At 41.9% G+C, this 57671-nt stretch carries 49 protein-coding genes (2 of these 49 running past the window's edge); 22 read left to right on the top strand and 27 right to left on the bottom strand.

Features of this window, described 5'->3' with window-relative positions:
- A protein-coding gene (locus ACQ4LT_RS10685; RefSeq protein WP_445666033.1) for a nicotinate phosphoribosyltransferase crosses the window boundary here: on the bottom strand, positions 1-1362 show its 5' portion. Its footprint begins 75 nt before the window's first position; the window shows 1362 of its 1437 coding nt (coding positions 1-1362); the start codon lies at positions 1360-1362; the stop codon falls past the left edge of the window.
- A gap of 243 nt (positions 1363-1605) precedes the next feature.
- Between ACQ4LT_RS10685 and ACQ4LT_RS10690 the strand changes: the two genes are divergently transcribed.
- The 4 genes from ACQ4LT_RS10690 (at position 1606) to ACQ4LT_RS10705 (ending at position 10207) form a co-directional block, all read left to right on the top strand.
- Complete coding sequence (locus ACQ4LT_RS10690) at positions 1606-3228, top strand: Ig-like domain-containing protein (RefSeq protein WP_445666034.1); 1623 nt, start codon at positions 1606-1608, stop codon at positions 3226-3228.
- A gap of 26 nt (positions 3229-3254) precedes the next feature.
- Entirely contained in the window at positions 3255-5807 is a 2553-nt protein-coding gene (mprF, locus tag ACQ4LT_RS10695) for a bifunctional lysylphosphatidylglycerol flippase/synthetase MprF (protein WP_445666035.1), read from the top strand.
- Positions 5808-5896: 89 nt separating this feature from the next.
- Entirely contained in the window at positions 5897-9391 is a 3495-nt protein-coding gene (locus ACQ4LT_RS10700; protein ID WP_445666036.1) for a methylmalonyl-CoA mutase family protein, read from the top strand.
- Between the two features lie 27 nt (positions 9392-9418).
- A complete protein-coding gene (locus tag ACQ4LT_RS10705) occupies positions 9419-10207 on the top strand; it encodes a carboxylesterase family protein (protein ID WP_445666037.1) in 789 nt (262 codons plus the stop codon).
- Between the two features lie 210 nt (positions 10208-10417).
- Here ACQ4LT_RS10705 and ACQ4LT_RS10710 read toward each other — a convergent pair whose 3' ends face one another.
- The 11 genes from ACQ4LT_RS10710 to thrS all read right to left on the bottom strand — a co-directional run bounded on the left by ACQ4LT_RS10710 (position 10418) and on the right by thrS (position 20424).
- Complete coding sequence (locus ACQ4LT_RS10710; RefSeq protein ID WP_445666038.1) at positions 10418-11107, bottom strand: tetratricopeptide repeat protein; 690 nt, start codon at positions 11105-11107, stop codon at positions 10418-10420.
- 68 nt (positions 11108-11175) lie between these two features.
- Entirely contained in the window at positions 11176-11859 is a 684-nt protein-coding gene (locus ACQ4LT_RS10715; RefSeq protein WP_445666039.1) for an ABC transporter ATP-binding protein, read from the bottom strand.
- A gap of 9 nt (positions 11860-11868) precedes the next feature.
- Positions 11869-12690, bottom strand: coding sequence for a TIGR00282 family metallophosphoesterase (locus tag ACQ4LT_RS10720; RefSeq protein ID WP_445666040.1), 822 nt, complete (start codon positions 12688-12690; stop codon positions 11869-11871).
- Between the two features lie 88 nt (positions 12691-12778).
- Positions 12779-13072, bottom strand: a complete 294-nt coding sequence (locus ACQ4LT_RS10725) for a cell division protein ZapA (RefSeq protein ID WP_445666041.1) — start codon at positions 13070-13072, stop codon at positions 12779-12781.
- Positions 13069-13326 (bottom strand): hypothetical protein, encoded by a 258-nt coding sequence (locus ACQ4LT_RS10730; protein ID WP_445666042.1) that lies wholly within the window; start codon positions 13324-13326, stop codon positions 13069-13071. The genes ACQ4LT_RS10725 and ACQ4LT_RS10730 overlap by 4 nt, the downstream gene beginning before the upstream one ends.
- 9 nt (positions 13327-13335) lie before the next feature.
- Entirely contained in the window at positions 13336-15744 is a 2409-nt protein-coding gene (gene pheT, locus ACQ4LT_RS10735; RefSeq protein ID WP_445666043.1) for a phenylalanine--tRNA ligase subunit beta, read from the bottom strand.
- 120 nt (positions 15745-15864) lie between these two features.
- Complete coding sequence (gene pheS, locus ACQ4LT_RS10740; RefSeq protein ID WP_445666045.1) at positions 15865-16875, bottom strand: phenylalanine--tRNA ligase subunit alpha; 1011 nt, start codon at positions 16873-16875, stop codon at positions 15865-15867.
- A 184-nt stretch (positions 16876-17059) separates the two neighbouring features.
- The gene (rplT, locus tag ACQ4LT_RS10745) at positions 17060-17407 is read right to left on the bottom strand and encodes a 50S ribosomal protein L20 (RefSeq protein ID WP_445666046.1); all 348 of its coding nucleotides are present in this window, start codon (positions 17405-17407) and stop codon (positions 17060-17062) included.
- 34 nt (positions 17408-17441) lie between these two features.
- Complete coding sequence (gene rpmI, locus ACQ4LT_RS10750; protein WP_445666048.1) at positions 17442-17639, bottom strand: 50S ribosomal protein L35; 198 nt, start codon at positions 17637-17639, stop codon at positions 17442-17444.
- A gap of 231 nt (positions 17640-17870) precedes the next feature.
- Entirely contained in the window at positions 17871-18434 is a 564-nt protein-coding gene (gene infC / locus ACQ4LT_RS10755; RefSeq protein WP_445666160.1) for a translation initiation factor IF-3, read from the bottom strand.
- Positions 18435-18477: 43 nt separating this feature from the next.
- A complete protein-coding gene (thrS, locus tag ACQ4LT_RS10760) occupies positions 18478-20424 on the bottom strand; it encodes a threonine--tRNA ligase (protein WP_445666049.1) in 1947 nt (648 codons plus the stop codon).
- Between the two features lie 209 nt (positions 20425-20633).
- Between thrS and ACQ4LT_RS10765 the strand changes: the two genes are divergently transcribed.
- Entirely contained in the window at positions 20634-23105 is a 2472-nt protein-coding gene (locus ACQ4LT_RS10765) for a PAS domain-containing sensor histidine kinase (RefSeq protein WP_445666050.1), read from the top strand.
- A 49-nt stretch (positions 23106-23154) separates the two neighbouring features.
- On the opposite strand, the gene ACQ4LT_RS10770 is transcribed toward ACQ4LT_RS10765, so the two are convergent.
- Positions 23155-25863 (bottom strand): UPF0182 family membrane protein, encoded by a 2709-nt coding sequence (locus tag ACQ4LT_RS10770; RefSeq protein WP_445666051.1) that lies wholly within the window; start codon positions 25861-25863, stop codon positions 23155-23157.
- A gap of 221 nt (positions 25864-26084) precedes the next feature.
- Here ACQ4LT_RS10770 and ACQ4LT_RS10775 point away from each other — a divergent pair, with 221 nt between their 5' ends.
- Both ACQ4LT_RS10775 and ACQ4LT_RS10780 read left to right on the top strand, forming a co-directional pair.
- Positions 26085-26726: a SatD family protein gene (locus tag ACQ4LT_RS10775; protein WP_445666052.1), complete on the top strand. Its 642-nt coding sequence runs from the start codon at positions 26085-26087 to the stop codon at positions 26724-26726.
- The gene (locus ACQ4LT_RS10780; RefSeq protein ID WP_445666053.1) at positions 26726-27469 is read left to right on the top strand and encodes a hypothetical protein; all 744 of its coding nucleotides are present in this window, start codon (positions 26726-26728) and stop codon (positions 27467-27469) included. The genes ACQ4LT_RS10775 and ACQ4LT_RS10780 overlap by 1 nt, the downstream gene beginning before the upstream one ends.
- Positions 27470-27871: 402 nt before the next feature.
- Here the strand turns inward: ACQ4LT_RS10780 and ACQ4LT_RS10785 are convergent, their stop codons facing one another.
- The 9 genes from ACQ4LT_RS10785 to ACQ4LT_RS10825 all read right to left on the bottom strand — a co-directional run bounded on the left by ACQ4LT_RS10785 (position 27872) and on the right by ACQ4LT_RS10825 (position 34262).
- Positions 27872-28018 (bottom strand): hypothetical protein, encoded by a 147-nt coding sequence (locus ACQ4LT_RS10785; RefSeq protein WP_445666054.1) that lies wholly within the window; start codon positions 28016-28018, stop codon positions 27872-27874.
- Between the two features lie 124 nt (positions 28019-28142).
- A complete protein-coding gene (locus tag ACQ4LT_RS10790; RefSeq protein ID WP_445666055.1) occupies positions 28143-28985 on the bottom strand; it encodes a CvfB family protein in 843 nt (280 codons plus the stop codon).
- 84 nt (positions 28986-29069) lie between these two features.
- Positions 29070-30059, bottom strand: a complete 990-nt coding sequence (locus tag ACQ4LT_RS10795; RefSeq protein WP_445666056.1) for a metal-dependent hydrolase — start codon at positions 30057-30059, stop codon at positions 29070-29072.
- Positions 30060-30130: 71 nt separating this feature from the next.
- A complete protein-coding gene (locus tag ACQ4LT_RS10800; RefSeq protein WP_445666057.1) occupies positions 30131-30478 on the bottom strand; it encodes a cupin domain-containing protein in 348 nt (115 codons plus the stop codon).
- 222 nt (positions 30479-30700) lie between these two features.
- On the bottom strand, positions 30701-31630 hold the full coding sequence (locus ACQ4LT_RS10805; protein ID WP_445666058.1) for a matrixin family metalloprotease: 930 nt from the start codon (positions 31628-31630) through the stop codon (positions 30701-30703).
- 103 nt (positions 31631-31733) lie between these two features.
- Positions 31734-32492: a lytic murein transglycosylase gene (locus tag ACQ4LT_RS10810; RefSeq protein ID WP_445666059.1), complete on the bottom strand. Its 759-nt coding sequence runs from the start codon at positions 32490-32492 to the stop codon at positions 31734-31736.
- A 104-nt stretch (positions 32493-32596) separates the two neighbouring features.
- On the bottom strand, positions 32597-33256 hold the full coding sequence (locus tag ACQ4LT_RS10815; protein WP_445666060.1) for a DsbA family oxidoreductase: 660 nt from the start codon (positions 33254-33256) through the stop codon (positions 32597-32599).
- Between the two features lie 237 nt (positions 33257-33493).
- Positions 33494-33703, bottom strand: a complete 210-nt coding sequence (locus ACQ4LT_RS10820; protein ID WP_445666061.1) for a zinc ribbon domain-containing protein — start codon at positions 33701-33703, stop codon at positions 33494-33496.
- Positions 33704-33782: 79 nt separating this feature from the next.
- Positions 33783-34262: an OsmC family protein gene (locus ACQ4LT_RS10825; protein WP_445666062.1), complete on the bottom strand. Its 480-nt coding sequence runs from the start codon at positions 34260-34262 to the stop codon at positions 33783-33785.
- 248 nt (positions 34263-34510) lie between these two features.
- Here ACQ4LT_RS10825 and rmuC point away from each other — a divergent pair, with 248 nt between their 5' ends.
- Positions 34511-35896 carry a DNA recombination protein RmuC gene (gene rmuC / locus ACQ4LT_RS10830; protein ID WP_445666063.1) on the top strand — a complete coding sequence of 462 codons (1386 nt, stop codon included), beginning with the start codon at positions 34511-34513 and terminating at the stop codon, positions 35894-35896.
- 36 nt (positions 35897-35932) lie between these two features.
- Positions 35933-36523, top strand: a complete 591-nt coding sequence (locus ACQ4LT_RS10835; protein WP_445666064.1) for a hypothetical protein — start codon at positions 35933-35935, stop codon at positions 36521-36523.
- A 6-nt stretch (positions 36524-36529) separates the two neighbouring features.
- Here ACQ4LT_RS10835 and ACQ4LT_RS10840 read toward each other — a convergent pair whose 3' ends face one another.
- From ACQ4LT_RS10840 to ACQ4LT_RS10850, 3 genes are all read right to left on the bottom strand, one after another.
- Positions 36530-37429, bottom strand: coding sequence for an anti-sigma factor family protein (locus ACQ4LT_RS10840; RefSeq protein ID WP_445666065.1), 900 nt, complete (start codon positions 37427-37429; stop codon positions 36530-36532).
- A gap of 124 nt (positions 37430-37553) precedes the next feature.
- On the bottom strand, positions 37554-38432 hold the full coding sequence (locus tag ACQ4LT_RS10845; RefSeq protein ID WP_445666066.1) for a class I SAM-dependent methyltransferase: 879 nt from the start codon (positions 38430-38432) through the stop codon (positions 37554-37556).
- A 3-nt stretch (positions 38433-38435) separates the two neighbouring features.
- Positions 38436-39128, bottom strand: a complete 693-nt coding sequence (locus ACQ4LT_RS10850; RefSeq protein ID WP_445666067.1) for an RluA family pseudouridine synthase — start codon at positions 39126-39128, stop codon at positions 38436-38438.
- 191 nt (positions 39129-39319) lie between these two features.
- Here ACQ4LT_RS10850 and uvrC point away from each other — a divergent pair, with 191 nt between their 5' ends.
- The 6 genes from uvrC (at position 39320) to ACQ4LT_RS10880 (ending at position 45855) form a co-directional block, all read left to right on the top strand.
- Positions 39320-41185 (top strand): excinuclease ABC subunit UvrC, encoded by a 1866-nt coding sequence (gene uvrC / locus ACQ4LT_RS10855; RefSeq protein WP_445666068.1) that lies wholly within the window; start codon positions 39320-39322, stop codon positions 41183-41185.
- A gap of 431 nt (positions 41186-41616) precedes the next feature.
- Positions 41617-42264: an RNA polymerase sigma factor gene (locus tag ACQ4LT_RS10860; RefSeq protein WP_445666069.1), complete on the top strand. Its 648-nt coding sequence runs from the start codon at positions 41617-41619 to the stop codon at positions 42262-42264.
- Positions 42248-42931 carry a hypothetical protein gene (locus ACQ4LT_RS10865; RefSeq protein WP_445666070.1) on the top strand — a complete coding sequence of 228 codons (684 nt, stop codon included), beginning with the start codon at positions 42248-42250 and terminating at the stop codon, positions 42929-42931. Before ACQ4LT_RS10860 ends, ACQ4LT_RS10865 begins: the two co-directional genes overlap by 17 nt.
- A 68-nt stretch (positions 42932-42999) precedes the next feature.
- Positions 43000-43737, top strand: coding sequence for a DNA repair protein RecO (gene recO / locus ACQ4LT_RS10870; RefSeq protein WP_445666071.1), 738 nt, complete (start codon positions 43000-43002; stop codon positions 43735-43737).
- 2 nt (positions 43738-43739) lie between these two features.
- Positions 43740-45287: a trypsin-like peptidase domain-containing protein gene (locus tag ACQ4LT_RS10875; protein WP_445666072.1), complete on the top strand. Its 1548-nt coding sequence runs from the start codon at positions 43740-43742 to the stop codon at positions 45285-45287.
- Positions 45288-45303: 16 nt separating this feature from the next.
- Positions 45304-45855, top strand: a complete 552-nt coding sequence (locus ACQ4LT_RS10880; protein WP_445666073.1) for a hypothetical protein — start codon at positions 45304-45306, stop codon at positions 45853-45855.
- Between the two features lie 85 nt (positions 45856-45940).
- Here the strand turns inward: ACQ4LT_RS10880 and icd are convergent, their stop codons facing one another.
- Positions 45941-47188: an NADP-dependent isocitrate dehydrogenase gene (gene icd, locus ACQ4LT_RS10885; protein WP_445666074.1), complete on the bottom strand. Its 1248-nt coding sequence runs from the start codon at positions 47186-47188 to the stop codon at positions 45941-45943.
- A 163-nt stretch (positions 47189-47351) separates the two neighbouring features.
- On the opposite strand from icd, the gene ACQ4LT_RS10890 reads away from it, so the two are divergent.
- The 4 genes from ACQ4LT_RS10890 (at position 47352) to ACQ4LT_RS10905 (ending at position 52120) form a co-directional block, all read left to right on the top strand.
- Complete coding sequence (locus ACQ4LT_RS10890; RefSeq protein WP_445666075.1) at positions 47352-47552, top strand: hypothetical protein; 201 nt, start codon at positions 47352-47354, stop codon at positions 47550-47552.
- A gap of 92 nt (positions 47553-47644) precedes the next feature.
- The gene (gene mutL / locus ACQ4LT_RS10895) at positions 47645-49492 is read left to right on the top strand and encodes a DNA mismatch repair endonuclease MutL (protein WP_445666076.1); all 1848 of its coding nucleotides are present in this window, start codon (positions 47645-47647) and stop codon (positions 49490-49492) included.
- A gap of 62 nt (positions 49493-49554) precedes the next feature.
- On the top strand, positions 49555-50688 hold the full coding sequence (locus tag ACQ4LT_RS10900) for a tRNA-queuosine alpha-mannosyltransferase domain-containing protein (RefSeq protein ID WP_445666077.1): 1134 nt from the start codon (positions 49555-49557) through the stop codon (positions 50686-50688).
- Between the two features lie 181 nt (positions 50689-50869).
- Complete coding sequence (locus tag ACQ4LT_RS10905; RefSeq protein ID WP_445666078.1) at positions 50870-52120, top strand: SecDF P1 head subdomain-containing protein; 1251 nt, start codon at positions 50870-50872, stop codon at positions 52118-52120.
- A 77-nt stretch (positions 52121-52197) separates the two neighbouring features.
- On the opposite strand, the gene ACQ4LT_RS10910 is transcribed toward ACQ4LT_RS10905, so the two are convergent.
- On the bottom strand, positions 52198-54183 hold the full coding sequence (locus tag ACQ4LT_RS10910; RefSeq protein WP_445666079.1) for an alpha-ketoacid dehydrogenase subunit alpha/beta: 1986 nt from the start codon (positions 54181-54183) through the stop codon (positions 52198-52200).
- Positions 54184-54412: 229 nt separating this feature from the next.
- On the opposite strand from ACQ4LT_RS10910, the gene ACQ4LT_RS10915 reads away from it, so the two are divergent.
- From ACQ4LT_RS10915 to recC, 3 genes are all read left to right on the top strand, one after another.
- Positions 54413-55309, top strand: coding sequence for a DMT family transporter (locus ACQ4LT_RS10915; protein ID WP_445666080.1), 897 nt, complete (start codon positions 54413-54415; stop codon positions 55307-55309).
- Between the two features lie 44 nt (positions 55310-55353).
- On the top strand, positions 55354-56100 hold the full coding sequence (locus ACQ4LT_RS10920) for a DUF1499 domain-containing protein (RefSeq protein ID WP_445666081.1): 747 nt from the start codon (positions 55354-55356) through the stop codon (positions 56098-56100).
- Positions 56101-56240: 140 nt separating this feature from the next.
- On the top strand, positions 56241-57671 hold the start of the coding sequence (recC, locus tag ACQ4LT_RS10925; RefSeq protein ID WP_445666082.1) for an exodeoxyribonuclease V subunit gamma. The gene runs 1785 nt beyond the window's last position; only the first 1431 of its 3216 coding nucleotides appear in the window; it begins with the start codon at positions 56241-56243; its stop codon lies beyond the right edge, outside the window.

Genomic DNA, 57671 nt, shown 5'->3' on the forward strand with positions numbered 1-57671 from the left:
AATATGGGGATTATCAAAACGTTTATGTTCTGGAATTAATTTAGTTAGCCTCTGTTGAGCGTATGAGGCACTTTCTTTTGGGGTGGGGATATCAATAGTCAGATCCCCATCTTGCATTACATTACTCAGCAAATATTCTGTGTTAAAGGTCGTAACTGTTGCATGTTTAGCAGGATAGTAGGGATGGTATATGGTATCAACATTTTCCTCATCTTCAAGAACAATGCCATCCCCGTAAAAAGTACCGTCGTCGCCACTGTATCGGATGACTTTCTTGCGTCCCGGGAGCGTAATTTTCTCAATGTTTTCAGAGATTTTTAGCTTTGGTTCATCATTGACAGATGCCAGTTTGTAAACACCGTCTAAAGCGGGGCTGTCCTGACCGGTGACGAGCCGTGTTCCTACGCCAAAAAGATCAATAGGGGCATCCTGGCTTATCAAACTTTTGATAAGTCGCTCGTCAAGTTGGTTGGATACTGCTATTTTTACGTATTCCAGTCCGGCTTCATCGAGCTGTTTCCGTGCCTGTCGGGAGAAATAAGCCAAGTCTCCGCTATCTAATCGGATCCCTTTTAGTTTATGTCCCCTTTTTTCCAATTCTTTACCGACTTTAATAGCATTGGGGACACCAATGTTGAGGGTATCATAGGTATCAACCAGAAGAATACAATCATCCGGATAGTATTCGGCATATTTGCGGAAAGCGGTCAGTTCATCGTCAAATGATTGTATCCAGGAATGTGCCATTGTACCACTGGCGGGGATATCATCTCTAAAAGAGCTGTATACATTTGAGGTCGCCTCAATGCCGCCGATATAAGCTGCCTTGCTTGCTTGGATACCGCCATATCCCTGGGCACGTCGCAATCCAAAATCGAGTACTTTGCGATTACCAGCGGCATATTTCATTCGTGATGCTTTTGTGGCAATAAGCGATTCGAAGTTTAGGATATTTAACAACAAAGTTTCCAAAATTTGGGCTTCAATAATATTTCCCTCAATACGGACAATAGGCTCACGGGGAAAGACAATTTCTCCCTCTTTTGCTGCATGAATATCTGCTGTGAGTTCAAAGTTGCGGAGGTAATTAAGAAACTCTTTCCGAAAGCCTTGTTTAGCCAGATATGCTATTTCATCTTCGTGGAAACGAAAGTTTTGCAAGGTTTTAAGAAGGTCGGCAATACCAGCAAAAATAACATATCCCCCTTCAAAAGGAATATCACGAAAGAAGTAATCAAAGCTGGCTTTTTCATCTTGTCTTCCTGCCAAAAAGTATCCCTGAGCCATTGTAAGCTCATAATAATCAGTATATAGCGCAGGACGTTCAAGCAGTGTCGAATGGTCGGATTTGACTAAAGTCATAATATTTTTGCTGTTATAATTAAAACCAATCAAAGATAACCAATACAATAAAGAAGCTGTAACTAATTTGGTGATTAGTTGATTGCTTAAAAGAGAAAGCCGAAATTAGTAGCAGAATAGTGTATTGTTAAGGTTACTGTCAGTTAATTCATATAGGATAGGATCAGATATTTTATATCTGTAAAGGCGGTTAAAATTTGTATCTTTGCACCGAATTTTTACTAACTGTAGGCAATGATTTTTGTGAATTATAATAGCGGTTGGATTATCGCCATATTAGTTTTAGTGGGGGCTGTGCTGGCAAGCTGCGCTACTCCTACATCGCCAACAGGAGGACCTCCTGACGAAAAAGGTCCCGAAATTATAGATACCGAGCCCCAAACCGGTACTACTAATTTTAGAGGACAGAGTATTACGCTTCATTTTTCTGAGTTTGTAGAGCGTTCTTCACTCAATCAAGCTATTGTTATCGAGCCTGATATCGGTATTTCCTATAATATCGACTGGGGACGAAAATCTGCAGAAGTGCAATTCGATAGTCAAATTCCTGATTCAACAACACTTATTCTGACTGTTGGGACTGATTTAACTGATACCAATAACAACGGAATGTCTTCTCCTAAAAAGATTGCCGTTTCTACAGGTCCTGTAATTGACAAAGGAGAAATTGTCGGGAAAGTTATTGATGCGGAGACGGGAGAAGGATCGGCAGGCAAGCGTGTTTTGCTCTATCGTGAACCTTACGATTTAACAAAAAAAGCCGATTATATTGCTTCTACTGATACATCGGGACAATTTCAATTCTCATATCTTCCACAGGGAAAATTTAAACTTTTTTGGGTGGATGATCGCAACAGAAATAAAATTTGGGATCGGCAGCAGGAAAGAGCTCAACCTTTTAAAAAAGAGTTCGTAACTCTCGAGAAAGAAGAAAAAGATACGCTTGAAACCTTATTTTCTACCTCAGTAGATACAACAAAACCGATCTTGCAAGGCGTGGGATTGTTTTCGTCAAACCGCATGCGGATACGGTTTAGTGAGGATATTACGTTATCTGATAGTGCTAACATTGTTATAACTGACACTTTGGGAAATGAATACAGTCCGGCTTGGCCGTTATATATACAGCCGAATGAACCCTATATCTTGTTTGTACACAGTAGGGATTCGTTGGCACCGGAAGCCAGTTATAGTCTTGCTATGACTGGTATTTTCGATGGATCGGCAAACCCGGTTGCCGACTATACGAATTCTTTTACCGGTTCTGCACAAGAAGACACCACTCAGCAAAGGATTATAAAGAGAAACACGGTGTCGGGATATTATCCAAGCGAACCGTTCGAAATCACCTATGCCAAACCTATTGATGAGCCTACAATTACCGATTCGCTTAAAGTTGTAGAGGGAGATTCTCTTATTGATTCGTGGTCAAATATTGATACGGAACAAAATATATTGCGTATTAATCCCGATGAGCAATGGAAGGATGGGGTAGAGTACGAGATACGAGTTTGGGATCCGGGGATAGAAGATTATCGCAAGTTTGATCCGGAAATATGGCATTCCTCGCAAATGGGGACATTGAATATTATTATGGAAGATTCTACACTGCAGAATGTAAGATTGCGAATTGAAAATGAGGAATCGGGTTTTGAAAGGGATACTTTGTTTACAGATCAGGTAAAAATCAATAATTTACCATCGCTTAATTATAAATTAACGGTGTATCATGATCAAAATACCAACGGCCGCTGGGATTACGGACAGGTAGATCCGTTTATAAAACCCGAACCTTATTATATTAGAAATCAGGTGCCGGTAGAAAAAGGACTAACTGGCGATCTTACCATCGAATTTCCCAATTAGACCAGAATTTGTAGTCTCTCTGTTTGATGAAGAAGAAGCTCAAAAAACTAACGCCTTTCATAAGCATCATTTTCTTCGCTTTTGCGTTGTGGTTCCTTGATCAGGAGCTGCAGCAGTATGACATGTCGGAGGTGATGACGCAGCTTGCGGATATCCCCAATCAATATATCCTGTTTTCGCTGATACTGTCATTTTTAAGCTACCTCTTGTTAACGGGATATGATGCCCTCGGTGTGCGATATATTGGGGAAGATCTCGAGATAGGTAAAATTATCCGCGCGGGGTATGTGGGATATGCGTTCAGTCATAATATTGGACTGGCTTTAATAACCGGTGGTTCTATTCGCTATCGTATCTATTCGGTTTGGGGATTTTCGGGTATGCAAGTTACACAAATTGTAGCCTTTAGCGCATTTACGCTTTGGATAGGTTTCTGTGCTGTTGCAGGTCTTGCGTTACTTTTTGCTACCCCAAGCCTGCCCAATGATGTAGTGATACCATTTGTTTCGCTTCGGATTTTGGGATCCATCCTGTTGGTGATGGTGGTCGCATATATATGGGCAAGTTATAAGGTTAAAAAAGAGATTACCTTTAAAAGTTGGTCATTTGAATTTCCCAGCTCAAAACTGGCGCTTCAGCAAGTGGCGATAGCCTCGGTAGATTGGCTGTTGGCAGCTTCTGTGCTGTATGTATTGTTGCCGAATCTGGGAATTCCTTTCTTTGGTTTTGTTGGAGCGTTCTTGTTGGCACAAATTGTAGGATTGTTTAGTCAGGTTCCGGGTGGACTCGGTGTTTTTGAATCCATCATGCTGATGTATCTGACCAACTTTATGCCCGGCTCACAAGTATTGGGAATTTTGGTGGTATATCGCATTATCTATTATATCCTGCCGCTGCTGGGGGCATTAATTGTATTGGGATATCAAGAGTATATCGTGAATAGACGCAAGGTTAAAGTATTGCAGCGTAAGGCCGCCAATTGGGTTCCGCGTGTTGTGCCACAGGTTATGAGTTTTTCTGTTTTTATCGGCGGGGCTATACTGCTTTTTTCCGGAGCGGTACCTTCAGAAGTGCCTCGCATGCAATGGCTACAGCATTTTGTTCCATTGCCGGTTATCGAAATGTCACACTTTTTTGCCAGCTTGGTGGGGGCTGCATTGCTGGTATTGGCCAGCGGATTACAGCGTCGTAGCGATGGGGCGTACCACTTAACAATAGCGCTGCTTGTTTTCGGTATTTTGTTTTCACTCTTAAAAGGAGCGGACTTCGAAGAAGCTTCTATTCTGTCAGTAATGCTTATAGCATTGATACCCTGCAGGAATGAATTTCACCGCAAAGCATCATTGATGGATCAGTTCTTTTCAGCTCGCTGGTTTACATTAATCATTATGGTATTGGCCAGTGCCGTTTGGCTCGGAATGTTTTCTTATGGACATGTGGAATTTCAAAAAGAACTCTGGTGGCAGTTTTCTTTGATGGGGGATGGGCCTCGATATATGCGGGCTATGGTCGCTGTATTGGGTTTTGCTGTTATTGTGGGGCTTTTAAAGTTAATTCGTCCCAAGCAAAAAGAGACGAAAGAGCCCGGCGAAAAAGAACTTCTTATTGCAAAAGGTATTAGCAGTGGGTCGCCAAGTTCACTTTCCAACCTGGTATTGTTAGGAGATAAAGAGTTAATAATAAATGAGTCTAACTCTTCATTTATAATGTTTGCCAGGGAGGGACAAAACTGGGTCACTTTTGGAGATCCTGTTGGTCCTGCCGATGAAGCAGAAGAGCTCATTTGGGAGTTTTATGAGGAGTGTTCTAACCAGGGATATGGCCCCATGTTTTATCAGGTGGGTGAAAGGTATTTAGAACAGTATCTGGATTTAGGACTTACCCTTTACAAATTGGGAGAGCAAGCACGTATCGGTTTGCCCGATTTTGATCCGGAAAAGTCTATCCATAACAAAGTTTGGTCAGGCTATCAAGAGCTGGAGCAGCAGGATTATAGCTTTGAAATCATTCCACAAGGATCGGTAGCCTCTTATTTACCCGAGCTTAAGGCAATTTCGGACGCCAGCCTTATTTCAAGGAATAAAAGAGAACGCGGCTTTTCAGTTGGGTATTTTGATAAGGGATATTTGAGTCAGTTTCCGATAGCAGTCGTTAGAAAAGGGGACAATCTACTTGCATTTGCTAATATTCTGGGAGGGGCTGACAAATACGAATTGACTACCGATTTACTGCGTTATCGACCGGAAGCGCCGGCGGGTATTATTGATTATATGTTAATTCATACGATGCTTTGGGGTAAGCACGAAGGGTTTGAGTGGTTTAATTTAGGGATGGCACCGCTTTCGGGAATGGATGAACATGACTTTTCCCCTGGATGGAATAAGTTGGCAGATTTTGTGTATACCTACGGTGAAAATATCTATGGTTTTAAAAAGGTCAGGAGATATAAAAGTCAGTTTAATCCAACTTGGGAGCCTAAATTTTTAGTTGGTCCGGGGGGGTGGTCGATGCCGCGTGCGCTATCAAATCTGACAAATATTGTTTCTGGTGGATTCAGCAGTATTATGAGTGAAAAGTAGCCTAACTTTTGAGGTATCAGGCAATAAATAATGTCCCTTAAATTTCTTACCTTCTGTTCTAATACATCCAACAGAAAACGAGAAATATTATGTCTGAAGATACCATGACCTCTGATCAAGCAACAGAAGCCGCTGCCAAGGAGCATTCAGAAACAAAAAATAGTAGTCAGCCGGAAGTGTATGAGGCTGAGCATAATATCCGTTTTGTTACGGCCGCCAGTTTATTTGACGGTCATGACGCCAGCATCAACATCATGCGGCGCATTTTACAGAGCAGCGGGGCAGAGGTGATCCACCTTGGCCATAACCGTTCTGTGCAGGAAATTGTCGACTGTGCCATCGAGGAAGATGTTCAAGGTATTGCCGTTAGCTCATATCAGGGCGGACATATGGAATACTTCAAATATATGGTGGAGCTTCTTGAAGAGCGTGGGGCTTCACATATTAACGTTTTTGGCGGCGGTGGCGGTGTTATTGTGGGAGAAGAGATAGAGGAACTGCAAGAGGCAGGGGTCTGTCGAATATTTTCTGTTGAGGATGGCAGTGAAATGGGGCTGCAGGGCATGATTAATTACATGCTCGAAAAGTGTGATTTTGATACCGCAGAAATTGAAGAGATTGATGCCCAGGATATCACTCAAAGAGATACTAAAACTATTGCTCGTTGCATTTCAGCGCTGGAAAATGAGCATGAGGATATCATTACTTACAAAGACGACAAGCTGTTTGACGGTAAGGGGAATATGATTCCCGCCCAGAAAAATGGGAATCCCATTCCGTTGATAGGAATTACCGGAACAGGCGGTGCGGGTAAAAGTTCGCTCACCGATGAACTTATCAGGCGCTTTTTAACGGAGTTTGAAGATATTAATATTGCTGTTATTTCTATAGATCCCTCAAAAATACGTACGGGGGGAGCTCTGCTGGGCGACCGTATTCGCATGAACAGCCTCGATCCGGAACGTGTTTACATGCGCAGTCTTGCAACCCGGGCCAGTAATAGAACCACCAGTGAAGCTATTAAGGGTGCCATCGAAGTTTGTAAAACAGCCGGTTTTGATCTTGTAATTGTAGAAACCAGTGGAATTGGCCAGAGTGATACTGAGATTGTAAACATCTCGGATATCCCCCTATATGTAATGACCAGCGAGTACGGAGCGGCTACGCAGCTTGAAAAAATTAATATGCTTGATTTGGCTGAATTAGTAGTGCTCAATAAGTTTGAAAAGAAAGGTTCCCTCGATGCGCTACGCGATGTTCGTAAGCAGATCAAGCGCAACAGGGGAGCCTGGAACCTTGATCCCGAAGCAATGCCGGTATATCCTACGATCGCGGCCCAGTTTAATGATGAGGGCGTAAATCGGTTGTTCAAGGCAATCGTTGATAAAGTGAATGATCATTACAGTATCAGTTGGGAGACAAAGCTATATACCAATCCCGAGCCGGCCGAAGATATTCAGGGGCAGTCGATTATTCCGGGTAAGCGACAGCGTTATCTGTCTGATATTTCTGATACGATTCGGGATTATCACAGTTGGGCCGAACAACAGGTTGATATTGCCAGCAAGCTGGAAAATGTAACCGGTACTATCGAACAGATAGATCATTGGGATCCTGACGAAAAGGATGAGCTAAAGGTAAAACTAACATCAATGCGGGAGCACTGGCTCAGCAAGCTGGATTCGCGTTGTAAAAAGATTCTTGAGCAATGGGATGATCTCTACGAAGAGTACCAGCAGGATTATGTAGAGGTGCAGGTTCGTGATAAAAGCTTCAAAAATAAAATGTATCGTGAGTCGCTCAGCGGACTTGAAATTCCGCGTGTAGCCCTTCCAAAAACCAAACACAATGGGGAGCAGCTCAAATTTGCTCTCAAAGAAAATCTGCCGGGATATTATCCTTTTACGGCTGGTGTGTTTGAGTTTAAGCGTGAAGGAGAAGATCCTACGCGTATGTTTGCAGGTGAAGGTACACCCGAGCGGACCAACAAGCGTTTTCACTATCTGAGTGATGGCATGCCTGCCGCTCGTTTGTCAACGGCTTTTGATTCGGTGACGTTATACGGAGAAGATCCTGATCATCGCCCTGATATCTATGGAAAAGTGGGAAACTCAGGTGTAAGCATTTGTACGCTGGATGATATGAAGAAGCTGTATTCCGGTTTTGAGCTTACTTCTCCCAAAACTTCGGTTTCGATGACGATTAACGGGCCGGCGCCTATGATTCTGGCGATGTTTATGAATACGGCTATTGATCAGGAGGTAGAGCGTTATCTCAAAGAGAATGGCAAGTGGAAAGAGGCTCAACAAAAAATCGAAGAATATTTTGAAGAACGTGGTGTAAAAGCTCCGGAATACAATAATGAATTGCCAGATAACAACGATGGCTTTGGACTGGGGCTGTTGGGAATTACCGGTGATAAGTTAATAGATGATGAAACGTATGAGGAAATAAAAGAAAAGGCACTTTCGGTCGTTCGCGGGACCGTTCAGGCGGATATCCTGAAAGAAGATCAGGCCCAAAACACCTGTATTTTCTCTACCGAATTTGCGTTAAAGATGATGGGGGATATCCAGCAGTATTTTACTGATCATGAGGTGCGGAATTACTACTCAGTTTCTATTTCGGGTTATCATATCGCCGAAGCAGGAGCTAACCCCATTACACAGGCCGCATTTACGCTGGCTAATGGCTTTACGTATGTAGAATATTATCTATCACGCGGTATGGATGTGGATGAGTTTGCCCATAACTTATCGTTCTTTTTTAGTAATGGGCTCGACCCCGAGTATGCGGTAATTGGTCGTGTAGCCCGACGTATTTGGGCGGTAGCAATGCGGGAGAAATATGGTGCAAGTGAACGTTCGCAGAAGTTGAAGTATCATATTCAAACCAGTGGACGTTCGCTTCACGCGCAGGAAATTCAGTTTAATGACATTCGTACGACGCTCCAGGCATTGATGGCTATTTACGACAACTGTAACTCTTTGCATACGAATGCATATGATGAGGCTATTACAACACCGACTGAAGAATCGGTACGTCGAGCACTGGCTATTCAGCTAATCATCAACAAGGAGATGGGACCTGCTAAAAACGAAAATATTAATCAAGGTTCCTACTTTATTGAAGAAATGACCGACTTGGTAGAAGAGGCTATTCTTTCTGAATTTGATCGCCTCACTGAGCGGGGCGGTGTACTCGGTGCGATGGAGAATATGTATCAACGGGGGAAGATTCAGGATGAAAGCCTGCATTACGAATCCAAAAAACACAGTGGTGAAATGCCGATTATTGGTGTTAATACTTTTAAAAATGAAGATAGCGAAAGTACAGAGGACGAAAAAGAGGTTGATTTAATCCGTTCCACTCAAGAAGAAAAAGAGCAGCAGATTCAGGGTGTAAAAGCTTTTTGGGAGCGTAATGAGGATGAAACTGAAGAAGCAATTGAACGTCTGAAAGAAGTAGCTCGTAATAACGGCAATATCTTTGAAGAGCTGATGGAGACCGTAAAGGTGGCTTCGCTGGGACAAATTTCTGAGGCCCTGTACGAAGTAGGCGGGCAATATCGTCGAAATATGTAATGCATTTCTAATTACAGGTAGCACAAAATGAAAAAGATATTAGCGGTAATAGCATTTCCATTTCTGTCTTTCGGCATTGCAAAGGCTCAAGTGACTGATTTTGAGCCAAAAACCTTTACTAATGGTGCCGGAGAAGAATTACAATATCGTATACTGAAACCTGCTAATTACGACAGCACGAAAAACTATCCGCTTGTTTTATTTTTGCATGGTGCCGGTGAACGGGGAAGCGATAATTATAGCCAGTTAAAGTGGGGTGTTTCTCATTTTGCAGAACCCAAGTTTAGAGAACGATATCCTGCTTTTGTTGTTGTGCCGCAAATGCAAAAGGATGAAGTTTGGTCTCAGCTTAGTACATCGCGTGATACTACCAGTTTTACGGCTTCCATGGGCGAAATCCCAACTAAGCCAATGAGGTTGACTATTGAATTGCTGGAACAGATTCAGTATAAGTACTCCATTGATTCTAATCGCCTTTATGTAACGGGCATTTCTATGGGAGGATTTGGTACCTTTGATCTGATACAGCGCTTTCCCGATAAATTTGCTGCTGCAGTTCCTGTTTGCGGGGGAGGAGATTTAACCCGTGCTTTTATGCTTGCAGATATACCCATATGGGCATTTCATGGAACAGAGGATCAAATTGTGGACCCCGAATTTTCACGATCAATGATCGAGGCTATTCGTTTAGCGGGAGGTTCGCCGGGCTATACCGAATATCCCGATGAGGGACATATAGGAGCGTGGGTTCAGGCGTATCGAAATCCGCATCTTTATGAATGGTTATTCAGCAAAGAGCTTTCGTCGGAGAATTAACTAATCTATTGCCATTTTAAATTTAAGGCTGGTACCGGCTTTTACTGGAATACAGATCATCCGGCGGATTACAACTATCGTTGTTGGATAGGAAAGTATTACCAATAGTATCTATAGAGGTTATCTGCACCTTGTTTAACTAAATAAAAACAACAAAGCCCGTACTCAATTAAGAGGCCGGGCTTTATCAATAGAGGAAATAAATCTGTTCTACTTTTCAGCTACTGCCAGCATGCCCAATAGTCTTTCAGCTTCTGCAACTTGATCGCTATTGTTATATTCATCAATAACTTTCTGTGCATACTGTTGAGCTTTTTCAGCATTGCCTGCATCATGAAAAGCGTTTGCAGCCTCCAAGTAGTTATAGGGAGTCGTGGAATCGTTGACATTCCATTCAGCCGCTTTTACATACAGTTCTGCGGCTTCAGCATGGTTGCCCAACTCCGTATGGATAACGGCATGAAAGGAGAGGGGGCCAACACCCATGATTCCTTCAGGAACCTCATAATTTTTAATATATTTTAGTGCTTCTTGATAATTCCCGATTTTAAACGTACTTACTGCCGCATAGTATCGGGCAAGGTTTGCGGCATCTGTCATGCCGTAATTGTTAATGATCTGTTTATATCCCACCGTAAAATCGGCGTCAGATCCTGTCAGGGCTTTTTCGTAATTACCTTGCAGGTAAGCCTGTGAAGCTTGCCCCATAAGTTCTTGGGCTTCACTTTCTTGAGCTTCGGCGTAGTAATAATATCCTATAGAGCCGGCGATAAGAATAATTACTGCTATAGCTGACCCAATGACCGTATTTTTATTTTTGTCATAAAAACTCTGGGCCTTTGAAAAAGTTTCAAGGAGTACGTCTTGTTCTAATTCTTCTTTTACTTGTTTCTTACTCATGGTTTAAACTTGTTATCTATTGGTTTCAGAAGTAGCTGAAAATATGATTGTTTTCTTTGATAGTAAAATTAAAGAGTTTCTAACTTACCTTTAGAAAGTTGATAAATGGTATCAGACCTGTTGGCAATTTCTTTTTCATGGGTGATAAGGAGAATACTGACTTCCTCAATTTCCCTGAGATTGAAAAGGTAGTCCAAAATCACGGAGGTATTACCTTCATCAAGATTACCGGTCGGTTCATCGGCCAGTATTAGATCGGGACTATTCATTAGCGCCCGCGCCATGGCCACACGTTGCTGTTCGCCCCCTGAAAGCTGTGTAGGACGATGTTCGGCCCGACCGGGGATGCCGAACTCTTTCAACAGGTAGTTGGCTCTCTGCCCGGCCTTTTCGGGCGTTTCTCCCTGGATAAGGGCGGGCATCATAATATTCTCAAGAGCGGTAAATTCGGGCAGCAGGTGATGAAACTGAAAAACAAATCCCAATTTATTATTTCTAAAACTTGCCAGCGCTTCCGGGTTCATATCATAAATAGAATCGTTTTCCCAGAGCACCGTTCCTTTATTGGGTTTATCAAGTCCGCCGAGAATGTGAAGCAGCGTGCTTTTTCCACTACCACTAACACCTATCACTGTTGAGATAGATCCTTTATCAATGCTTATTGACGTGTTATCCAGAACGGTTAAAGTACCATTGCCGGACTCTGTCTTATACTGTTTGGTGATATTCTTTCCTTCTAAAATAATCGACATTGGTGGGTCTTACTCTTCAAGATTGCTTCTATTGAATCCGGGATAGATAATGGGTTCAATATACTCGCATTTGGCCGTATCGGTATCAACTTTGGCAAGAATAGCGCAAAGATGATTATTACCGTTGGCTAATCGGTAACGATGGGGCGTAGCTAATTTAAAACGATTCATCGAGACATTTTTGTCCATACCCAATACCGAGTCAAAGGAGCCGGTCATTCCCACATCACTGATGTATCCGGTGCCTTGTGGAAAAATTCGGGCATCATTGGTTGGAACGTGCGTATGGGTACCGACCATTACTGAAATATCCCCATCGAGGTGCCATGCGAGGGCAAGCTTTTCGGCGGTAGCTTCGGCATGAAAATCTACAAATACGAGATCGGTTTCTTCATTCATGCGCTCGACAACCCAGTCTGCTGTATTAAAAGGACAGTCAATATCCGGCAAAAAGGTACGTCCCTGCAGATTAAGTACACCTATTTTTTGATCAAAATTAGGAATGTCATATACCCCGAAACCGTATCCGGGATTCCCTTTGGGATAGTTCATGGGACGCAAAATATTTCCGTCCTCTTTCATATAATCAAAAACTTTCCACTTGGCAAAAGAGTGATTTCCACCTGTGATAACATGTACGCCCAAATCGTAGAGACGTTTGATAATAGAACGGTTAATGCCTTTCCCCTCGTGCGAATTTTCTCCATTGGCGATAACAAAGTCGGCATCATACTTGTCAATAAAACCGGGTAGTACCGTTTCGAGCAGGCTCAGCCCCGGCTCACCTACAATATCACCTACAAAAAGTATATTAATCAGATCTTTGGACATGCTATAGTTATTAATTCCCAAAATAGCTTTTAAAATGAAGCTGTAAAAGTAAGGAAAATAATGCCCTTATCAGAATTGTATTGAGAGACTATTGGCGTATCTCTTCAATAAAATTTTCGAGAGACTCATTGACATTTTTTAGCGTTTTATCTTCTTGTTGGTTGAGCTCCCGGTTCCGTTTGCGCTCTTCGAATAGCTCCTCGGCAATACTGAGGGCAGCAAGGGTCATAATAGTGGTATCGGGCTGCTTGTTGAGCTCCTTCTTATATTGACGAAATTTGTCATCAACATACCCGGCAATACGTTTCATTGCCTCTTCTTCGGACTCCTCAACCTTGAGCGGGTACTGTTTGCCAAGTATAGTAATTTTTATGGATTTCATTGATTGTCCTCCAGATGGTTATCAATTTTTGATATTAAACCCAATACTTGGTGACGAAGGGAAAGCCGTTCAGATTCCGAAATAGCAGAATAGATATCAGTCTGTCCATCCTGAATTTCTTTTAATTTTGAACGCAGATCACTGTTCTCTTTTTTGAGCTCTTTGATTTCATCATTCAGAGATTGTATCTCCTCGCGAATCTCATCAAGTAACTCGTGGAACTGCTCCTGATATGGACTTTCTTTTGATAACACTATTCGGAATTATTGTCGGAGTTTTGCTGAATATTGGTTTTCAAGAACCTTTAGAACTTTATTAATTATAGGTTCTACATCCTTGATAGTCAATGTCTTTTCTTTATCAAGGAAAGAAAGTCGAAATGCAATACTTTTCTTGTTTTCTCCGAGTGATTCTCCCTCGAAAACATCAAAAACATCCAGTTCCTTGAGTGAATCTCCAGCAGTCTTTTCGATGGTTTTTAACAGATCACCTGCTTTGATATGAGAATCCACAACAACACCGAAATCGAAATCAAAGGCAGGATATTTTGAAACTTCTTCGTATTGCTGAGTTCCAATCTGCTGACGTATGTCTTGAATTTTTGTCAGGGAAAATTCTGCGGCGTATGCTGGGAGTTCAATGTCGTAATTATCTCTCAACCCTTTTGGAATGTCAAAAATTCGTCCTATTTCTTCATCCTCAAAGGAATAAATAAGTCGATTGTCATCATCAGCTTCTTGGGTGAGAGCATCAAGCACGTCGAGTTTATTGAGAAAACTTTCAACGGGAGCCTTGAGATCAAAAACGTCGTAATGCTCAGGATCGGTTTTCCAGTGCTCGATGGTTTTAAATCCGGCCAGACCGAACAAGATGTTGGTGTGCTCTTTAATATTTTGATGATAGGTTCCCTTATCAGCTTTTTCAAAAACATTACCCACTTCAAAGAATCGTACCTGTTTAGCCTTGCGATTGAAGTTATAGGCCACTGACGATAAAAATCCATATAGCAGAGAAGGCCGCAGGGTGGTCATATCCGTAGAAATGGGATTGAGGGTGTGGATCATATTATCCAAATCTCCCAATAACTCAGCATCTTCCTCGGGCATCAGCGAATTGGAGTAGATTTCTCGAAACTGCATGCCTTTGGCTGTTTCCTTGGCTTTACTCAACAGCTGCTCCCAGTCGGTTAAAGGCTCGGGTGATGTAAACTTGCCGTGCTCGGGCGTGGGAATATTATTGTAATCGAACAGACGCCCAACCTCCTCTATCAGATCCACTTCACGCTTCAAATCGGGACGGAATGTAGGAATGGAATAGGTAAGGGTATCTTCATCTTTGTTAAGTAGTTCAAATTCCAGCCCCTGCAGTATGTTTTTAATTTTATCAGTGCTGAAGTCGGTACCCAGCAGGCGATTAACGTATGACTTTCGAAGAGTAAGTTCTTTAGCTTCCGTTTTTATCGGATGGGTATCTGTGCACGCATCAACGATGGTTCCGCCGGCAATGTCGGCCATGAGTTCTGCTGCTCGTTCTGCTGCAATGCGCTGCAGTTGAGGATCTACGCCGCGTTCAAAGCGATAGGACGCATCGGATTGCAACACTTGTTCTTTGGCTGTTTTTCGGATGGTAGCGGGATTAAAGTAGGCGCTCTCAATAAGAACATTGGTTGTTTCGTCGCTTACTTCAGAATCAACGCCGCCCATTATACCGGCAATAGCAACGGGCTCTTCACCGTCACAAATGAAAAGTGTGCCTGGGGAACAATTTCTTTCTATGTGATCAAGCGTTTCAAATGTAATTTCCTCATCAAAATCCTTGACCACAATTTTGTTGCCTTTGATGGTATCGGCATCAAATCCGTGGAGGGGTTGTCCCAGCTCAAACATTACGTAGTTTGTAATATCTACAATGTTGTTTACTGGACGAACGCCAATGGCATTAAGGCGATTCTGCAACCAATTGGGTGATTCTTCAATAGTAATATCAGTTACCAGCTTACCTACATATCGATGACATTTTTCAGGAGATTCAATTTCTATATCAATATCATCCAGTGGCTTAGCCTCTTCAAAATCAGTAGCAAAAGGTTTGTTGAGCTCCAGATTCAGGGCTGCGGCTAAATCTCGGGCAACCCCCAGGTGACAAGTGGCATCAGGACGATTAGGAGTAAGTTCTATATCGATAATAAAATCCTGGTACAATTCGATTGCTTCGTGGAGCGGGATGCCGGGTTTCAGGCTGTTGTCGAGCACCATAATACCGCTGTGGTCATCACCGAGTCCAAGTTCGTCTTCGGCACAAATCATGCCGTTGGATTTCTCTCCGCGTAGTTTCGCTTTGCGGATGGTAAACGGTTCACCATTATCCGTTTCAACTGGCAGAGTAGTGCCAACAGTGGCAACCGGTACTTTTTGTCCTTTTGCTACATTATCTGCACCGCAAATAATTTGATGTTGATCGGACCCGATATCCACCTGGCAAATACGAAGACGATCGGCGTTGGGATGGTCGCTGACATCCAACACTTCGCCAACAACCACGCCCTCAAGTTTGCTGCCAAACTCTGTTACTTCTTCAACCTCAAGTCCAATAAGGGTAAGTTTATCAGCCGTTTCTTCCGGTGATAAATCAAGATCAATAAATTCTTTTAGCCAGTTGTAGGAAATCTTCATTTAGCTGCAAATATTTATTTTATATGGAACACGGATGAAGCGGATAAGAAGAATATCCATAGGTTGATATCAGCGTAGATCTGTTTGATCCGCGTTACCAGTGTTCTATTCTAAAGGTTCTTAATGAAATTGTTCTAAAAATCGGACGTCATTATTGTAAAATATGCGTATATCATCAATTTGATGACGAAGCATAGCAATTCGCTCAACACCCATGCCCCAGGCAAAACCGGTATACTCTTCCGGGTCAATATCAACGGATTTCAACACGTTGGGATCAACCATTCCGGAGCCCAAAATTTCCAGCCATTTTCCATCATCATTTGGATCATTTGTTTCCCACCAGATATCCATTTCCAGGCTGGGTTCTGTAAAAGGGAAGTATCCCGGACGAAGCCGATATTTTACATCAGAGCCGAACATCAATTTAGCAAAACTGATAAGGGTTTCCTTGAGTTCAGCGATGCTAACATCCGTATCAATATAGAGCGCTTCTACTTGGTGGAATAGAAAATACGATTTGGGGGATACGGCTTCATTACGATACACACGTCCCGGCATAATTGCTCGAATAGGGGGCTCTTGTTTTTGCATCAGGCGAATCTGAACAGGAGAGGTGTGTGTGCGCAATACCAAGTCCTGATCGTCCTCATTTTTCTCAATAAAAAAGGTATCCTGTTCGTCACGTGCAGGATGATTCGGCGGAAAATTCAGCGCTGTAAAGTTGTGAAAGTCATCCTCAATTTCCGGTCCGTCGGCAATAGAAAATCCAAGCCGATAGAAAATATTCTTCATTTCTTCCATCGTCTGGGTAAGTGGGTGGTACGAGCCCGATGAATAGGGCGGAGCCGGAAGAGTAATATCATCAGTTGCCTTTAAGTCGGCCGCTTCTTCACGTTCTAATCTCTTTTCGGCTTCCTCGAAAGTTTGTTCAGCAAGATTTTTCACCTCATTCATGGCACGGCCCACCTCAGCCTTCTTCTCATTAGGCACTTCGCTCATCCGCGAAAACATCGATTGCACTTTGCCATTTCGGGATAGAAACTCCAGGCGAAACGATTCAAGCTCTTCTTCGTTCGTTATGCTGTAGTCGGTAACTTCTTGCTTTAATTGTTTTATATCGTCGAGCATAAAAATATCTGTCGAGAATGATTTCAGCTATATATGAAATACGCAAGACGTTTTACGCGGAAAAGGGCGTATTGCGTAATAATAAGTGGAATCTATTTAATTCGGAGGAACCCTTCAATAGAAATAAAAAAACCGATCCTCCCGAAGATACGAGGGGACCGGTTTTTAAAATCATTACACGCTATTAGCTTTGAGCTTCTTCAACAATAGCGGTGAATGTCTCCGGATCCTTGACGGCAAGATCAGCCAAGACCTTGCGATTGATCTGAATATCTTTTTGTCCTAAGGCTCCCATCAGTCGCGAGTAGGTAGTACCATTTTGACGGGCAGCAGCATTAATGCGTGTGATCCAGAGCTTTCTGAATTCACGTTTGCGGACTTTACGATCGCGATACTGATACAGCATCCCTTTTTCGATCGTGTTCTTCGCAAACTTATAAACATTCTTTCGCTTGCCCCAGTAACCTTTCGCCTGTTTTAAAATCTTGCGGCGACGGCGACGGGAAGCCACCTTATTTCTTGATCGTGGCATTTTGTCTAATGTTTAAGAGTTAATAATTGGTTAATTAGCTATAGGGAAGCATTTGCTCGACATCCTTTTTCTGGGTTTCATCAACCTCAGTAACTTTGCCGAGTTTACGCTTCTTTCTGCTTGTTTTCTTTGTGAGGATATGAGCCTTTCCGGCTTTTTTGCGCATATACTTACCGGAACCGGTTTTCTTAAAGCGCTTTTTAGCCCCACTGTGTGATTTCATTTTTGGCATAACGAAATACCTTTTAGAATTTCTTGGAATTATGGCTTGGAAGATAAGCAATTGCAGGTACAGATTAAACTCTTAATCGAAAGTTATTTTCAGAATAATCTGGATTTTTAGTCTAATTTTAAAAATCAATACTTGATATATTTAAAAACCCTGCTGAAGAAATTCTTCAACAGGGTTTTCTAAGAATAATATCTAAATATAATTTTTGGCAGCTCAGATATATTGGGCTACCTATGAACCGCCCTTGCCGGTAGGTGCCAACATCATAATCATTCGGCGACCTTCCATATTTGGCTTGGATTCAATCTCGCTAACATCATCTAATTCTTCAGCCAAATCGTGAAGCAATTCCTCACCTTTCTCGGTGTAGAGCATGTCTCGGCCACGGAACTGTACCGTAGCTTTCACTTTATCTCCACCTTCGAGAAATTCGCGAGCATGACGTGTTTTAAATTCCAGGTCATGATCATCGGTATTGGGTCGAAAACGAAGCTCTTTAACCTGGACGGTGTGCTGCTTTTTTTTAGCTTCTTTTTCTTTCTTCTTCTTTTTGTACATGTACTTACCGAAATCCAGCACCTTACATACCGGAGGTTCGGCATTGGGTGCTACTTCTACAAGATCCATACCATACGATTCTGCAATCTCTAATGCACGATCGATGGGTACAATCTCGTGTTCCTTTTCGACATCCTCGGGGTGAACAACCCTTACTTTTGATGCACGGATTTCCTCATTAGCATTTGGACGATCATCGTTGCCACGTGGTCGTCTTCTTCTTGTTCTTCTTGCGATAAGTTACCTCTTATTTTTTAATTGAAAATAATCGATTTAAAATCTAATGTTCGGGAACTTCTTTATTGTCAATCTCAGTAGTGAGATTAGAAATAAATTCAGAAAAATCAAAAGTTCCAATATCACCTTCTTTGTGGCGTCGAACCGATACCGTTCCATCCGATTCTTCATCACCACCTACTATTAACATATATGGAACTTTACTCGTTTCAGCATCTCGAATTTTTCCGCCCATTGGTTCACTTCGAGTATCAACCTCAACGCGAACATCTTCTTCTTTCAGCTTCGATGCACATTTAAAGGCATACTCATTAAAGTCGTCCGAAACGGGAATAATCTGTACTTGTTTAGGAGCTAACCAGACGGGAAAATCACCTGCAAAATGTTCAATTAAGATGCTGGTAAATCGTTCCATGGAACCAAACGGTGCACGGTGAATAATGACCGGGCGATGTTTATTGTTATCGGATCCCACATAGGTCAAGTCAAAGCGTTCGGGCATTACATAATCTACTTGTATGGTGCCCAGCTGCCATTTTCGACCAATGGCATCCCGGATAATGAAATCAATTTTAGGTCCGTAGAAGCTCGCTTCGCCGCGGGCAACTTTGTAATCCAAATCCATCTCATCGGCAACCTCTTTGATTTCGCGTTCGGCCCGATCCCAAAACTCTTCGGCACCGCCATATTTATCCTCGTTGTCGTCGCGATAGGAGAGACGAATATCAACCGGCATTTCAAAAGTGCCGAATACGAGTTCTGTCAATTCAATTACGTTGATAATTTCATCTTTAAGTTGGTCATGCGTACAGTAGATATGGGCATCATCCTGTGTAAAGCCGCGTACGCGTGAGAGTCCATTTAATTCGCCGGACTGTTCGTAGCGATAGACACTTCCGAACTCAGCCAATCGCATCGGTAGATCGCGATAGCTGCGTAGCTCGTTCGAGTATATGCGGTGATGGTGCGGGCAGTTCATTGGTTTAAGCAGATATCCTTCACCGTCTTCTCCCATTTCGATGGGATTATATTGTGATTCCCGGTAATAGGGGAAGTGACCCGAAGTGCGATACAATTCCAGATTACCAATATGCGGAGTAATGACTTCCTGATAACCGCGCTTTTTCTGTTCCTCGCGCAAAAATGCCTCAAGTGTACGCCGTAGAACAGTACCATTAGGCAGCCAAACGGGTAATCCCTGTCCAACCATGGGATCGATCATATAAATCCCCAGCTCTTTACCCAGCTTTTTGTGATCTCGCTTTTTGGCTTCCTCAACCTGTTCAATGTACTGGTTGAGCAGCTTCTGCTTGGGAAAGGAGATTCCGTAAATTCGTGTAAGCTGTTCGTTATTTTCATTACCACGCCAGTATGCTCCAGCCAGACTGGTTAATTTAACTGCTTTGATGCGACCGGTATCCGGGATATGCGGTCCGCGGCACAGATCAGTAAAATCACCTTGTTCATAAAACGTAATATTGTCGGCTTCGAGATCTTCTATTAGCTCAATTTTATATTCATTGCCTACATCTTTATAAAAATCGAGCGCCTCTTCTTTGGAAACTGGTTTGCGAGTAAATTCATTTTTTTCGCGGGCCAGTTCAATCATTTTATTTTCGATTTTTTCGAGATCATCTTCGCCAACCGTTTGATCTCCAAAGTCGATATCATAATAAAAGCCATTTTCAACGGGTGGTCCAATGGCAAACTTCGCATTCGGATACAACTCCTGAATGGCTTCAGCCAATACGTGGGCCGAGGAGTGCCAGAACGTATATTTGCCATCTTCGCTGTCCCAGGTATTAATCGTAATAGTACCGTCGCGATTGATAGGTCGATCTAAATCCATGATTTCATCATCGAGCGTAATACTGAGGGCTTCACGCGCTAACCCCTTAGAAATTGATTCAGCAACTTCTCGTCCGGTTGTACCTTTTGGGAACTGTTTTTCGCTTCCGTCTGGAAATGTAATGGTAATCTGTTCAGCCATTAAGAGATAAATATACGTTTAAAAGATGTTCGTGCTTTTGATTAAAGCCTCTAAAGATATAAAAATTACAAAACAGGCACAGATACATTTCTGCTTAATTATTAATTAGAAATTATGGTTTTATTTATTGTTATAGAATTATAGATTATCGTCGATAATATCTACAATACGGATGATATAGCTTTAAATAAGGACATAGAATTAAAGAGATGGAACGTGACTACCCCTCATTTTTTGATGATCAACCAATATTTATTCTTGATCATAAATCATTGGCAATTTTAGATGTAAACAAGGCGGCAATAGAATGTTACGGTTATTCTCGTGATGAATTTCTATCGATGGATGTCTACGATCTGGGAGAAAAGAAAAAAAGAGTTGAGTTAATCGATGGGTTGTCGGATAAAAATAAAAGTGTGGATAAGATTTGGACTCAACAGACAAAAAACGGGGAGACACTCTATGTTCAATTCACTTACCATACTTTTTATCATAAAGGAAAACCAGCCAAGATAGCTATTGCGCATGATGTCAGCGAGTTAGTTCAAAAGAACGAGGTTCGACGTACAGCTTTTCCGAAATTTATTACCCACGAATCAAATTTTCCGCTGGCGCGAATAGAATGGAATGCCGACAATAAAATTAAAGACTGGTCTGAGCAGGCCGAAGAGCTTTTTGGATGGCGCGAAGATGAAGTTATTGGATGGGATAACTTTTTGGACGAATTAATTGTCGAGGATGAGATAGACCAAGCCAAGCGAAATTTAAAAGAAGCTATTGCAAACCGAAAAACCCATTATTCGGTAGAGGGTAAATCAGTAACGAAAAGTGGAGAGATTATTACCTGTGAGTGGCACAACTCTTTAATTTATGATGAGAACCAGAACCTGCATTCGGTACATTCCCTGGTTACCGATATCAGTGAGCGCAAAGAATCACAGAATTTGTTTCGGACACTCTCTGAGAAATCGCTGGTTGGGGTTTTCCTTATTCAGGATGGTAGGTTTAAATATGTTAATCCGAGATTTGCTGAGATCTTTGGATATGATCAACAAGAAATAATTGATGAATTTCACCCCGAGGATCTTGCACATCCTGATGACAGGGCTCTGATTATCGCTAATATGAAGGACAGGCTCAATGGAAATCCAGAAGCCGAAGAGGAGTATGAGATTAAAGGTGTCACCAAAGGCGGACGCGTTATAGATGCAAGTCTCTATGGGTCTAAAACGATGTATCGGGGCAAGCCGGCTATTGTAGGAACATTGGTTGATATTACTAAGGACAAAGAAATATTCCGCAAGTACCGCTCCAGCGTAGAGACGTTTCAAAATCTTTTTGATTCCATTAGTGATGCCGTGTATATCCAAGACAGTAAAGGGCGTTTTTTGGAAGTCAATAGTGGTGCAGTAGAGATGTATGGATATGATCAATCATACTTTATTGGCAAAAAGCCACAGGTACTGGCCGCTCCCGGTAAGGTTGATATGGATGAAATGAAAAGCTTTATCCAAAAGGCTCTTGACGGTAAAACCCAAAGTTTTGAATGGTGGGGTAAGCGCAAGAACGGGGAAGTATTTCCACAGGAGATTGTCATCAGTAAGGGGAGTTATTTTGGGGAAGATGCGGTAATAACTATTGCTCGCGATATAAGTGAACGGTATGAGGCGGAAGAAGAACTCCGGAAAAACGAAGAAATGTTCCGTCAACTGTTCCAGAATTCTCCTATTTCTATTGCGCTATTGGATAAGCGGCAGGAGATCAGGCAGGTAAACACTGCTTTCAGTGAAACCTTTGGTTATGGAACGGAAGAGATACGGGGGTTGAATATTGATCAGCTGATTGTTCCCGAGCACGAGAAAAAAGAGGCGCGGGAAATTTCAAATACTATTTTTGAAGGAAAACCAGCCTTCCATTCGGGTAAAAGATTGCGAAAAGACGGAAGTTATGTCGATGTACTTATATATGGAGTGCCGGTTACGGTAAATGATAAAACAGTCGCTATTTTTGGTATTTATGTGGATATAAGTGAGCGTAAGCAGGCAGAAGAGAAGATTAAAAAATCGCTAAAGGAGAAAGAAGTACTTTTGGCGGAAATACACCACCGAGTAAAAAACAATTTGGCTGTTATTACCGGTTTATTAGAGTTGCAGGTATACAATACTAGCTCGAAAGAAGCCTCTGATGTTCTTGAAAATAGCCAGATGCGGGTAAATTCAATTGCTTTGATTCACGAAAAGCTCTATCAAAATAAAAACTTGTCGGAAATCTGTTTTGAGCAATACTTGCAGGATTTGACTGATGCCATTTTGACTTCGATGGGGACCTCACAAACTGATATTGAAGTGACGTTGAATATAGATCCGGTCAGTCTTACGGTAAATCAGGCGATACCGTGCGGACTTATTTTAAATGAGATTATTACCAATGCGTTCAAACATGCATACCCAGAAAAAGGAAAAGGAAATATAACAGTCAACTTAAATAGAAGAGGGGATGATATCTACCTTTCTGTTGTTGATGATGGTATCGGTATACCGGATGAGATTAACCTTGAGAATCCGAAGTCGCTGGGCATTAAATTGATACGTACACTTTCGAAGCAATTAAGTGCCGAGGCTGAATTCAGTAATGAAAATCCGGGTACCAAATTCGCTTTACAGTTTTCACTGGAGAATTAATTAAATTTAAATCGCCGGGAATAAATATCCCGACGATTAAAAGTTTTGCTTACTGGTTAATTTGGGTTTCGATTTCTTTCATTTTTCTGCCAAACTCTTCCCAGTTCCCATCTTTAAGCGCTTCTTGAGCCTCATTCCAAAGGGTTTGTAACTCCGAATAATCTTGAGTTACATCTCTTGTGGATTGTTCAGGCAGGGCCGTAGTGGTATCAACTTCTGCAGCGGCAATTCGCTCATCCCGTTTGCCATAGAGCGCTTCAATAGACTGCCAGAGTGTAGGTTGCATAGCAATTTTTTCGCCCGTAGTAGCAATTACACGCTGCAGCTGAGGAATGTCGACTCCTTCTGCAATAAGAAAGACCGGCTCTACGTAGATGAATGAGTCTTCGATCGGAATCACCATCAGATTTCCACGAATAACGCGTGATCCACGCTGATCCCAAAGCGCCAGCTGACGGGATATTTCGGTGTCCTGGTCAATGCGTGCCTCAATCTGGGCCGGACCCAAAATAAGGCGATCTTTAGGTAATTGGTAAACTGAAACCTCTCCATAATTGGGATAATCCGAATTAGCTGCCATCCATCCGATCATGTTATCACGGTTATTAGGCGTTAGCGGACTTATCAACAAGTACTGCAGTTCTTCCTGATCGGGAAGCTTTGTAAGTACGTAATAAGGTTCCATTTTGATAGAACGACCGCCATATTTTTCGTTCGGACGGGTCCACAGGTCTTCATTATTGTAAAACACCTGAGGTTCTGTCATATGATATTTGTTGTACTTATCCAATTGGGCTTTAAAGTAATAGATTGGATATCGAACGTGTTGTTTTAAGTTGCCCGGCATATCATCAATGGGCTGAAACATATCCGGAAAAATATCTTCATACATGTCTAATATGGGGTCGTCATCATCAGAAACATAAAACTCTACCGACCCATTATAGGCATCTACAACTACTTTAACCGAATTGCGGATATAATTAAATGAGTTATTAAAAGGTTCGGAATAGGGGAAGTTGGCTGAAGTCGTATAGGCATCCTGTATCCAGTATAACTTTCCTTCATCTAATATCATGTAGGGATCATCTTCCATTCGAAGGAATGGGGCAATATTTCTAACGCGATCCTGAATACGCTTCCAGAAAATAATTTTACTGTCATCTTTTATGTAGTCAGTCAGCAGGATGTTGATATCCCCGAAATTCCATGCAAAAAGCAGGCGCGTGAAAATATTACCGATTGGCACGCCGCTGGTTCCTTGATAATTGGTATACACATTTTGGTCCCCCTGGGGATAATCGAGCTCCCGTATATTCGTATTGACGATTTTGTAGTCATCGTTGTGTTCTCCGTAATAAATAGCCGGTTGTTCAACCTCCAGTCCTATATCACTTACCGGTGGAATATCCTTAATGGCAAGGCGGGGATCCCCTTGGGAGCCCTCTTGGGCTACAGGACTCATCACCAAGCCGTAACCGTGGGTATATTGCAATCGTCGGTTTACCCAGGTGTCTGATCCTTCGGGCATTTCCTCCGAAAGCTCACGTGCAGATACCATCATTTGCAGGTATCCTTCATTGGTATGGTAGCGATCGACATCTACATTATAAAACTGATAATAGAGCCTGATTTCCTGCAGCTGGCGATAGGTTTGTATCAACAGTCGTGGATCCCAGAGACGTATATTTTCAATGGTTTCTTCATTTCGTTCAATAGTTGGCCATCCCATCTCTTCTGATGGTTGTGCGCTGTAGGGCTGGGTTTCCATTTTGTCGAGCGCATAGGCCTTTCGGGTTTGTTCTATACTGTGCTCGATATATGGTTCTTCAAGCTGTAGCTCACTTGGTTGTACTACAAATTGCTGAACCATACCCGGTAATAATCCATTGCCTATTAGGCCAATTAAAATAGTGCCTGCAGCTGCGTAGGCAATCCATTTTAACCGATCTTTATACAGTTGAAAGAAGGAGAATAATCCCATTAGGAATGTAAGTCCGCAAAGGAGCCAGATAACCGGCAATTTAATATTTATATCCACATAGCTGGCCCCATATACTGCTCCGGTTGAGTTATAGAGCAGATTGTACCGTTCGAGGTAATATCCCCACGATAGCAGTAGAAACCAGATGCCTAAATTGATAAAAACATGTTTTTTGACATCTTTAGTGGCGCTCAAACTTCTTATGGATTGCAGGGATAGGGCTCCTGAATAAATATATAGAATTATGGTACCCAAAGTGATAAAAAAGACCAGCGAAGTTAAGCTGTTTTGGATGAGCTCCAAAAAGGGTAAACGAAATATGTAAAAGCCGATATCATGACCGAAGATAGGATCAATCTGACCGAACATTTCACTCCAGTGAAATCGAAAATAGGTGTCCCACCGCATAAAAAACGCCAGCGAAAAGAAGACACTTATTGCTGCGCCGGCACCGTAAAAAGCGGTTTTAATTTTTTTGGAATCGATCTCGTGCAGTTTTAACTGAGCCAAAGGCGACTGCCCAAAGTGCATCGTGCTGAACTTCTTGCCCAGCTTGCCCATGTTTGGCAGCACGTAAAGTAGGGCTACCCCCAACGATGAAATTAGCAGCAGTGCTTGAGTTATCTTAATGGTCCAAAACACTTGATCGTATCCCAGGTTATCCAACCACATCCATTCTATAATCCAATCCGAAAATAACCCGATCAGTACTACTATAAGCAGGAGGGGAATAACAATCCGAAACACTTTTGATGATCCTAACGACTTATCCATGTTATATTTGTTAATCTTTGGTTTTCTTTACCACCGTTTATTTTTTAGCGAATGTAAAATAGCAACCATTTTGTACAAATAAGAATTTCGCTGATAAATAAAATCAATGGTTGACGTTACTTATTAACTATAATGGGTTAAAAGTCATTAATTAAACTAATTGGGTTTAAAATTGATTTATTAAACTATATTAGTTATATAATAAAAAAACAGAATGTCGCATGGAAAAACTACTGGTATTAATTGGTGATATAGAAGACTCCCAGTCGATTCAAAATGGGGATCGAGAGGTTCTGCAGGAGGTATTGTCGAATGAGTTGCAAGCTCTTAATGCCGAGTATAAAGAGGGGATTATATCTCCTTATACTATTACACTTGGAGATGAATTCCAAGCAGTATTTAATAGGGCAGATGCCGTTTTTGTACAGATGTTAAAAATAATGTCTGCCATATATCCAACAGGTGTACGGTTTTCGTTGGCTGTGGGGGACATCAATACCCCTGTTAATACCGAACAAGCTATCGGGATGGATGGTCCGGCTTTTCATCAGGCGCGACGTGGTGTGGAGCTGCTCAAAGAAAATGGTCATATATTTAATATAGGATTTAAGGATGATGATTCACCCGGATTGAAAATCATTAATAATAGCTTGCAACTTTTATCAGATCGAATGAGAGGATGGAACAAGAAGCGTTTGGTGATCTTACATATGATGAAAGAAGGATACGACTATAAAGAGATTTCTGAGGCTTTAGAAATATCAAAACCGGCTTTCTATAAAAATAAAGACGCTGGTATGCTGGATGTTGTGGATGAGTTGAGTGATAATATTACGGATATAATAAATGAAAAGTTAAAATAATGAACTACGCCATATTTTTGGGAATTGTTAATCTAATCCTGCTATCCAGGCTACGCCTTACCTTACGGGATGAGGGGATTAATCGATCAGATCTGTGGGTGATGACAATTATTCCACTATTAGCTTTACCGTTTTTATCGGTAAGCCTAAGTTGGGTATTGCTTGCTTTGTATTTGGTCAGCTATCCGGCACTGATGTGGGGACTGGAAAAGCAGAAAACAACATTAAACCGGAATCGTATATTGCTACTGCTATTACATATAATTGCAGTAGGCGTTTTATGTAGTCCTATACTTGAGCTATCAGCGAATGAATTTACAGCCAATCTTGTAACAGCAATTGATGACGTATTTTTACCTGGCATCGTTATAACTAATAGTACGGTAAGCGTTGTCCATCTATTTATTTTTGGCTTTTTGATGGTGCTAAACGAAGCCAATATCATATTGCGATATGTGTTAGGGCTGGTGGGATTAAAATCATTGGGCAAAACAGAAGAGGTTGATCAAGAGGAATACAACACGGGACGAATTATCGGATTGCTCGAGCGCATTTTTGTATTTCTGTTTGTGCTCTTAAATCAATTTACGGCGATAGGATTTATTTTAGCTGCCAAAGGTGTCACGCGATTCAAGGATTTTGAAAGTCGCACCTTCGCCGAGTATGTACTAATTGGAACATTGCTTTCGGCACTTTTAGCTATGGGAATCGCTTTTTTGGTAAGGGCAGTTCTACAATTTTAGGAAGGGCAGAGAGGCTGAAAGGATTGTTGCTATGGCTGCAAAGCCGAAAACATAAATGTTCAAAAGATAACTTCATTCAGGCAAGAAGAAATCAAAAAAGCGATAAAAATTAAGCTGAATAGTGAGCTGTAAATAAGATAAGAAAGGGCATTGATACTCTCTTTAGTAACGAATAAAATCCTTTTGAAAGGGAATATTTTAACTATTTGCGCAAGTAGTTGAAAATATTGACTTTATGAATAAGTAATTTATAATTCGGACCTATAATTTATAATTAAGTAATTAGTATAAATTACTATGTATCAATATAATAGATTGTTTTGGCTATAATATTTCTATATATCCTAAAATTTGTATAATCCTTACTATTTGTTGAAATAATAAACAGATACCTCTGCTCAATTATGAGCGCAATTGTGCCAATAGTCCCACGAAAAAAATACCGAAAATGAGGGCAACCATTCCTTCCACGGTCATCAGGTAAGTAGCGATAAATTCGAGGCCTTTACCAATATAAGCTTCTAATAGATTTAGCCATTTGTCAATCATAACTGCAGGGTCAGTTTGGAGATTTAAAGTACCTGCATTATAGGCTAAAGATTAAGAAATGTTCCTATTTTAATAAAAGAAATGGAAAAATTATTCAGCTATGAAAATCATACCTTTCGAAATATTACTCCTCCAGGTAGATGCCGTCGTCTTCAATGCGGATAATATTCTCTTTATAAAGTTGCCCAATTGCTTTTTTGAAGGTCTTTTTACTCATTTCGAGTCGACTGTGAATCTCGTCCGGATCACTTTTGTCATGCAGATCCAAATACCCGCCAACTTGCTGAAGTCGCTGTAAGATGAAATCAGCATTCGGACCCACTTTTTCATATCCGATGGGGCGAAGGGTCACATCAATCTTATTATCTTCCCTGATTTGCTTGATATAGCCGGTAGTTTGCTCTCCGGTATATATGTCATGGTAGAACTCATTGTGATAGACAAGCCCCTCATGCGTCTCGTTGATTACAACCTTATAACCCAAGTCTGTTTTATCCCAAATCCACAGATCAACTTCATCGCCCTCTTCGACCGTTATATTTTCGTTATCTAAAAACTTGTCCAGTTTTGCACTGGCTGCCAGTCGGTCGGTCTTCTCATCCAGATACATATATACAAGGTACGACTGACCTTCACGCATGCTTCCAACCTGTTCACGGTGAGGAACAAAAAGATCTTTGTCCAATCCCCAGTCGAGATACGCACCGTGAATATTTGCGTCTTTGACTTCCAAAAAAGCTAAGCTATTGAGCGTTATTTTAGGATCCTGCATAGTGGCGGTAACACGTTCTTCGCCATCCTTATAGATAAATACACGGACATTTTCTCCTTCCTGTAGGTCGCGAAAGGCCAGTTTATTGGGCAGGAGGACTTCCTCATCGCCGCGTGTAGATGTGTTCTGAAGAAAATAACCGAATTCTGTATTGCGAGCTACGTTGAGCGTTTGGTAGGTACCGAGATTGAACATGAAAATCGTTGAAATGAGGGATAAAAAATGAATGAAGTAAGATAAGGGCCTCAGGATTGATTCCCCAACATAAATTTATGCTGATTACTTACCCAACAGCATATCAAGATAAGCATCTTTGACAGCGGGTGTTGCTTCCCGGAATGTTTTAAAAGGAAGATGTTTGTCGGGCTGCGTAGTATCCACTTTAACACCCCACAGCGGACTCATCTCCGTAGGGAGCATGGCATAACGTCCATCGCCGATAATATTTTTCTTATCGGGATGTCGTATCAAATAACCTTCAGAAAGATTATCAAATCGTTTAAGATCGCTATAAAGAGCGGTGCCTTTAAATTGGTTGTACTGTTGTTGCCAGTTGATCAAGAGCGCTGCTTCGCCCCGATACACTTTGGAATGCAGGCCGAGACGGATCCCATGGGCAAAAAGAGAGTCTTGCGCTTCGTAACGGATGCTCCACAGCAATTGATTGCCAAGTGTCGGTTTTACCACCAGTCGTTCTATTCGATGATTTTGCTGCTGGGCGATGACTTTTGCCACGGATTTTCCACGTTGCTGTTGTATCACGGCAATAGATAAGTACAGGATAATCCATCCCCAGACAAACCAGCTTATTTGGGGCTTCTTTTTGTAAAGGATGAAAATAACGAGTCCGAGAATAATGGCTGAAAATAGCGGATCAAAAACAGAAATAAGATCCCAAGAATAACGAGTATCTAAGAAAGGCCAGAGTAGTTTTGTTCCATAGCTTGTAAATGTATCCGTAATACCTGCAGTAGCATATCCCAAAAAGCTGAGGGCATAGATCTTTTTGAATGACATTTTATTGCGAAAAAAATACCAAAGAAATCCGGCTGCAATAAGGGCGCCCACGGGAACAAACACAAAAGAATGGGAAAATTGGCGATGAAGCTCAATATTAAGCAGGGGATCAGCTGGATCAGTGATAAATACATCTAAATCGGCAAGCATGGCCGATACCATACCTATGATAGCTGCGGGACGTAACTGTTTTTTTGATACAACGGATTGAGATGCGGAGGCGCCAATAAGTCCGTGTGTAACGGGATCCATTCTTACGATCTATGGTTAAATTTATGACGCCTAAGATACCAAATTACAGGTTGCAGATGAAGGATAATTTCTTACTCTTCTTCTGCACTTTCATTGAGAAATAGAATGGTGACCAACAGAATGGAATCCCGAATGGCACGGAGAGAATGTGGCTGATTTCTTTTCAAGTACAGCCAATCTCCACTGGTAAGCACATGCTTTTCGCCCTCAACGCTAAATTCGGTTTTCCCTTCTAAACATTGCACAGAAATTTGTCCATCAACGCTATGTTCTGTTATATCTTTTTCTTTGGGAAGTACCATTCTTATGGCTTCCATATCTTTCGTTTTCATCAGCGCAAGGGTAGCGTCTTCGGGTAAATCGCTGGGTGGCGTATAAAGATTTACAACTTCAGCGGGATTTATTTTTCGTTGAGCCATAGGTGATAAATTTTTTAACGTTCTGTTAACCCAAGTAATGTAACATGCAGTGAGACAACTGCAAAGGGAAGAGGCTAATTAAGATTGATTTCAAAGAGTTTATTTTAATTACCAAATGATGGAATGCCGGCTCGTTTAACAAACCCAAAATAAATGACGCGTGGACTGCTGTAAGTTGTCAAAGTATTAAGTGTTTATTTTTAGAACAATGTACATTGTGACTCACATATCACACTGCTTTTTAAGGGCCGAAATATCTTCGTTTGTAAGTTGAAGGTTGGCCATATTTTGTTCAGCCATCATGTTGTGCATAATGGATTTTGGGTTATCGACGTGATCTAATCCCAGTGCATGTCCCACTTCGTGAGCCAGCACTGTTTTGAGCTGAGCACGATTGCCAAACTGATAAATATTAATAGCTTGATTATCTCCATGCTTTACAAACCGCCCCTGATCAAATTTTCTGGGCTTACTAAAACGGCTGTTATACTCTGCTATCAGGCTGTTGTGCTCCTTAATAAGATTATTAAGTCGTTCTGTTTTAGCATTGGTTTGTTCTCTAAGCGAAGACAGTTTTTGCTTTTTTTGTTTTAATGAAACTTCGAGGGCGCTTATTTCTTGTTCCAGTGTTTTAAACTTGGCAATAACTTTTGATGTTGCTTCTCTTCCGTCCCACTCTTTGGCTAACTGATTATACGCCGAAATCTTACTGTTGTATTTATCCAGTGTTTGGCGGACGTCTTCTTCTGACTCTTCATATCGCTTAGAAAGCCGCTTGTATTCCCGTTCTACAGTTGAGACCTGCTGTTCTTTTGCTGTAATACGATCGGAAAACTGTCGCTCCGCATCTGTTTGTTTTTGTTCCTCACTGTAGACCAAGTTTAAAGCTACCTCTCCATCTGGGGATAAATTGATCAGATCTTTGTTAATTGCTGATTCCCACAATTGTTCAACCTCATCCATAATTTTAGCCAGCTGTTTTTGCGTGATATCAAAGCGGGAATCGATATCTGCCAGTTGGTAGGTGAGCGGTTCCTGGCAAGGAGAAATAGCTTTTTGATCAGTACGTTCAATCCCAAATCCATCCCCAAATATCAACCATCCCCCGAAAAGGATAAGAATAAATAGAGCTGAATAAATTTTGGAGTTCACTGCGTATAAATATTGATCAGGATTTTAAAATAAATCTATGGGACAGAAACGAAAAAGCAAAGAAAATAGATCACCCTACCACAAAAATAGCTCTCTTATATGATTATAGTCTGGCCTGCTTGGCAAGGTCCATAACCGCCTGTGTATATAAGCTACTGGGATTATATCGTAGGACGGCCGTCTCAATTTTTCCGGTTCGTTCCTTAAAATAAGCCAGGTAATTGCCAACCGACATGATATTATTCTTCATATCAAAAATATCGTCTCCTACAAACCATTTGTTAAGCGAATAGGGGATAAATTGAGCAAATGCCATGGCACCGGCATAGCTCGATTTTAGATCAAAAACATCGATACCTTTACGTTTCGCAAATTCAAGAAGCTCTAAAATTTGAGCCTTGGCAAAATCCTGGCGATACCCATTGGCATACATCGACGCGTACGCATTAAAGGGATTATGTGATCCCACATTTTTACCGTAATCAGATTCTATTCCAATAATAGCGGCAATAACCGACGAAGGGATGCCGTATTTTTGTTCCGCTTGTTTAAGTTGAGCGGAATAGTTGTCCATGAAAGTATCAATTTTACGGGCTTTATCCTCAAAGTTGAGTACTCTTTTATACGACTGAATGCTGTGTGATTTTCGCTCTGCTGATTTAGTAAATCGATCGACGATATCTTCATAAATCTCAAAACGGGGATCATCCAGCAGGGATTGAATTTCAAATCCTTTCTCTTCGAGATACGATATAAGGGAAGAAAGATTTTTATTATCGGGATTCTCATTCGCCATAGCTGGTATGGTGAATAATAGGAGCAGGGGATAAATCAACGAGGCCTTGAGTCGTCTGAAGATCATAATATTGCCTTTTTATTTTTATAGCCGTATCTATTTACAATTATAAGAATTCTGAATTCAAATTGAAGTCTTTTTTACAGAAAATTAAAAGCTGTAAAATTTAGTTATTGGGCCTTTTGCTGATCTTCAAGCTTCGCATTCCAGGATTGTTTCAGCGCTTTTAAAAATACTTCTGTTTCGCGGGCTCCGGATACGGCAAACTTTCGATCAAAAAGGAAAAAGGGAACTCCTGTAATATTGATGTTTTGGGCCAGCTGAATATCGTGATTAACAGCATTAGCATATTTCTCGCTCTCTAATATACTTTTGGCCTCTGTGGGATCAATTCCAACATCTTTGGCTAACCCAATAAGTGTTTGATGATCTGCAATATTTTTTCCGTCAGTGAAATAGGCTTTAAAAAGTGCTTCTTCCATTTCATTGGCTTTGCCCCGGTCTTTGGAAAATTGTACCAGCCGGTGTGCGTCGTACGAATTAGCCACTACAGCCTGTTCCATGTTGTATTCCAGTCCCTCATCAGCTGCCATGCTGGTTACCCTTTGATTCATCTGCTGTGCTTGATCGAGCGACCAGCCCTTGGCCTCAGCCAGGTAGTCATTTATATTGGCATTAGGATCGGTTTGCATATCGGGATTGAGCTGAAAGCTACGCCATGTTATTTCAACTTCATCCTCATATTCAAAGTTTTCCAGAGCATTTTCGAAGCGCCGCTTGCCGATATAGCAAAAGGGACACATGACATCGGACCAAATTTCGACTTCCATAAAGACGATTTCTTACTATTAAAATTACTTTCACATTAAAATAAACAAAATGCTGCTAAAACCATTCATAATGAAATTACTGTAGTGATTTAGGAGAGAGGATATAGATAGTAAACTCATTCAACTGCTGAATTTGTTGATGAATGGGATTATTTAGCTTCTAACGAAGTGGGAAATAGCACCCTTGCCATAAATTTAACTGGAAAAATACGAATTATAGATTAGTATGCTTATGCATTAATTCCCAAAGAAATCCAGTACGTTATGCAAGGTACTAGTATCTGTTTTATATAGTTCGGTGTACTGACATTTTGAACAGCTAACGGTGGTAAACTTTTGGTTTTGTACATTGAAGAATTTCGAGAAAAATCCACCGGTTCCGGATACTTGGCCGGTTTCAAATTCTCTGTTTTTACATTTCGGGCATTGCCAGTGTTGATGTTGCATATTTCTTCTTTTTTAGAATGAAAACGTGAATATAGTCGGACTTAAAATGAGATATTACGGATCAAAGTACCAGGAGTTATCACACAGATTTTTTACTCATTGATGATTTTATCTCCACATTGGTTTTTATGGAGTTGGAAATAAAACACTTTTCGTCTGCGAGCTCATGAATGTTTTGATCTTCTTCAATACTCGGAGCAGTACCATTTTTGTAGGTTACGTGAGGGTATAGGGTAACTTGAGTGATAGCTTTTTTGTCATGCTCATCTTCAGAAAGTATACCCGTGGCTTTGTCTACGTACTGTTCAACAACAAAGCCGGCTTTGGCAGCGATAGATAAAAACCAGAGCATATGGCAGCTTGAAAGTGCCGCCACAAAAGCTTCTTCGGGATCAACGGCCGAGGGATCAGATAAGGGGGCAGGTACAATATCGGGAGAAGCAGATGCCCGAATAGTTTGTCCGTTATTAAATTCCCATTGGTGGACCCGCTTATATTGATTGTCAGTGAAGGGTTGACCATCCCGCGACCAGCTTACCGTGGCAATATGTTTACCCATAAATATTTAGTGGTGATTTCTGTTATAATATTAGTTAATAATAATATTGGTGCCTGCTTAAAGCAAGACAACTGTTAATTATCTGCCATCACGTTGTCACATTACTTTGTTATCTTATCACCACACTGGAAACTGGATAACAGAACTATGATATTCCCTCCTGCGCTAAAGCTTCGGAGGATTGGCTCCACGGATTCAAATAGATAGTTTCTAACCTCCAACTTCAACTTCAAACCACCAACACTCAGATGGAACTGATCTCAATCTTATTTATCCTCGTCGGCCTTATCCTCGGCTACGCTATCGCTCATTTCAAGTACAAAAGCAGTCAGGCTTTGAGCCAGGAAGAAGCCGAAGCCTTGGAGCAGGAGCGTGAACAGGCGCTGCAGACCATCTCCCGGCTTGAGGAGCGTAATGAAAACTTGTCGACGCAGCTCGACGAAACTGAGCAGGAAGAAAAACAGGTTGAACAGCGGGCTAACGAAGCTGAGAAAAAAAATGTGAGACTACAATCCATAAATGAAAATCTCCGAGAAAAACTGGATGAGCAGAAAGAGGAGATGGAAAATCTGCAGGAGCGCTTCAAGGATGAGTTTGAAAATCTGGCGAATAAAATTCTGGAAGAAAAATCGAAAAAGTTTACCGAGCAGAACAAAGAGAAGCTGGATCAACTGCTAAAGCCCCTTGGTGAAAAGATGGAGGAGTTCAAAAAGAAAGTGGAGGAGACCCACAAAGAGGATATTGAGGGACGCAGTTCGCTGAAGCAGCATCTCGAACACTTGAAGGAGATGAATCAACAGATGGCAGAGGAGGCCAAAGATTTGACTCGCGCATTAAAAGGAGATTCGAAGACGCAGGGAAGCTGGGGCGAAGTAATTTTGCAGCGTATCCTCGAAAAATCGGGATTGACAAAAGGGCGAGAGTATGAAATTCAGGAAAATCATCGCAGTGAGGATGGTCGTAACTTGTATCCCGATGTGGTGGTATATTTGCCGGATGAAAAACGGCTGGTGATCGATTCAAAGGTATCACTGAAGGCATACGAAAAATTCAGCTCTGCCGAAGATGAGGATGAACGGCAACAGGCGTTAAAGCAGCACGTGAATTCGCTTCGTAGTCATGTAAAGGGACTCAGCAGCAAAAATTACGAACAGCTGTATGGCGGGAACAGTCCCGATTTTGTGCTGATGTTTGTTCCCATCGAGTCGGCCTTTGGGGTAGCGCTTCAGCACGATTCCAGTCTCTATTATGATGCTTTTGATAAAAATATTGTAATTGTAAGTCCCTCTACGCTTCTGGCTACGCTGGCGACCATTGACAGTGTGTGGAAGCAGGAATATCAAAATAAAAATGCTCAAGAGATTGCGTATCGAGGGGGACAGCTTTATGACAAATTTGTTAATTTCGCTGAAAGTTTGAAGGGCATCGGTAAACGTATCCGACAAACACAGGAGGAGTATGATAGTGCTATGGGACAATTATCAACAGGTCGGGGAAACTTAATTCGTCAGGTTGAGATGATACGAGAACTGGGAGCTGACAACAGCAAAAAGTTGTCCAGCGATCTTCTTGATCAGAAAAAAGCTCCTGATGGTATCGAGGATGAAGAATCGGAGAAAGAAACCGATCAATAATTTTCTTTTTACGTAAAGCTTTTCATATTCCGCCTTATGCAAAAATTAATTCTTTTTTTCTGTTTACTGTTTGGGATCTCATTTTCAGCAGATGCGCAAAGTGAGGTGAGTATTAATCGTCCGTATGCCAGCGACCAGCAAAAAACGGTTTCAAAGGCCCGTAGTATCGCCTTAACGAATACGGTGCTTTCTATTGGAACGGGAGTAACAGCTGTTGCACTTTTTGATAATAATACTATCCAAAAAGCGGGGGCTTATCTTACTCTGTATGGAATTGTGGCTGGGGCATCAACCGGAAACTTTTATGCCGAAGATTATCCACGCGGTGTTATTGGAATGGGAGCGCGGACGGTAGGAACTCTTCTAATGATAGATGCAACACGCGAAGTCTTTGGTCATCGTTTTGCCAATTCTTTAAATATAGATAATGAGGAAGTATCACTTACCGATACCAAAATGTTGATTGGGGAAGGACTTATTTTGGCTGGATTTATTTATAACATTGTAAGTTTAAATGCTTCGGTTAAGGAGTATAATTCCGGTGGCAGAAACTTTTCAATTAATGTAACTCCGGCAGTGGTTGATGATAAAGTTGCTCCGGTGCTTACCGCAAGTCTTCGCTTTTAGCAGAACTTAGTCCTCAGAAGGTTCGTACTCCAGTGGCTTTACAAGAGAAGCAAGGGTATTGCCGTCGTGATTAGATATTGCGGCATACCAAATATTATTCCATTTCCAGGATACAACATGCTTTCCATTTACATCACGAATATGAAAGTCTCCTGATTTTGTGCATGCCTTTACAGCATCTTGGTCGCGTACCAGCTGACCAAATTGTTCCATCTTATCAATATTGAAGGTAAAAATATAAATGTACTGGTCTTCGCCTGAGAGGTGATATTCCAGCATTGGTGTTTTAAAATTAGGGACAAACTCCTCGTAAACCACGCCTTTAAAATCAGCATTATCCAATTCCGGGATCGTCATTGACATATCATAATGTTGCGCCAGTTCAATTTCAGCTATTCCCAGGCTGGCTGTGGAGATGGTAGGGGGGACCAGCTTGCCATCATGTTTCATAAAATGTTGGTATGCATATTTCTCGATATTATAGGTAGAGTTTTCAACCATCGAGCTTTGGTAATTTAAAAAGCCCCATACAGAAACTGTAAACACAACGATAGCGGCAGCGGCATAATACCACCATTTTGAATGCTGAGTAGAAGTGTTAAGTTGGTCTTGCTGGCTTACAGATTTTTTGCTTGGGATATCATAGATGGGAGGCGTGTTGGAAGCAGAAGTATCAGAGGAGCAGTAAGTTGATAAGAAATGTTTTAATGAGTCCGGAGCTTTTGCACACGGACATCGATTACCCATAAGAGCTTTGATCCGCTTCATCGACTCATATTCTTGCTTAAGCTCTTTGTCATGAGCGATATATGCCAGAAATGCATCGCGCTCCTCAGCACTAACTTCATTGTCAACTACTGGTGCTAAAAGCTCCCGGGCTTCCGATTTTGTTAATTTACGATTCATAATTTTGAGCTCATCTGACAGATATCTAATAGATTTGCTGATAGCCTACCATATCAACACAGTCGCCAAATATTGTGTTCCAATTCTGATTCAGTTTTTGTAGTAAAAAATTGGAAAAGGGATTCTATTTACTCATCAATAGATAGAACCCCTTAAGTACAGACAGTTCTGTGCCGGTCAATTTCTGGAGCTCATTAGCCATAGAAGTATGATCATAATGTCTATTTATAGAAAAGCCATTTCTTGTGAGCAGGGTACGAAATTCCTTGATGTTATGGTGAAGCTTAAGCTCTTCTCCTACCGTTTTAACCCCGGTCTTAAATGATAACTTTTGGAGTGTGGGAAGCTCATCAAGGGCAAAATGGGTGCAGATAAGTGCGGGAGTTCCAGAAAAATAGTCCTGAATTTGTGTTAGGATATTTTCAACAAGGTCTGCTTGCAAATAGTCGAAGAAACCTTCGGCAACAATAATGGTTTTTAGGTCCGAATTGATGTTAAAACGAGAGTTTAGTGGCAATTTCTGCTTATTATCAGTCAGGTGGGTACTAATGATATCAGGATGGCTTCTTTCCGGATAGTATTGATTTAAAAACTGTTTTTTATATTTGGCCATATGGGGAACCTCAAGCTCAAAGCAAGATAATCCTTTTTGTGAGTAGGCAAATGCCAAATCATCAAATCCCGCTCCGAGGACAACAATTTGCTCGTAGCCATCATCAATTAACTCATTCACAAGTTGTCGAATGTAGTATTTGCGGGCGATGATATGGAGCAGGTCTCCCGGTAAAAGTAGTTCTTCGGACCAAATATATAACTGTCGGACCCAGTCAAATTTGAGCCAGTAATGGTAATAATTCAGTGGAAATGGCAAGCTCCGGACGGTGCGGTTATAAAAATTGATTACTGGATCATTAAAAAGAGACCGGAATGTCGGCAGGCGGGTTAATCCATAAAATTTAATGGCAATAAAAGCGGCCGTCTTACTTAGCTGGTCGGGTTTCATAAGCTATTGATGAGCGATGGAAAATTGTGACCATGGATGTTCGTTTGGCGGAGCAAGTTCAAACTGTATGTGTTGATTTGTTTGCGGGTGCTTGAAAACAAGCTCTATAGCACGCAAAGCCATGGTACGACCGTCGGGCTGGTTCTGTCCGTATTTGTAATCGCCCCAAATGGGATACCCCTCATGTGCCAATTGCACGCGAATTTGGTGGGGACGACCGGTTTGCAAATGTACAGAAAGCAGATGCAGATCATCTGATTCTTCCAATTTTGCAAAAGAAAGTTCAGCTCGCTTTCCCTTTTGTTGGTTGCCGGTTACAACTTCAACAATATTATTATCTCGGTCTTTATGGAGGTGGTGTGTTAGTACTCCATTTCGAGGGGGAGCACCTGTCGTTACCGCCCAATAGGTTTTTTGCACAGTGCGGTCGCGAATTTGTTTTGACAGGTTATCTGCGGCGTTTCGATTTTTGGCCAGAAGCATGAGTCCGCTTACCGGACGATCGAGGCGATGAATGAGTCCGAGATAGGGATTGTTATTTTGTGATCTGCTAAGATATCGCTTGCAGAGTGTCAGTACATCGGCATCACCAGTATGATCTTCCTGTGAGAGTAGATCAGCCGGTTTTTCGATGAGAAGCAGGTGATCATCTTCATAAATGATTGAAATATTGGGATCGGTTTGGGTCTGTTTCATGATGGTGAATTATATCTGCCTACAAGCTATTTATGGCTGTACAAAACTAATAATTTTATATACAGCATCGAAGTTGGAGTACAATGATAAAAATTCTTGAAATAAGTAGTAACAGTTTCCAATCGAGCATCAGTATCAGTAAGTTTACAGGTGTTTTTTGATCAGTTAATTTCAAGGTTTCTTTTTAGAGAATGAGTGAAAATGACAGTGCCGAGGTAGATGTTCAGGAGAAGGTTGACAATCTGCCGCTTTCGCCCGGTGTATATATGTTTAAAGATAAAAAGGATCGTCTACTCTACGTAGGCAAAGCCAAACGGCTCCGTAATCGAGTGCGTTCCTATTTTCAAAATTCCAGTGATCATGACGGACGTATTCGTGTGATGATTCGTAAGATTGACGATCTGGAAGTAATTGTTACCGATTCTGAGGCCGAAGCGCTTATTCTTGAAAACAATCTTATCAAAAAACATCAGCCACGGTACAATATTTTATACAGGGATGATAAGTCGTATCCCTATATATGTGTGACGAACGATAAGCGTCCGCGCGTTTATCCCACCCGCACGGTAATTAATGACGGTAGTAAATATTATGGCCCGTACGACAGCGTAACTCATATGAAGCGGATGCTCGAAACCATCCGAAAGGCGTTTGATCTGTGTACCTGTGCCGTATCCCGAAAAAATATTGATCGTACTAAGGGGCCGCCCAAGTGGCATTCCTGTTTTGATGATTATCTGGAAAGCTGTTCCGGGGACTGGGATTTGGAAAAATATCAGGCGACTATTGATAAGGTAGAGCGGATGCTCAATGGACGAACAAATGCCCTGATTCGAGATCTTAAAGAGGAGATGTCAATTGCCTCAGATGCATTAGAGTTTGAGCAAGCTGCTCAAATTCGTGACAGCCTCGAAGCCGTAAAAAAATATAGTAAGAAGATGAAGATGGTGGCCAATAAAAAGGTAGACCGTGATCTTTTTGCTGTTAAAGTGGATGAGGAGATTAACGAAGCTTGTGGCGTCCTGTTCAAAGTTCGTGAAGGGAAGCTAATCAGCAAATTTCATAGGTTTTTGAAAAAAATCAAGCACCTCGAAAAAGGGGAGATGCTGCAATCATTTGTTGAGGATTACTATACCGGTCAGCATGCCGGTGGCATTCCCGATGAAGTATATGTTAGTGATGAGTTAATAAATGAGGAACCATTAGCCCAGTATCTTTGGGAGGAACGGGGTAAAAAAGTGCGAATACATCGACCACAACGCGGAGAAAAGGCCAAGATGATCCGCATGGCACTTTCAAATGCTAAATATCTGCTTGGGGAACGCAAGCTTGAGAAAGAAAAAGCGGCTAAAAAACGTATTCCTCATTCCGTGAAAGAATTGAAAGAGCAATTAAATCTGCAGCGATTGCCGCGGCGCATTGAATGTTTTGATAACTCCAATTTGCAGGGCAGCGACCCGGTAGCCTCGATGGTTTGTTTTGTAGATGCCCGTCCCAAAAAGAGTGAATACAAGCGATTTAATATTAAAACGGTAGAGGGACCCGATGATTTTGCTTCGATGAAAGAGGTGTTAAGCCGGCGATACAAACGCGTAATGGATGAAAAGCAGCAAATCCCTGATCTGATAGTAGTAGATGGAGGGAAGGGACAACTTAGCAGTGCTGTTCAGGCCCTGAAAGAGATTGGCTTTTATGGAGAGTGCGAGATTATTGGATTGGCTAAGCGGTTAGAAGAAGTGTTTGTGCCCGGAAAGTCTAACCCCATTATGATTCCCAAAAAGTCATCGGCACTTAAACTATTGCAGAAAGTGAGGGATGAGGCCCATCGCTTTGCGGTATCTTTTCATCGTAACAAGCGTTCAAAACGGACGATTAAGACAGAGCTCACACAGATTGGTGGGATTGGCAAAAAGACGGCCCAACAGCTACTTAAAGAATTTGGATCGGTAAAATCAGTGCAGAAAGCTGCACTTAAAGATTTACAGGCCGAAATAGGAGAAAAAACGGGTCAAAAGGTGTATCAATACTTTCATAATTCATCTGCGGAGGAGGAGTAAGTTATAAAGATTTCATCTCGTTCTAATAATATTGAAATTGATTTAAGGTGTAAAAAAGGCAGAAAACTGTTGTAGTCGTATTTTAACATTAAAATATTTTGTGAATGATAGATTTTTTTCTTTTGCTAATGCGTTCTGTCAGTAATAAAGGTTTCGGCATAAATATTGCAACACATACTATTGTAACATTAACATGTGATGGATAGTCGGTTGATCATCATTTATACTTATTAGCAAGCGACGTTGAGAAATGATCTTAACCGATTTGGAACAATATCTTTGTAATGTTCGTAAGTACATAACACGATAAAAATGAACTCTTTACAAATAAAATTTTGTTCTGATGATAAGTTAAGGTCAAAATGTAAGCAGTAGTTAGTTACTTGCTTACAGTGATGACTACATTTACTGAAATCAGACGTGAGGTTATTATGAAACTCGAGCAGTCAAACCACATAAGTAAAAAGTATCAGCAGCTGGATGATAAGGATTTGGTTCGTTTTTACCGTCAAAACGGTGACGAGCAGGCATTCAGTGAATTAATGAATCGTCATCAGACGAAGATATATTCCTATATCTACAGTATGGTAAAAGATGGCGGAAAGGCAGATGATATTTTTCAGGAGACATTTACAAAAGTTATTACTAAAATGGATGATACGTACAATGAACAGGGGAAATGGATCGCCTGGGTCATGCGTATTGCCCATAATGCAACAATCGATTATTTAAGAAAACAAAAACGGTTTGTGGACGTTAGTTCTAACTATGACAAGGAATCAAACACTGATTTTTATGATCGGTTACCTGATGAAGATCTTGTCAGCGCACAGGAACAGCTCGAAAAAGATGAGGCAAAAAGTAGTTTAATGCGTCATATTGACGAGCTTTCTAAGGAACAACGTCAAGTAGTAATGCTAAGACATTATTATGAAATGCCGTTTAAAGAAATTGCAGAACTTACAGATGTTTCGATTAACACCGCACTGGGACGTATGCGGTATGCGCTTATAAATCTTCGTAAACTTTTTGATAAAGAAAAAGAACAAGAAGAAAACAGCTATGCGGAACAAGGATAATAATGATTGTATTCGGTATCTGATGAAGGAGATGGATCCTTCTGAGGAACTGCTGATGGAACGAGCAATGATGGAAGATGAGGATCTGCTAATTGAAGTGGAAAGCATGCGGCAGACCCTCAAAAAGCTCGATCAGTTGCCGGAGGTTGAGCCTCCATCACATGTTACCGAATCCATTAAGGAAAAAGCCGCTGAACAAGCCGAGAAAAACCGAAAACAGAATCAAACTATTAAGCCGGCTTTCAAGTATGCAGTAGCTGCAACATTGGCACTTACTATTTCGGCCGGTGGTGCATGGCTCTTTATTGGTGATGGAGAGGCAAACTCGACCCAGCAGCAGGCAGCCACAGCTTCGGTTTCATCACCTGCTGCTACGCAGGTACAGGATATTAATCAGGTGGGTACCGGTAATTCGGGGGCAAATTCCACACAATTTGCCGGCAGCAATCTTCAAAAGCAGCCGACAGCTACCACTGCTGAAACCAGTAATATTGATCCCTGGGTTGACCGTGATGATGTCCTTCGTTTTGAAGATCAGTTTTCAAATCAACAAGAGCAGTTCCAGACTATTTTACAAAGTTCTACTGAAAGACTACAACTCATTCAAGAACCCAATATTCAAAACAACAGAGTTAATTCTATTCAACTGACAGGGTCGGGAAATTAAATACTGTTTTTTAGTTTTAAAGCTTCTATACTTCTCTATCTGATGCATTATGATTAAATAGATAGAGGATGATTACCCATAGCGAAGCAATAGTTTTCAAATCTGTTGATTATCAGGAATCCAGTAAGATTGTTACGGCTTTTACCCTTGAACACGGCAAAATTGCGCTGATGGTTCGAGGCGTTAAAAAGCCTAAGAGTAAGTTTTCCGGGCTGATAGAAATTGGTAATATCCTGGATGTCGTTTATTACTACAAACCTTCCCGATCGGTACAGATTTTATCAGAGGCCAGCTATTCTTTAAAAAATAAAAATCTGCGGTCCGATTTTGAGAAGATGGCCACCATGACGTCGGCTATCGAGCTTATTAGTCAGCTGCTGCACGATGACGAGATCAACGAACCGCTCTTCACTTTTACAAAAAACATGCTCAGCTGGCTGAATTCTGCTGAAGTTCATCCCCCGAAGCTTTTTCCGTATATTCAAATTCGATTGGCCGAATTAACAGGCATCGGGCTTCAATTGGATGTGAATAACGGTGATGATAAAACGAACTATTTGAACCTCGAATCTGGTTTAGTTACTAACGAACAGGTTTCGTCGCATTCATATAAATTAACTCCAAACCAATTTACCTATATCCGGATAGCACTGCTGGCAAAGAGTTCTACATTATTTGAAATAAATTTTGGGACCGGTGAATTGCGACAGCTGATAGAGCATTTGGATCGCTATTTAAAATATCACGTAGAAGGACTTAAAGCCCGAAAGTCGGATGCCATCTTTGAACAAATATTGCAGGGGTAATCATGAAATTTAATAACCGATATTTAAGCGGCATTCTTCTCATCCTTATTGGTATTATCGCAGGTACCCTGTTCGCTTTTTATAGTTTTTACAGTCCAGTTGATGACCGGGCCGATGTTGCCGTTACGGAAGTCAAACACAGCTCAGAACCCTTATTTAGCAGTGAACAGCTCGAGAAACTCGATGCCCGCTTTCTCTTTGAACGTGTTGCTGAACGGGTAACACCGATGGTAGTTTATATTGAAACCACGATTCCGTTTTCGAGGAGCGATATGCCGGATGATGAACTCCATGATGAAGACAGTTTTTGGGGAGATATGCTACCCAAACGAGCTCGAACCGTTGGTTCGGGAATCCTGATAAGCAGTGATGGATATATTCTTACGAATAATCATGTCATTGATGGAGCTGTAGATGATGAAATAGAAGTTGTTCTTAATGACAAGCGAACATTTAAAGGGCGTATAGTTGGGCAAGATCCCACTACCGACTTGGCCGTCCTGAAAATTAATGCCCGGGGACTTCCGGCTATTACTTTTGGTAATTCGGATAAAGTGGGTGTTGGAGAGTGGGTCCTTGCCATCGGGAATCCCTTTCGTCTTCGATCAACGGTAACAGCAGGAATTGTAAGTGCCCTAAGTCGTGATGTACAGATTATAGATGATCAGATGCGAGTGGAGAGTTTTATCCAAACTGATGCCGCCATAAACAAAGGTAACAGTGGCGGGGCATTGGTTAATACAAGCGGTGAGCTTATTGGCGTAAATACGGCTATAGCATCCCAAAGCGGGAGCTATCAGGGATATGGATTTGCAGTGCCTTCTAACCTGGCATCAAAAGTTGCCGAAGATATCATTGAGCACGGACATGTACGACGAGCACTGCTTGGCGTAACGATCGTCAGTGTTAATGCTAACATGGCCGAGCAGTTAAATATGGATAGCATTCGCGGAGTGTATATATCAGGGATATCGCCGGGAAGTGCGGCAGAAAAACACGGCCTCCGTGCCGATGATGTCATTTTAAGCGTGAATGGAGAAAAGGTTAATGAATCCAATCAGCTTCAGCAGAAGATAGCGGTGTTGAATCCCGGAGATATCGTAGAGCTCAAAATCTACCGAGAGGGTAAAGAGATCTCAAAGCAAGTAGTGCTGGGAATGTTGGAACGCGAACAGGAAGAACTTGCTGAGCGTCAACAGGATCGCAGAGAATCAATAGAGCCACAACAAAGTGATGAAGGAACGAACAACGAAGAAGAGGGGACTCAAGAAGTTGAGTTTGCCGTTTTTGATTTAGGTTTCCGGGTTATGACCATTCCCAATTCCGATCATGAACAAGATAGATTGATGGTCATAGATGTGGTAAACGGATCAGATGCCGATAACATGGGATTAGAAGAAGGAGATAGAATTTTGAAAGTTAACGGCCATAAAGTTGAAGGTCTGCAATCTTTGAAGCATTTTATAGCGCAAAATTCTGGGCCCACAGAAGGTTTTTCTTTTGAAATTCAGGCGCAGAACGGAAACATAAAAACCATTCAATCTAAATAGATTAGATATTAATTTAATGCAACGTATTATTTATTCATTAGCGATTTTAGGCGTAGTGGGATTATTCATTTCCTGTTCTGGTCCGGCGGAAGTGACCCAACAAGAAAATAAGTCTCAGAAAGAAGTATCAAATTATCCATCTTGGTATCCCCAGCAGGAATTTATTTCTAATGAAAGTAGCCTTTCAGCTTATGCTACGGCTATTGACAGTGACTCAACAGCTTCTATTGAGAAAGCAAAATCGTGGGCAATTGAAGAACTAAAATCCTCGGTATCTGATAAGCTTGAAGAAATACGCTCTGAGGCGGTGAGAGAATATGGTAGCGGATCAGGATTGGATGAAGTCAAATTTCTGATGGCCCTTCGGAAGGCAAAAAATGCGGTAGAACCTCTTGTTAAAATGGGTAATACGGAGACGAAAAGTGTTGAAGGATATGAAAGTGTCCGTGGTTTTGCGGAGGTTAGCGTTCCCAAAGCTAAACTTATTGAACGTGTTGGAAAACGTCTGGGAGGACACGAAAAAGCCTGGAATGCAATGAAGGAGTCAAAAGCATTCAATAACTTTTAAGAAGACTTTTGGAATTCATATAAATAAGAAAGCCCGCAAAGTTAATAAACCTTGCGGGCTTTAGCTTTTTTCAGAAGGGAATCAGTTACATATTTGAGATGATTTCTTCTCCGAATTCTGAACACTTCAGGAGCGTAGCATCATCCATAAGGCGTTCAAAGTCGTAGGTGACTCGTTTTTTCATGATCGAGCCTTCAATGCCTTTCTCAATAAGATCGGCCGCTTCGCTCCATCCCATATATCGAAGCATGATAACTCCTGAGAGAATTAGCGAACCGGGATTTACTTTATCCTGTCCGGTATATTTAGGTGCCGTACCGTGTGTTGCTTCAAATACAGCCAATCCGGTGTTATAATTGATGTTAGCACCGGGAGCAATACCAATGCCGCCTACACATGCAGCCAATGCATCAGATACATAATCACCGTTCAGATTCATGGTAGCAATAACATCGTATTCGTCGGGACGGGTAAGAATTTGTTGCAAGAAGGCATCCGCAATTACATCCTTAATAACAATACCGTTGGGTAGCTTGCACCAGGGACCTTCGCCAATAACTTCTGCATCGTATTCTTCGCGTGCAACTTCATATCCCCAATCCTTGAAGCTACCTTCTGTAAATTTCATGATGTTTCCTTTGTGGACCAACGTAACGTTGTCACGTCCCTCAGAAATGGCGTAATCTATAGCAGAACGGACCAGTCGTTTGGTACCTTCCTCAGAGATGGGCTTAATGCCTAATGACGTGGTATCGGGGAAACGAATCTGATCGACGCCCATTTCATTTATCAAAAAGTCTTTCAGTTTTTCATTTTCAGGCGTTCCCGTCTGATATTCAATGCCGGCATAGATATCCTCGGTGTTTTCGCGGAAAATGACCATATCCGTTTTTTCGGGATGCTTAACCGGACTTGGCGTTCCTTTGTAATACTTTACCGGGCGCACACAGGCAAAAAGATCCTTTTGCTGACGAATGGCTACATTCAACGAGCGAATTCCACCGCCAACAGGAGTTGTTAATGGTCCTTTGATGGCAACTTTATAATCTTCAATTGCTTGTAGGGTATCCTCCGGAAGCCATTCATCATCACCGTAAAAGTCAACGGCTTTTTCTCCGGCATAAATTTCGAACCACTCAATTTTCTTTTCTCCGTTATAGGCCTTTTCAACGGCACTGTCCAACACGTTGCGCATTGTTGGGGTAATATCAATACCAATGCCGTCACCCTGTATAAAAGGGATAACTGGATTATCAGGGACAATGAGTGAGCCATCAGCTTTTACTTCAACTTTGGTACCAGATTCGGGAGGTGTAATCTTCTCGTAACTCATGAGTTTTGGAATAATTTTTTGAATTATATTTGGGATCGAAGTATAGCAAAAAAAAACGCCATCTGCATGCTACCCGTCATCTCTGGAAGGGATAAAAATTGAATGAAATTCTCATTATATTGAGTTATAAGAATGCAAAGTCAGTAAAGTAACGGAGACTGTTATGATAAGAGGCATGTTTAGTTACCGGCCTAAAAACAAGAAGTTTAAATACGAGTACCGGTATTACGATCCTGATAAGGAGATGAGTCGTCGGGAACGGATTAAAATACGTCGGACCCACAAGAAATATCATCAGGGGCGGTCAGTTATGTTGTATGCATTAGGTTTAGTACTGGTAATTTACATTATGTATTTACTGTAACCTGGTATCAGGTTCGTTAAATTCCTTACATCCAGAGTCAGAATTTTGTATCATCCCGCCAATCCCAAAAACAATAAAAGAAATACAGACATTTGAGTCAGGAAACGGAATCCGAACAATCCATAATACGAGAACTTCCTCCCGAAATTTCCAATAAAATCGCCGCTGGTGAGGTTATCCAACGACCCAGCTCGGTGGTTAAGGAACTACTGGATAATGCTATTGATGCCGGTGCCGATCACCTGAAGATTGTCATTCAAAATGCCGGACGTACGCTCATCCAAGTGATTGATAACGGTAGCGGAATGGGAAAGGAGGATATCCGGCTTTGTTTTGAGCAACACGCCACTTCCAAAATACAGGATGTTGATGACCTGTTTAAAGTTCGAACGCTGGGTTTTCGGGGAGAGGCTATGGCTTCTATTGCTTCTGTATCACAGGTGACACTGAAGACCAAACGACCCGGTGATGAGATGGGGTGGAAATACGAAATCTGGGGTGGTGAGGAAAAGTCATTTGAACCTGCTGCTGTAGAGAGTGGTACCTCAGTGGCCGTTCGAAATCTCTTTTATAATGTTCGGGCAAGGCGACAGTTTTTGAAAACGGATGCTACTGAATTTCGGCATATCCTGAAGACGGTTCAGCAGGCAGCCCTTGCCAACCCTGATTTGGGGTTTGAGATGATTGCCGATACTGATACTATTTATGATCTCCCGAAAGAGCAAAATATCAAGAACCGAATCACAGATATGTTCGGTAAGAGCTATAAAGCCAGTTTAATACACTTCCGGGAAGAGACGAGTTATCTGACAGTACATGGTGTGCTGGCTGATCCCAAGCTTACGAAGCGAAGTCGCGGGGAACAGTTTATTTTTGTTAACGGACGCCCGATTCAGCATCGATATCTCACCCATGTCATTCTCAATATTTATGATGCTTGGACCGGTGAAAAGGATTACCCGTTTTACGCAATATTTTTAGAGATTGATCCGAAACAGGTGGATGTGAATGTTCATCCTGCAAAAGAAGAGGTTAAGTTCGAAGATGAGCGTAGCGTGATTAAGCTGACGAAATCAGTTGTAAAGAAAGCACTGCACGAAGAATTTATGGTTCCGGATGTACCTGATAGGGGTGATGAAAGTAATTTTTCTTCTTCAAAAGGATTTTCTTCTGATTTCAATTTTGGTGGGGCAAAAAATAAGCAACAAAACAGAGGGGAGAAGAAGCCGGTAAAATTCCCATCGCGCATTAACTTTGATCGACCGAAATCACAGCGGGGCGATCAAAATAACTTTTCGAAGCAGTTGTATGATTTTGAACAGGATGAGAAAAAAGAGCAAGATGAATCTAAGCAGGATAAGCGTCCACAGCGAATGCGTGATCGTGGTTTTTGGCAGCTGCACGACCGATATATTTTAACACAGACGCGTTCCGGGCTGTGTATGATTGATCAGCATGCAGCCCATAAGCGCATTATATTTGAAAAGGCATTGAGTGCTACGGAAGCTGCTATTCCAAGCACCCAGCAGTTGCTTTTTGCTCAGACAATGGATTTCTCAGCTTCGGAATTTTCACTCCTTGAGGAATTACATCCCATCATTCAGCGCATGGGTTTTAATATTCAGTTGATGAGCGGCAATACAGCTATGATCAGCGGGGTACCCGCCGATATCGATGTGGGAGATGAGCAATCGGTCTTGAAGTCGATGCTGCAGCAGTACCGGGAGCTGGACGGGAAATTTGAGTTTGATGAGCGCCGAAAATTGGCTATTGCCTTTGCATCAAAGACGGCCATCCCCAAAGGAAAAAAACTAACGGATATGGAGATGGAGAACCTGCTCGATCAGCTGTTTGCCTGCGATGAGCCGTATAAAGATCCGCTGAATAAACCGACGTTGGAGTATATTCCCCTCGAAGATATCGAGTCGCGCTTTCGCTAACTTTTTTAAATAAAAAAGTTTAGTACACTTTGAAGTGTATTAAACTTGAATGAATTCAAATTATGAACATTCTGGCTGTTGAACCGTTTTTTAGCGGTTCCCACAAAGCATTTTTAAAGGGATTAGAACAGTACTCCCGGCATAATATTATCCCGATTAACCTTAGTTACAAGGGACGGAAATGGCGTATGCATGGCAATTCGGTGGTGCTGGCAGGAATGGCTCAGGAGGTTGAAGAAGAGATCGATCTGCTATTGGTCAGCAGTATGACGAATCTGCCGGCATTTTTGTCACTGACTAACCCCCGTTTTTCGGAGGTGCCGAAAGTGATGTATATGCATGAAAATCAGTTTACGCAGCCGATGCCGGAGGGAGAGGAGCGGGACCAAACCTACTGCTACCTCAATTATTTAAGCATGCTTTCGGCGGATCGACTTATTTTTTCATCTGAATTTCACCGGGATGACTTTTTGAAGGCACTGCCGGAATTTTTGGAAGGCTATCCCGATGACAAATACTACTATCCGGTTGATAAAATTGCGAAAAAAAGTATTGTATTATATCCCGGACTTGATTTAAAACGTTTTGATGCCCAGCCCGATCAACGCAAAGAAAATAAGAATCCGGTTATTGTCTGGAATCAGCGCTGGCAGTTCGATCGGAATCCTGCCATGTTTTTTCGTGTGCTCAATCGTTTAAACGACATTGATCTTACTTTTGATCTTATTCTTGCGGGTGATACGCAGCATGAGAAACCGGAAGAGTTCGAAAAAGCCTGGGAGCGATACGGCCGACATATTACCCATTTTGGATATGTTGAAGATCGTGAAAACTACAGCCGATTGCTTCACAGCGGTGATATTGTGGTTTCTACAGCAACGTATGAATTTTTCTGTGTAGCGATTATGGAGGCCATTTATTGTGGATGTCACCCGTTAGTGCCCAATCGACTTCACTACCCGGAGTTAATCCCCGAAAGCCTGCATAAACCCCTGCTTCATGCTCCCGTTTTATATGACACCGAAGACGATCTTTTTCACTACCTCAAAGATCTGTTGACAGAAGAATCAAAACCGCTGCCCAAAACATCCCTCCAAAATATCAACGAGCACCTTGATTGGTCACAGCGTATTGATGAATTTGATGCTATGTTTGAGGAGTGTATGGATCTGGATATTTCTTCGGCTTTATCCTGATTTTCTGATCCATTCGTTCGCTTCTCTCTACTGTATTTGCGGCTAAGTTAGTTTTCCTTTAGACTTTAATTGAGCTTTGTTACTCGACATAACCTGTAGAGGTGAGGTATTTATTGTTTAAACAGTTTATAAGGTCATACCAAGTTTTTATAACATTCATCAATCTGAAAGGAGAGTTACTATGCGTATTGAGGAAATACTATTAGGGATTAGTTTGTTTATAGGATTTTTCGCCATTTCCTGTGAAACAAAATCATCGGATTCTGATAGTGAACGTCAGCAGTCAATTAATAATATTGGACAAGGTGCTATTATAGATACAACTAATATGGATGAGATACAGGGTGTGCCTGTCATGCAGGCACCCGGTGCCCAGATAGATCGGGATAAAGTGACTGCAATGCTGAATGAAGAAAAGTTATCGTTTCAGGAGATCACCAATCCGAATGCAACGGCAGAAGACATTGAAGAAAGTGTTGCGGAATTGAAGATCTTGTTTAGCACTGATCGTGTTCGCAATGACGAGGAGTTAGAATTCTTTGTACATACTATACTTAACAATTCCTATCTGCGACTTTATCAAAAAACAGGAGAAGATGAACATTTGAGTCAGACTGAGAAACATGTTGATATGGCTATTTCCTTGTTCAAAGATCAGCCAGAGTATAAAGCAGATCTTGTTGATGCTTATACCGGTCAACTCGCGGTATATTCGCTAAAAGGTAAAAATGAAGAGGCCATGTCACTCTTGAAAAAACTAATTGAGGAATATCAAAATATAGGATATGGCCTGTACAAAAACTGGTTTGCCAGTCGCCAAGTGGAGAAAATGTATAATATGATACGAATGGACTCCCTGAATTCTCAAAAGGTGCAGGAAACAGTGGACTATCTTACTAAGGTGTCTGAAAAATATGAGAATGAGGTGGGAATTACTGCTCAAATGGTTTTGGCCGAGCATTATGCTACAAGAGGTGAGCAGGAGAGGGTGAATCGTCTTATTAATTCGATAGAGGAGAGACTGTCTTTTTTAGATAACCAAGAGTTCAAAGGAGAAAAATGGAAGCGGTATCGGACTCAGATTAAAAGTATCCAAAAGAGAGAAGGCCAAGAGGTCTCAAAAGCAGATCGCGATACTCTTTTTTATGAAATTACCCCTGAAATGATTGATCAGGCACGAATCCACGAAGTTAATCAAAATGGCAATCAATATCGGGTTATCGTTCAGCTTAAAGAAGAACATCACTCGGATTATGCTCAGAAAACAACTGACAATATCGGCAACTTCTTGGCAGTAGTATACAATGGTGAAATCATTTCTTCTTCGTTCCCGACGATCCAAACCGGAATTTCCAATGGCCGCTTTTCTTTAGGTTCTTATGAGAAGAAATCAAAAGCCGAAGAAGTTCTTAATAGACTTAAAAATGAATAGTACCGCCTGAAATTCTCATATCATAAGAGTTAAGTTTATTGAGGTGAGCTTTTAGAACCTAAATTATCACTAAAAAATCAATAAGCTAATAGTTTCTCCAACGTATCTTGTAATCTGCTATCCGCCAGGTAATGTTTTTCAAGATCGGGACTAAAAGGCACGGGCATATCCAGTGAGGAGCAGCGCATGATCGGAGCATCCAACTCTTTGAAGCATTCCTCGGAGATCAGAGATGAAAGTTCACTCATAGGTCCCAGCGTGGTAGAGGGCTCTTGCAGGAGTAGTACTTTGTTGGTTTTGGCGACTGACTGTTTAACGGTTTCTAAATCAAGAGGAGCCAGGCAGCGTAGATCAACAATTTCAAGGTTTGTTCCCCGTGAGGAGTGCTCGTTTGCAATTTCCTGTGCCCAGTGGACTCCCATTCCATAGGTGATTATGGTGGCATCGGTCCCTTTGCGGACTACTTTCGCTTTCCCGAGTTCTTCGGGGATACAGTGGTTGGGAGTGGTATCACGAATACTGCGATAAAGTTTTTTATGCTCGAAAAAAAGTACGGGATTAGGGTCATAGAGGGCGCTATACAGTAAATTTTGTGCATCTTTTACTGATGATGGCACTACAATCTTGAGTCCCGGATGCTGCATAAACCAGCCCTCGGGGGATTCTGAGTGGAAAGGACCGGCTCCGACCCCCGCACCGTGCGGTGCCCGAATCGTAATATTGAGGGGAGGCATCCAGCGATACTGCCCCTTGGCAATATTGTTGATAATCTGGTTGAATCCACAGGAGATAAAATCGGCAAACTGCATTTCAACTACCGGTTTAAATCCTTCTAACGCCAGTCCCAGAGCAGAACCCAAAGCACCGGCTTCAATAATGGGCGTATTTCGAATACGGTCTTTCCCAAACTGTTCTAGAAATCCTTCGGTAATCTTAAATACCCCTCCGTATTCGGCAATATCTTGTCCCATAATGATAAATCCGTCATCCTCCTCAAATGCCTGTCGTAATGAAAATTGAATGGCATCTACAAAGCGCTTCTCGGATGAGGTGTCATCTTTGGCAGTTTTTTCAGGCAAAGTAACCGGAGAAAATAGGCGATCTTCTTCGGTATCTTGGTTAAAGACAGGATTTTTAGCCTCCAGTGCCCGATCTAATTCCGGCAAAAAATGGTCGTCAATTTCATCTTGAATTTTATCGAGCTCATCATCTCCTGAAACAATCCCTTCGGATTTGAGCCAGCGGGCAAAGCGATCAATGGGATCTTTTTCTTTCCATTTTTCGAATTTCTCATCAGGGACGTAAAACGTGCCCGAGGCCTCCTCATGTCCCCGCATGCGGAAGGTTTTAGCTTCGATAAAAGTGGGTCCTTCGTTCAGTGCATGATCTTTGGCTTCGGATACTGCATCCATCACTGCGAAAATGTCATTACCGTCAATTTTTACTCCGCGCATGCCGTACCCTTGGGCGCGATCGACCAGATCGTCACAGGCGTACTGTTCGCTGGTGGGCGTAGATAGTCCATACCCGTTGTTTTCGATGATAAAAATAGCCGGAAGTTCCCAGACGGCGGCTAAGTTTAACGCCTCATGAAATTCCCCCTCGCTGGTCCCGCCATCTCCGCAAAAGCTCGCGGCAACAAAGTTCTCCTCGCGCAGTTTAGAAGCTAAGGCTAACCCATCAGCAACGGGCATGGTAGCGGCAAGATGAGAGATCATACCCACAATCCGCTTTTCGGGCACGCCAAAGTGAAACGATCGATCACGTCCGCCGGTAAAACCGTCGGCCTTACCCAAAAGCTGACAAAAAAGTGTGTATAAATCGACGCCTCGGGTGGTAAAGAGTCCCAGGTTTCGGTGCATGGGCAGCAGGTAATCCTCGGCAGAAAGGGCGGAGGTAACACCCACCGAAATAGCTTCTTGCCCCATTCCGGAAAACCACTTGCTGATTTTATTTTGTCTCAGCAGCTTGAGCATGCGCTCCTCTATACGGCGGGGAAGAAGGAGGTTTTTATAAAGAGTGAGCGCTTCGGATTCAGTAATTTGTTGCTGTGGTTCGATCATTAAGCAGTTCGGAGAATATATATCTTGTTCAACTCTTATTTAGAAAGCCTAACATGCAGTAGTTAATCAATAATTGCAACTGACTGCACAATTTTTTTGAGATTGGGTGAGCATCTTATCAAATATACGAACCATTGTTTTTGTTGTGTTCGAATGATATCTGGTTTCTTCGTAAAACTCTGTGTATCCTCCGTGCAACTTTGTGCAACGACCAAATTTTTTGAAACTATTGTCTGATTCAAAACACCGTTTGGCCTACATTTATGTTTTTCTCGGTGCCGCCTTATGGGGCATTATCGGATTATTTATTGAGGAACTGTCTCAGGCCGGATTTTCGGCTTTTCAAATTGTAACGCTTCGTGTTGTAAGTGCTTCTGTAATGCTGGTTTTGTTTGTAGTACTCAAAAATACCGAGCTGCTAAAAATTGATCTCAAAGATTCTATGAGCTTCATCGGGACGGGTATTTTTAGTATCGTCTTTTTCAACTGGGCCTATTTTACAGCTATTGAGGAGGTTTCGCTTTCTGTCGCTGTTCTCCTGTTATATACCGGACCCGCTTTTGTAGTGATCTTATCTCGTTTTTTCTTTAAAGAACCGATGACATCTCGCAAAGTGGGAGCTCTTGTTCTAACACTGTTGGGGTGTGTACTTGTTGTGAAAGTCTTTCCCATCGGCATCGAGCACGTTTCATGGTATGGAATATCGGTGGGATTGGGTTCCGGTTTTGGTTATGCGCTCTACAGCATTTTTGGTAAGCATGCGCTCAAAAAATATCACCCGCTCACCGTTATAACATACACTTTTGTATTTGCTTCGGCCGTGATGTTGCCTGTCAGCGGGATAGCTATTTCAACGTCCGATCTGCAATCTACTCATGTATGGATGAATATATTGGGACTTGGATTTTTTCCGACTGCTTTAGCCTATTATCTGTATACGATGGGGCTTTCGATGGTGGAAAGTGGCCGAGCCTCTATAGCAGCAACGGTGGAACCTTTGGTTGCTACTTTGTTGGGGGTTTTCGTATTTAACGATGTATTAACTGCTTTTCAGGTTGTGGGAATGCTTTTGGTGTTGGCAGCCGTTGTGTTGGTACAGTTCAAAAATGCAGATACGCTCAAATAACTATGGGTAAAGCACAACATTAATCAGAAAACATTATTGAGAATATGGACAAACAAAAAACGTCAACGTGGGCATGGACAAGTTTCGGATTTGGGGTTGGAGCAGCGTTGGTATTAGCTCTTTCTGGATACGGGTACCAATGGAATTGGTGGGGTTTGGGTACTGCTTTTACCTGGCTGTTGCCCGGTAGTGGGGTATTAGCACTGATCGGATTTTCACTGTCCCTGTTTTTTGGGTTTACGCGTCAAAATAATCCGGACGTCAAAGGAGCAGGTATTACTTTTGTCGGGGTAGTATTAAGCATAGCTGTGATGGGAACACTGGGCTATTGGTTCACTGAAGCGCAAAAATATCCGCCTATTCACGATATTAGCACCGATATTGAGAACCCGCCGGAATTCCGCAATATCGTACCGTTGAGGGCTGATGCTCCGAATGATACGACTTATGGTGATCAGGAAAAAGCTGATCTGCAGCGGGAGGCCTATCCCAATATTAAAACATTGTATTTGGAGCAGGAATATGGTGAAGCTTTTGATCGCGCGCTAACAGCTGCAGAAAAGATGCCGTGGGAGAAGATTGTCACATCAGATAAAGACAAAGGAATTATTGAGGCCTATGACAAGTTACCGTGGTTTGGTTTTATTGATGATGTCGTGATCCGGATAGATACGGCCGAAACAGCTGATCGGAGCAGGATTGATGTCCGTTCGGTTTCGCGTATTGGGCGCGGCGATATCGGAGTTAACGCGCACCGTATTCGGGATTATTTGGAACGTTTAGAGGATTAGGTATTTACAGCTAACAACCACAATGTTATCATGGGAATTAATAGCGACTATATATAGAAAAGTTCTATTTACTTTTGTTCGGTTTTTTTAGTTTTTGAAACTTCTTGAATTATGGCAGTGACCCGATCAAGTGAGGCATAATGCTCAAATTTTATTACGGTACTAAACTGGAAAAACTGGCAGACCGGCTGTTTCGGGAGTTGGATGAAGATCTGCTCTCAGATCCGCTGGCACAAGAAGTATTTGTAGTACAAAATCACGGAATTGGCCAGTGGCTTTCGTTGCGAATGGCCAAAAAAGAGGGTATTGCCGCCAATCTGAAGTTTGAATTTCCCTCCGAACGCATCTGGAGTCTTATCCGATTGTTGGATGATGATATTCCGCAAACCTTACCGTCCGATCGTGGCCCCATGACTTGGACACTGATGGAGCTTTTTGAGGATGAGCAGTTTTTAGCTGAATTTAAAAATTTGCGTCATTACATCGAGGAGGAAGATCCTGATCGGCGTTCAATGCGCAGTTGGAAGCTGGCTTCTAAAATAGCTGATGTCTTTGACCAGTACCTGATTTATCGTCCGCAAATGATACTGGACTGGGAGCAACGAAAGCTAAGTACTCAAAGTGTAGAGGCCGAAAAATGGCAGTCTAAACTGTGGAGAAGATTGATAAGTCATTGGCAAGAAAATTACAAGGGATCACATCTTCGCCGGGCTAAATTACAACAGCAGCTTTGGCAAGCTATCGAGGAAGATCATTTGCCTGCAGATGAGCTGCCCGATCGCATTACGGTATTTGGTGTTTCATCCGTTTCTCCGGCTTTTATCGAAACAATGACCAAACTCTCAAAACTGACGGAGATCCATTTCTATCATCTCTCCGTTGATCCTGGTATTAAAGAAGCGGAGCAGTTCAAAAATCCATTACTGCAGTCACTGGGTAAGGAGGGAGCGAATTTTGTGTCCATATTTTCTGATTCTATTAATTTGGATGTTAAATTTGCTGGTGATTCAAACCCATCTGAGCCCTCTTTATTTACTGCCGTTCAGTCTGATTTAAAGAATGATGATTCCCTTTCTGGACATAAATTGTCGGTTCCACCTGTTGATCAATCCATACAGGTACACAATTGTCACAGCCCCATGCGGGAGGTTGAGGTACTTTACGATCAGCTGCTGGCTCTGTTAGATGAAAACCCGGAGTTGACCCCCGATGAAATCCTGATTATGACGCCTGATATCGAAACGTATGCTCCGTTTATTGAAGCTGTATTTGCCACTCCGGATGAAGGTCAGCCGGAAATCCCATATACCATTGCAGATCGTGCCGTAAGTGGATATGAACCTGCTACCGATACTTTCTTAAAGATTTTGGAGCTTAGCGAGAGCCGTTTTAAAGTCACTGATGTACTTGATTTGCTGGATAGCAGTCCTATTCGGGAAGCTTTTGGATTTACTGAAAATGAGTTGAACCGTATTGAGCAATGGGTGGGCGATAATCAAATCCGCTGGGGTATAGACGGAAAGGACAAAAAGGATCTGGATCTGCCCGAGAGCGATCATTTTACGTGGCGT

The organism is Fodinibius sp. AD559 (genome assembly GCF_052712805.1).

Excerpts from the sequence above, each read along its gene's own strand:
- mprF (WP_445666035.1), top strand. The coding sequence starts at position 3,255 with ATGAAGAAGAAGCTCAAAAAACTAACGCCTTTCATAAGCATCATTTTC.
- ACQ4LT_RS10700 (WP_445666036.1), top strand. The coding sequence starts at position 5,897 with ATGTCTGAAGATACCATGACCTCTGATCAAGCAACAGAAGCCGCTGCC.
- ACQ4LT_RS10705 (WP_445666037.1), top strand. The coding sequence starts at position 9,419 with ATGAAAAAGATATTAGCGGTAATAGCATTTCCATTTCTGTCTTTCGGC.
- ACQ4LT_RS10710 (WP_445666038.1), bottom strand. The coding sequence starts at position 11,107 with ATGAGTAAGAAACAAGTAAAAGAAGAATTAGAACAAGACGTACTCCTT.
- ACQ4LT_RS10715 (WP_445666039.1), bottom strand. The coding sequence starts at position 11,859 with ATGTCGATTATTTTAGAAGGAAAGAATATCACCAAACAGTATAAGACA.
- ACQ4LT_RS10720 (WP_445666040.1), bottom strand. The coding sequence starts at position 12,690 with ATGTCCAAAGATCTGATTAATATACTTTTTGTAGGTGATATTGTAGGT.
- ACQ4LT_RS10725 (WP_445666041.1), bottom strand. The coding sequence starts at position 13,072 with ATGAAATCCATAAAAATTACTATACTTGGCAAACAGTACCCGCTCAAG.
- pheT (WP_445666043.1), bottom strand. The coding sequence starts at position 15,744 with ATGAAGATTTCCTACAACTGGCTAAAAGAATTTATTGATCTTGATTTA.
- pheS (WP_445666045.1), bottom strand. The coding sequence starts at position 16,875 with ATGCTCGACGATATAAAACAATTAAAGCAAGAAGTTACCGACTACAGC.
- rplT (WP_445666046.1), bottom strand. The coding sequence starts at position 17,407 with ATGCCACGATCAAGAAATAAGGTGGCTTCCCGTCGCCGTCGCCGCAAG.
- rpmI (WP_445666048.1), bottom strand. The coding sequence starts at position 17,639 with ATGCCAAAAATGAAATCACACAGTGGGGCTAAAAAGCGCTTTAAGAAA.
- thrS (WP_445666049.1), bottom strand. The coding sequence starts at position 20,424 with ATGGCTGAACAGATTACCATTACATTTCCAGACGGAAGCGAAAAACAG.
- ACQ4LT_RS10765 (WP_445666050.1), top strand. The coding sequence starts at position 20,634 with ATGGAACGTGACTACCCCTCATTTTTTGATGATCAACCAATATTTATT.
- ACQ4LT_RS10770 (WP_445666051.1), bottom strand. The coding sequence starts at position 25,863 with ATGGATAAGTCGTTAGGATCATCAAAAGTGTTTCGGATTGTTATTCCC.
- ACQ4LT_RS10775 (WP_445666052.1), top strand. The coding sequence starts at position 26,085 with ATGGAAAAACTACTGGTATTAATTGGTGATATAGAAGACTCCCAGTCG.
- ACQ4LT_RS10780 (WP_445666053.1), top strand. The coding sequence starts at position 26,726 with ATGAACTACGCCATATTTTTGGGAATTGTTAATCTAATCCTGCTATCC.
- ACQ4LT_RS10785 (WP_445666054.1), bottom strand. The coding sequence starts at position 28,018 with ATGATTGACAAATGGCTAAATCTATTAGAAGCTTATATTGGTAAAGGC.
- ACQ4LT_RS10790 (WP_445666055.1), bottom strand. The coding sequence starts at position 28,985 with ATGTTCAATCTCGGTACCTACCAAACGCTCAACGTAGCTCGCAATACA.
- ACQ4LT_RS10795 (WP_445666056.1), bottom strand. The coding sequence starts at position 30,059 with ATGGATCCCGTTACACACGGACTTATTGGCGCCTCCGCATCTCAATCC.
- ACQ4LT_RS10800 (WP_445666057.1), bottom strand. The coding sequence starts at position 30,478 with ATGGCTCAACGAAAAATAAATCCCGCTGAAGTTGTAAATCTTTATACG.
- ACQ4LT_RS10810 (WP_445666059.1), bottom strand. The coding sequence starts at position 32,492 with ATGATCTTCAGACGACTCAAGGCCTCGTTGATTTATCCCCTGCTCCTA.
- ACQ4LT_RS10815 (WP_445666060.1), bottom strand. The coding sequence starts at position 33,256 with ATGGAAGTCGAAATTTGGTCCGATGTCATGTGTCCCTTTTGCTATATC.
- ACQ4LT_RS10820 (WP_445666061.1), bottom strand. The coding sequence starts at position 33,703 with ATGCAACATCAACACTGGCAATGCCCGAAATGTAAAAACAGAGAATTT.
- ACQ4LT_RS10825 (WP_445666062.1), bottom strand. The coding sequence starts at position 34,262 with ATGGGTAAACATATTGCCACGGTAAGCTGGTCGCGGGATGGTCAACCC.
- rmuC (WP_445666063.1), top strand. The coding sequence starts at position 34,511 with ATGGAACTGATCTCAATCTTATTTATCCTCGTCGGCCTTATCCTCGGC.
- ACQ4LT_RS10835 (WP_445666064.1), top strand. The coding sequence starts at position 35,933 with ATGCAAAAATTAATTCTTTTTTTCTGTTTACTGTTTGGGATCTCATTT.
- ACQ4LT_RS10840 (WP_445666065.1), bottom strand. The coding sequence starts at position 37,429 with ATGAATCGTAAATTAACAAAATCGGAAGCCCGGGAGCTTTTAGCACCA.
- ACQ4LT_RS10845 (WP_445666066.1), bottom strand. The coding sequence starts at position 38,432 with ATGAAACCCGACCAGCTAAGTAAGACGGCCGCTTTTATTGCCATTAAA.
- ACQ4LT_RS10850 (WP_445666067.1), bottom strand. The coding sequence starts at position 39,128 with ATGAAACAGACCCAAACCGATCCCAATATTTCAATCATTTATGAAGAT.
- uvrC (WP_445666068.1), top strand. The coding sequence starts at position 39,320 with ATGAGTGAAAATGACAGTGCCGAGGTAGATGTTCAGGAGAAGGTTGAC.
- ACQ4LT_RS10860 (WP_445666069.1), top strand. The coding sequence starts at position 41,617 with ATGAAACTCGAGCAGTCAAACCACATAAGTAAAAAGTATCAGCAGCTG.
- ACQ4LT_RS10865 (WP_445666070.1), top strand. The coding sequence starts at position 42,248 with ATGCGGAACAAGGATAATAATGATTGTATTCGGTATCTGATGAAGGAG.
- recO (WP_445666071.1), top strand. The coding sequence starts at position 43,000 with ATGATTACCCATAGCGAAGCAATAGTTTTCAAATCTGTTGATTATCAG.
- ACQ4LT_RS10875 (WP_445666072.1), top strand. The coding sequence starts at position 43,740 with ATGAAATTTAATAACCGATATTTAAGCGGCATTCTTCTCATCCTTATT.
- ACQ4LT_RS10880 (WP_445666073.1), top strand. The coding sequence starts at position 45,304 with ATGCAACGTATTATTTATTCATTAGCGATTTTAGGCGTAGTGGGATTA.
- icd (WP_445666074.1), bottom strand. The coding sequence starts at position 47,188 with ATGAGTTACGAGAAGATTACACCTCCCGAATCTGGTACCAAAGTTGAA.
- ACQ4LT_RS10890 (WP_445666075.1), top strand. The coding sequence starts at position 47,352 with ATGATAAGAGGCATGTTTAGTTACCGGCCTAAAAACAAGAAGTTTAAA.
- ACQ4LT_RS10900 (WP_445666077.1), top strand. The coding sequence starts at position 49,555 with ATGAACATTCTGGCTGTTGAACCGTTTTTTAGCGGTTCCCACAAAGCA.
- ACQ4LT_RS10905 (WP_445666078.1), top strand. The coding sequence starts at position 50,870 with ATGCGTATTGAGGAAATACTATTAGGGATTAGTTTGTTTATAGGATTT.
- ACQ4LT_RS10910 (WP_445666079.1), bottom strand. The coding sequence starts at position 54,183 with ATGATCGAACCACAGCAACAAATTACTGAATCCGAAGCGCTCACTCTT.
- ACQ4LT_RS10920 (WP_445666081.1), top strand. The coding sequence starts at position 55,354 with ATGGACAAACAAAAAACGTCAACGTGGGCATGGACAAGTTTCGGATTT.